The sequence below is a fragment of the Pantoea sp. OXWO6B1 genome, assembly GCF_001641135.1.
Taxonomy (GTDB): Bacteria; Pseudomonadota; Gammaproteobacteria; order Enterobacterales; family Enterobacteriaceae; genus Pantoea; species Pantoea allii.
Genome location: NZ_LWLR01000001.1, coordinates 2152148 through 2209818, shown reverse-complemented (window position 1 = coordinate 2209818; position 57671 = coordinate 2152148). Strand labels below are relative to the sequence as shown.

At 52.2% G+C, this 57671-nt stretch carries 54 protein-coding genes and 2 tRNA genes (2 of these 56 running past the window's edge); 27 read left to right on the top strand and 29 right to left on the bottom strand.

Annotated elements, in window-relative coordinates; translation table 11 throughout:
* Both uvrC and uvrY read right to left on the bottom strand, forming a co-directional pair.
* A protein-coding gene (uvrC, locus tag A6A26_RS12500) for an excinuclease ABC subunit UvrC (protein ID WP_063879009.1) crosses the window boundary here: on the bottom strand, positions 1-375 show its 5' end (the start). Its footprint begins 1458 nt before the window's first position; the window shows 375 of its 1833 coding nt (coding positions 1-375); it begins with the start codon at positions 373-375; the stop codon falls past the left edge of the window.
* Entirely contained in the window at positions 368-1027 is a 660-nt protein-coding gene (gene uvrY, locus A6A26_RS12495) for a UvrY/SirA/GacA family response regulator transcription factor (RefSeq protein ID WP_063879008.1), read from the bottom strand. The genes uvrC and uvrY overlap by 8 nt, the downstream gene beginning before the upstream one ends.
* A 430-nt stretch (positions 1028-1457) precedes the next feature.
* Between uvrY and A6A26_RS12490 the strand changes: the two genes are divergently transcribed.
* Positions 1458-1682: a DUF2594 family protein gene (locus A6A26_RS12490; RefSeq protein ID WP_013025302.1), complete on the top strand. Its 225-nt coding sequence runs from the start codon at positions 1458-1460 to the stop codon at positions 1680-1682.
* 33 nt (positions 1683-1715) lie between these two features.
* Here A6A26_RS12490 and A6A26_RS12485 read toward each other — a convergent pair whose 3' ends face one another.
* From A6A26_RS12485 to A6A26_RS12475, 3 genes are all read right to left on the bottom strand, one after another.
* Entirely contained in the window at positions 1716-2327 is a 612-nt protein-coding gene (locus tag A6A26_RS12485) for an acyl-homoserine-lactone synthase (protein ID WP_063879007.1), read from the bottom strand.
* A 122-nt stretch (positions 2328-2449) separates the two neighbouring features.
* Positions 2450-3172: a transcriptional regulator SdiA gene (gene sdiA / locus A6A26_RS12480; RefSeq protein WP_063879006.1), complete on the bottom strand. Its 723-nt coding sequence runs from the start codon at positions 3170-3172 to the stop codon at positions 2450-2452.
* 922 nt (positions 3173-4094) lie between these two features.
* Complete coding sequence (locus tag A6A26_RS12475; RefSeq protein ID WP_063879005.1) at positions 4095-4790, bottom strand: extensin-like domain-containing protein; 696 nt, start codon at positions 4788-4790, stop codon at positions 4095-4097.
* A gap of 281 nt (positions 4791-5071) precedes the next feature.
* On the opposite strand from A6A26_RS12475, the gene cycA reads away from it, so the two are divergent.
* A complete protein-coding gene (gene cycA / locus A6A26_RS12470) occupies positions 5072-6463 on the top strand; it encodes a D-serine/D-alanine/glycine transporter (protein WP_063879004.1) in 1392 nt (463 codons plus the stop codon).
* 43 nt (positions 6464-6506) lie between these two features.
* Here the strand turns inward: cycA and A6A26_RS12465 are convergent, their stop codons facing one another.
* The 3 genes from A6A26_RS12465 to A6A26_RS12455 all read right to left on the bottom strand — a co-directional run bounded on the left by A6A26_RS12465 (position 6507) and on the right by A6A26_RS12455 (position 9277).
* Positions 6507-7481, bottom strand: coding sequence for a metal-dependent hydrolase (locus A6A26_RS12465; RefSeq protein ID WP_063879003.1), 975 nt, complete (start codon positions 7479-7481; stop codon positions 6507-6509).
* Positions 7482-7528: 47 nt separating this feature from the next.
* Positions 7529-8164 (bottom strand): HTH-type transcriptional regulator RutR, encoded by a 636-nt coding sequence (rutR, locus tag A6A26_RS12460; protein ID WP_063879002.1) that lies wholly within the window; start codon positions 8162-8164, stop codon positions 7529-7531.
* Between the two features lie 198 nt (positions 8165-8362).
* A complete protein-coding gene (locus A6A26_RS12455) occupies positions 8363-9277 on the bottom strand; it encodes a DMT family transporter (RefSeq protein ID WP_063879001.1) in 915 nt (304 codons plus the stop codon).
* Positions 9278-9802: 525 nt separating this feature from the next.
* On the opposite strand from A6A26_RS12455, the gene wrbA reads away from it, so the two are divergent.
* From wrbA to A6A26_RS12440, 3 genes are read left to right on the top strand one after another with little or no spacing between them, the layout of a single operon-like run.
* Positions 9803-10411, top strand: coding sequence for an NAD(P)H:quinone oxidoreductase (wrbA, locus tag A6A26_RS12450; RefSeq protein WP_063879000.1), 609 nt, complete (start codon positions 9803-9805; stop codon positions 10409-10411).
* Between the two features lie 11 nt (positions 10412-10422).
* On the top strand, positions 10423-10653 hold the full coding sequence (locus tag A6A26_RS12445) for a YccJ family protein (protein ID WP_063878999.1): 231 nt from the start codon (positions 10423-10425) through the stop codon (positions 10651-10653).
* Positions 10654-10709: 56 nt separating this feature from the next.
* On the top strand, positions 10710-12083 hold the full coding sequence (locus A6A26_RS12440; RefSeq protein ID WP_063878998.1) for an NAD-dependent succinate-semialdehyde dehydrogenase: 1374 nt from the start codon (positions 10710-10712) through the stop codon (positions 12081-12083).
* 65 nt (positions 12084-12148) lie between these two features.
* On the opposite strand, the gene agp is transcribed toward A6A26_RS12440, so the two are convergent.
* The 3 genes from agp to A6A26_RS12425 all read right to left on the bottom strand — a co-directional run bounded on the left by agp (position 12149) and on the right by A6A26_RS12425 (position 14320).
* Entirely contained in the window at positions 12149-13807 is a 1659-nt protein-coding gene (agp, locus tag A6A26_RS12435; protein WP_172823892.1) for a bifunctional glucose-1-phosphatase/inositol phosphatase, read from the bottom strand.
* Between the two features lie 263 nt (positions 13808-14070).
* A tRNA-Ser gene (locus A6A26_RS12430) sits at positions 14071-14158 on the bottom strand.
* 74 nt (positions 14159-14232) lie between these two features.
* Positions 14233-14320: transfer RNA gene (locus tag A6A26_RS12425), tRNA-Ser, on the bottom strand.
* A gap of 221 nt (positions 14321-14541) precedes the next feature.
* Here A6A26_RS12425 and yccA point away from each other — a divergent pair.
* Together yccA and A6A26_RS12415 are read left to right on the top strand one after the other, a co-directional pair.
* Complete coding sequence (gene yccA, locus A6A26_RS12420) at positions 14542-15198, top strand: FtsH protease modulator YccA (RefSeq protein ID WP_063878996.1); 657 nt, start codon at positions 14542-14544, stop codon at positions 15196-15198.
* A gap of 103 nt (positions 15199-15301) precedes the next feature.
* Positions 15302-15628, top strand: coding sequence for a TusE/DsrC/DsvC family sulfur relay protein (locus tag A6A26_RS12415; protein ID WP_063878995.1), 327 nt, complete (start codon positions 15302-15304; stop codon positions 15626-15628).
* On the opposite strand, the gene yccX is transcribed toward A6A26_RS12415, so the two are convergent.
* Entirely contained in the window at positions 15629-15907 is a 279-nt protein-coding gene (yccX, locus tag A6A26_RS12410) for an acylphosphatase (protein ID WP_063878994.1), read from the bottom strand. It lies immediately after the preceding gene.
* A gap of 82 nt (positions 15908-15989) precedes the next feature.
* Here yccX and rlmI point away from each other — a divergent pair, with 82 nt between their 5' ends.
* Positions 15990-17180, top strand: coding sequence for a 23S rRNA (cytosine(1962)-C(5))-methyltransferase RlmI (gene rlmI / locus A6A26_RS12405; protein WP_063878993.1), 1191 nt, complete (start codon positions 15990-15992; stop codon positions 17178-17180).
* A 60-nt stretch (positions 17181-17240) separates the two neighbouring features.
* Entirely contained in the window at positions 17241-17558 is a 318-nt protein-coding gene (hspQ, locus tag A6A26_RS12400) for a heat shock protein HspQ (RefSeq protein ID WP_063878992.1), read from the top strand.
* A 33-nt stretch (positions 17559-17591) separates the two neighbouring features.
* On the opposite strand, the gene A6A26_RS12395 is transcribed toward hspQ, so the two are convergent.
* A complete protein-coding gene (locus tag A6A26_RS12395; protein ID WP_063878991.1) occupies positions 17592-18005 on the bottom strand; it encodes a CoA-binding protein in 414 nt (137 codons plus the stop codon).
* Between the two features lie 167 nt (positions 18006-18172).
* On the opposite strand from A6A26_RS12395, the gene A6A26_RS12390 reads away from it, so the two are divergent.
* Together A6A26_RS12390 and mgsA are read left to right on the top strand one after the other, a co-directional pair.
* Positions 18173-18811: a YccT family protein gene (locus A6A26_RS12390; RefSeq protein WP_063878990.1), complete on the top strand. Its 639-nt coding sequence runs from the start codon at positions 18173-18175 to the stop codon at positions 18809-18811.
* 67 nt (positions 18812-18878) lie between these two features.
* Positions 18879-19337: a methylglyoxal synthase gene (mgsA, locus tag A6A26_RS12385; RefSeq protein ID WP_063878989.1), complete on the top strand. Its 459-nt coding sequence runs from the start codon at positions 18879-18881 to the stop codon at positions 19335-19337.
* Position 19338: 1 nt separating this feature from the next.
* Here the strand turns inward: mgsA and helD are convergent, their stop codons facing one another.
* The gene (gene helD, locus A6A26_RS12380; protein WP_063878988.1) at positions 19339-21393 is read right to left on the bottom strand and encodes a DNA helicase IV; all 2055 of its coding nucleotides are present in this window, start codon (positions 21391-21393) and stop codon (positions 19339-19341) included.
* 121 nt (positions 21394-21514) lie between these two features.
* On the opposite strand from helD, the gene A6A26_RS12375 reads away from it, so the two are divergent.
* Positions 21515-21958 carry a YccF domain-containing protein gene (locus A6A26_RS12375; RefSeq protein ID WP_063878987.1) on the top strand — a complete coding sequence of 148 codons (444 nt, stop codon included), beginning with the start codon at positions 21515-21517 and terminating at the stop codon, positions 21956-21958.
* Positions 21939-24086 carry a YccS family putative transporter gene (yccS, locus tag A6A26_RS12370; protein WP_063878986.1) on the top strand — a complete coding sequence of 716 codons (2148 nt, stop codon included), beginning with the start codon at positions 21939-21941 and terminating at the stop codon, positions 24084-24086. Before A6A26_RS12375 ends, yccS begins: the two co-directional genes overlap by 20 nt.
* Here yccS and A6A26_RS12365 read toward each other — a convergent pair.
* On the bottom strand, positions 24083-24709 hold the full coding sequence (locus A6A26_RS12365) for a TfoX/Sxy family DNA transformation protein (protein ID WP_063878985.1): 627 nt from the start codon (positions 24707-24709) through the stop codon (positions 24083-24085). The genes yccS and A6A26_RS12365 overlap by 4 nt on opposite strands.
* A gap of 210 nt (positions 24710-24919) precedes the next feature.
* Between A6A26_RS12365 and sulA the strand changes: the two genes are divergently transcribed.
* Entirely contained in the window at positions 24920-25411 is a 492-nt protein-coding gene (sulA, locus tag A6A26_RS12360) for an SOS-induced cell division inhibitor SulA (RefSeq protein ID WP_063878984.1), read from the top strand.
* Positions 25412-25762: 351 nt separating this feature from the next.
* On the top strand, positions 25763-26836 hold the full coding sequence (gene ompA, locus A6A26_RS12355) for a porin OmpA (protein WP_063878983.1): 1074 nt from the start codon (positions 25763-25765) through the stop codon (positions 26834-26836).
* Positions 26837-26943: 107 nt separating this feature from the next.
* Here ompA and matP read toward each other — a convergent pair whose 3' ends face one another.
* On the bottom strand, positions 26944-27411 hold the full coding sequence (gene matP, locus A6A26_RS12350; protein ID WP_141248571.1) for a macrodomain Ter protein MatP: 468 nt from the start codon (positions 27409-27411) through the stop codon (positions 26944-26946).
* 95 nt (positions 27412-27506) lie between these two features.
* Here matP and A6A26_RS12345 point away from each other — a divergent pair, with 95 nt between their 5' ends.
* Together A6A26_RS12345 and fabA are read left to right on the top strand one after the other, a co-directional pair.
* On the top strand, positions 27507-29333 hold the full coding sequence (locus tag A6A26_RS12345; RefSeq protein WP_063878980.1) for an AAA family ATPase: 1827 nt from the start codon (positions 27507-27509) through the stop codon (positions 29331-29333).
* A gap of 68 nt (positions 29334-29401) precedes the next feature.
* Positions 29402-29920 (top strand): bifunctional 3-hydroxydecanoyl-ACP dehydratase/trans-2-decenoyl-ACP isomerase, encoded by a 519-nt coding sequence (gene fabA / locus A6A26_RS12340; RefSeq protein WP_008925876.1) that lies wholly within the window; start codon positions 29402-29404, stop codon positions 29918-29920.
* A 68-nt stretch (positions 29921-29988) separates the two neighbouring features.
* Here fabA and rmf read toward each other — a convergent pair whose 3' ends face one another.
* From rmf to rlmKL, 6 genes are all read right to left on the bottom strand, one after another.
* Positions 29989-30156 carry a ribosome modulation factor gene (gene rmf / locus A6A26_RS24795; protein WP_006118662.1) on the bottom strand — a complete coding sequence of 56 codons (168 nt, stop codon included), beginning with the start codon at positions 30154-30156 and terminating at the stop codon, positions 29989-29991.
* Between the two features lie 258 nt (positions 30157-30414).
* A complete protein-coding gene (pqiC, locus tag A6A26_RS12335; RefSeq protein WP_063878978.1) occupies positions 30415-30999 on the bottom strand; it encodes a membrane integrity-associated transporter subunit PqiC in 585 nt (194 codons plus the stop codon).
* Entirely contained in the window at positions 30996-32639 is a 1644-nt protein-coding gene (gene pqiB / locus A6A26_RS12330) for an intermembrane transport protein PqiB (protein ID WP_063878977.1), read from the bottom strand. Before pqiB ends, pqiC begins: the two co-directional genes overlap by 4 nt.
* Positions 32626-33894, bottom strand: a complete 1269-nt coding sequence (pqiA, locus tag A6A26_RS12325) for a membrane integrity-associated transporter subunit PqiA (protein ID WP_063878975.1) — start codon at positions 33892-33894, stop codon at positions 32626-32628. Before pqiA ends, pqiB begins: the two co-directional genes overlap by 14 nt.
* Positions 33895-33909: 15 nt before the next feature.
* The gene (locus A6A26_RS12320; protein WP_063878974.1) at positions 33910-35829 is read right to left on the bottom strand and encodes an ABC transporter ATP-binding protein; all 1920 of its coding nucleotides are present in this window, start codon (positions 35827-35829) and stop codon (positions 33910-33912) included.
* Positions 35830-35834: 5 nt separating this feature from the next.
* Positions 35835-37949 (bottom strand): bifunctional 23S rRNA (guanine(2069)-N(7))-methyltransferase RlmK/23S rRNA (guanine(2445)-N(2))-methyltransferase RlmL, encoded by a 2115-nt coding sequence (rlmKL, locus tag A6A26_RS12315; protein WP_063878973.1) that lies wholly within the window; start codon positions 37947-37949, stop codon positions 35835-35837.
* 109 nt (positions 37950-38058) lie between these two features.
* Here rlmKL and A6A26_RS12310 point away from each other — a divergent pair, with 109 nt between their 5' ends.
* The gene (locus A6A26_RS12310) at positions 38059-39168 is read left to right on the top strand and encodes a YcbX family protein (protein WP_063878972.1); all 1110 of its coding nucleotides are present in this window, start codon (positions 38059-38061) and stop codon (positions 39166-39168) included.
* Position 39169: 1 nt separating this feature from the next.
* Here the strand turns inward: A6A26_RS12310 and A6A26_RS12305 are convergent, their stop codons facing one another.
* The 4 genes from A6A26_RS12305 to A6A26_RS12290 all read right to left on the bottom strand — a co-directional run bounded on the left by A6A26_RS12305 (position 39170) and on the right by A6A26_RS12290 (position 43365).
* Positions 39170-39712: a cell division protein ZapC gene (locus tag A6A26_RS12305; RefSeq protein ID WP_063878971.1), complete on the bottom strand. Its 543-nt coding sequence runs from the start codon at positions 39710-39712 to the stop codon at positions 39170-39172.
* A 142-nt stretch (positions 39713-39854) separates the two neighbouring features.
* On the bottom strand, positions 39855-40865 hold the full coding sequence (gene pyrD, locus A6A26_RS12300; protein ID WP_063878970.1) for a quinone-dependent dihydroorotate dehydrogenase: 1011 nt from the start codon (positions 40863-40865) through the stop codon (positions 39855-39857).
* Positions 40866-40999: 134 nt separating this feature from the next.
* Positions 41000-42301, bottom strand: a complete 1302-nt coding sequence (locus A6A26_RS12295; protein WP_063878969.1) for a flippase — start codon at positions 42299-42301, stop codon at positions 41000-41002.
* Between the two features lie 83 nt (positions 42302-42384).
* Positions 42385-43365 carry a glycosyltransferase gene (locus tag A6A26_RS12290; RefSeq protein WP_063881146.1) on the bottom strand — a complete coding sequence of 327 codons (981 nt, stop codon included), beginning with the start codon at positions 43363-43365 and terminating at the stop codon, positions 42385-42387.
* A gap of 754 nt (positions 43366-44119) precedes the next feature.
* Here A6A26_RS12290 and ssuE point away from each other — a divergent pair.
* From ssuE to ssuB, 5 genes are read left to right on the top strand one after another with little or no spacing between them, the layout of a single operon-like run.
* On the top strand, positions 44120-44671 hold the full coding sequence (gene ssuE / locus A6A26_RS12285) for an NADPH-dependent FMN reductase (RefSeq protein ID WP_063878968.1): 552 nt from the start codon (positions 44120-44122) through the stop codon (positions 44669-44671).
* A 10-nt stretch (positions 44672-44681) separates the two neighbouring features.
* On the top strand, positions 44682-45635 hold the full coding sequence (locus A6A26_RS12280; RefSeq protein ID WP_063878967.1) for a sulfonate ABC transporter substrate-binding protein: 954 nt from the start codon (positions 44682-44684) through the stop codon (positions 45633-45635).
* A gap of 10 nt (positions 45636-45645) precedes the next feature.
* On the top strand, positions 45646-46794 hold the full coding sequence (gene ssuD, locus A6A26_RS12275; RefSeq protein ID WP_063878966.1) for an FMNH2-dependent alkanesulfonate monooxygenase: 1149 nt from the start codon (positions 45646-45648) through the stop codon (positions 46792-46794).
* 10 nt (positions 46795-46804) lie between these two features.
* A complete protein-coding gene (gene ssuC / locus A6A26_RS12270) occupies positions 46805-47596 on the top strand; it encodes an aliphatic sulfonate ABC transporter permease SsuC (protein WP_063878965.1) in 792 nt (263 codons plus the stop codon).
* Positions 47593-48381: an aliphatic sulfonates ABC transporter ATP-binding protein gene (gene ssuB, locus A6A26_RS12265; RefSeq protein ID WP_063878964.1), complete on the top strand. Its 789-nt coding sequence runs from the start codon at positions 47593-47595 to the stop codon at positions 48379-48381. The genes ssuC and ssuB overlap by 4 nt, the downstream gene beginning before the upstream one ends.
* A gap of 33 nt (positions 48382-48414) precedes the next feature.
* Here the strand turns inward: ssuB and pepN are convergent, their stop codons facing one another.
* Positions 48415-51030 (bottom strand): aminopeptidase N, encoded by a 2616-nt coding sequence (pepN, locus tag A6A26_RS12260; protein ID WP_063878963.1) that lies wholly within the window; start codon positions 51028-51030, stop codon positions 48415-48417.
* 290 nt (positions 51031-51320) lie between these two features.
* On the opposite strand from pepN, the gene pncB reads away from it, so the two are divergent.
* From pncB to A6A26_RS12240, 4 genes are all read left to right on the top strand, one after another.
* Positions 51321-52526 (top strand): nicotinate phosphoribosyltransferase, encoded by a 1206-nt coding sequence (gene pncB, locus A6A26_RS12255; protein WP_063881145.1) that lies wholly within the window; start codon positions 51321-51323, stop codon positions 52524-52526.
* A 157-nt stretch (positions 52527-52683) separates the two neighbouring features.
* Complete coding sequence (gene asnS / locus A6A26_RS12250) at positions 52684-54084, top strand: asparagine--tRNA ligase (protein WP_063878962.1); 1401 nt, start codon at positions 52684-52686, stop codon at positions 54082-54084.
* Positions 54085-54384: 300 nt separating this feature from the next.
* Positions 54385-55518, top strand: coding sequence for a porin OmpF (gene ompF, locus A6A26_RS12245; protein WP_063878961.1), 1134 nt, complete (start codon positions 54385-54387; stop codon positions 55516-55518).
* 210 nt (positions 55519-55728) lie between these two features.
* On the top strand, positions 55729-56919 hold the full coding sequence (locus A6A26_RS12240; RefSeq protein ID WP_063878960.1) for an amino acid aminotransferase: 1191 nt from the start codon (positions 55729-55731) through the stop codon (positions 56917-56919).
* Positions 56920-56959: 40 nt separating this feature from the next.
* On the opposite strand, the gene A6A26_RS12235 is transcribed toward A6A26_RS12240, so the two are convergent.
* Together A6A26_RS12235 and A6A26_RS12230 are read right to left on the bottom strand one after the other, a co-directional pair.
* Positions 56960-57589, bottom strand: coding sequence for an MBL fold metallo-hydrolase (locus tag A6A26_RS12235; RefSeq protein ID WP_063878959.1), 630 nt, complete (start codon positions 57587-57589; stop codon positions 56960-56962).
* 39 nt (positions 57590-57628) lie between these two features.
* Positions 57629-57671: the 3' portion of a peptidoglycan L,D-endopeptidase MepK gene (locus tag A6A26_RS12230; protein WP_013025254.1), read on the bottom strand. It continues 506 nt past the right edge of the window; only the last 43 of its 549 coding nucleotides appear in the window; its start codon lies off the right edge, out of view; its stop codon occupies positions 57629-57631.

Below are 57671 nucleotides of genomic sequence, written 5' to 3'. Positions count from 1 at the left end.
TTTTGCGTGTTTCGCGCCCCGGTGCATAGCCAGACGGGGATGGGCATCGCTGCTGAGAAAAATATAGGGATAGGATTTATCGTCACGCAACAGAACGTTATAGCGTGGTTGATAGAGCTTGATGTAATTGTGCTCAAGCAACAACGCTTCGGTTTCAGTATGGGTTACGGTGACATCAATGTGATGAATGTTACTCACCAGCGCTTCGGTTTTTCGGCTGCCTACGTTCGTACGAAAGTAGCTCGTAAGCCGCTTTTTCAGATCTTTGGCTTTGCCGACATAGATAACCGTTCCGGAGGCATCATACATCCGGTAGACACCTGGCTCGCTGGTGACCGTACTCAGAAAAATTTTAGGATTAAAGAGGTCACTCACTACTGATTAACGGCTCCGCATTATACAGGCCATGTCTGATGGCCAGATGCGTTAACTCTACATCGCCACTGATATTCAGTTTACTGAACATCCGGTAACGGTAACTGTTAACGGTTTTAGGACTGAGATTAAGCTGCTCGGAAATTTCCGTCACCTTTTGTCCCTTGGTGATCATCAGCATAATCTGCAATTCCCTTTCCGACAAACAGCTAAAGGGAGATTCGGCTTTTTGCGGCTCAATCTGGCTAAGTGCCATTTGTTGAGCAATGTCCGATGCAATATAGCGCTGGCCTGCTTTGACCGAGCGAATTGCGTTCACCACTTCCTGCGGAGCGGCGCCTTTACTCAGATAGCCCGCAGCACCCGCCTGCATCACTTTCGCAGGCAGCGGATTTTCAGTATGGATGGTGAGCATGATAATTTTGATATCGGGATTGTAGCGCACGATTTTACGCGTGGCTTCCAGCCCACCGATACCGGGCATATTCATATCCATTAAAATGACATCGACCTGGTTGGCACGACACCATTTAACGGCATCTTCGCCACAACAGGCTTCTCCAGCAATCACCAGACCTTTAATATCTTCCAAAATACGGCGGATACCGGCACGTACCAGTTCATGGTCATCGACAAGAAGGACAGTGATCAACGCGAAGCACTCCGCAGCTAATTAAGAGGTAGCATTTAACGATTGCAAGCGGCAATCATACCCGTTTTTGCATTAAAAGCCCATATACAAGGTGATGTAAGGAAAGTATTCAATGATTTATATCATCTCATATGGCGGGAGATCGGTTCACAGCGATGAGAAAATGGCTGACAAGATTAAAAATTTAAAAAATATTCATTTTCAATAAGTTAAATAATATCTAATTGATTCAAATAGCACTTTTTTTCACAAAACTCAGCGCCATCACCCTCAACTATTCCCGTCCGTTATTTATTAATTTACCTGAACAAAACGGAGGCGGCATCCTTGGTTTTGTGATGCGCTCAGCAAGCTGTATCCCCTGTGATATACTCTCGGATTGCTATGCGTACAGATTGAAAAGACGACGTTAACCACCAAGGAGACATTCATGAGCGATGAAGATTTCGCTACCTCGCAGGAAACGCAAAAATTATCCGATGAAGTGGCTTGCCTGAAGATGATGATCACATTGATTCTAAAAGGAATGGGCCAGGCAGATGCCGGTAAAGTGATTATAAATATGGAACGCTACGTTAAAACCTTAGGTGACATGCCGCAGGCAGAAGTGTTTAGCAACACCATCAAACAGATCAAAGCCGCCTATCGCCAGTAACGCTAAGCTGCCCCCGTATCCGGGGGCACACATCTAACCATGCGGATGCCAGTTAACCGATACGCCGAGAGAAGGAAGCACCTCTTCCGGGCTGAATCGTCGTGTACCGCGATATTTTTCTGCCAGTGCCGGCTGGGTGACCGGAATACGAATGGCAAAAAGGTTGTCCTCAGACTGAATCAGACCCGGCGTTAATGGCTGATACACGACCTGATGCTGTTCGAACATTTTTTCCAGCATTGGCGTGGCCGAACTGATAATAAATTCAATACCGTTAAGCTCTGCAAGCTGAACGGCATGCCAGAGAATATTAAGCGGCAACTCAGGGTCCACTTCCAGCCGCGCCGAGAAACGCGACATCTCCCATACCTTTTCATGATTAAAGGGTAATACGATACCCTCGGTTTGCTCGGGTTCAGTCCAGGGCATCAACCGCGCACAGCCACTGATGCCACTGCGCACACTCCATGCAATCAACCAGGTTACATCAGAGCGATCAAAACGATCATACTCTTGACCAGGCGTGCTCAGACGCGGTGGAATCGACCAACCTTCACCCCGTGCAAACACGCTGTAACGGTAACTGCCAAGCTCGGCAAGCAAGGAGGATGGCATATCCTTTAATTGCGTTTGAACTATTTTCATCATGCGCCTCTGACATCCCCATGTTTGCAATGATTTCTTTGCGTCTGCCCAAGAACGCATCAGCGCAGGGTAGACAAGTGACCTCAACGAGGGAACTACTAAAGTTGGCAGTTGCTTTTCATTTAAATCAGTCCAATTGCTGCGGCATAGCAGGCAATTTGAGTTTTATTAGAAACATTAAAACGTTTTTTCATATTTTTTTGGTAAAAATTTACGGTGTGCTCAGAGATCGATAAAATAACTGAAATTTCTTGTGAGGTTTTTCCTTCAGCAGTCCATTTCAAAATTTCCAGCTCACGCTGACTAAAATCATTTCCCTGAACCATCAGCGCTTCATCATTCAGGCGTTCGAGCAAGTATAAGCTTTGTTCAGCCAAAAAATGCAGCCTGGCCTCGAGCTCAACTCGCCGACAGTCAGTAATAAAGGGACGCTTTGATCCTATAGATAATATACCAACGGCTCGATTTGATGCCATTGCAGAACACGAAAATCCGCTCAGTAGCCCAAAATTACATGCGTCCTGCCACATTTCTTTTGCGCAACTAAACAGTTCCGCCGTCCATTCGACCCCTCTTCCTGAGCGCTGACAAAGCTGTAGCACGGGATCGATGGCATAATAATTCTGTTCTTTATAACGTTTAATCCATAATTTAGGATAAGTATCGTGCAAATAAACGCGTGGCCGGGTAAAGGGGACGCGGTGCTGGATGAAAAAAGCGAAAAAATCAAAACCCAGTGACTGGATATAATCCTGCAAAAGCCCCTTTAATTCTTGGGTCGTGGCTAATGCCTGAAATTTATTTTCAGTTTCAGCCCGCCAGGAAAAATAATCTTCACTTGTCATATTGCCTCAAATCCCACTGCATGCTTGATATTTTTTCAACAAAAATAATTTACCCTGTGTCATGGCATCATAAAAAGCTTTATTTTCATACACTCTTCAGGTCATTTTACAGGCAAAAAGGTGAAAACAGAGTGTAGAGGAATGCCTCAGGCGATTTGAGTGGCTCGCAACAGACCAAATAATAAGATTTTTCTTATATTTTTTCAATCTTTTAACACGGCGCCTGTTAAGAAATAATACTCAATAAGTTACGATCCGCAACTTATTATCCGTCCTGAGGGCGCTATGACATCGGCGCAAATGCATGTACACATTTTCCGCATCAGCCTGACTGAGGACAGTTTTCACTCAAGCCCAAAACGTGGTATTGCCCCTAATAACAGCCAAACCCAGAGCGCTGTTTTTTACTGTACTGAGACAAGAAGAGGCTGGCTAAAAACTATTCACCGGCGCGCAAAAACACCTGCTGGCGATGCTACGGGTCAGGGTTTTAGTGGGAAGCCTCACATTAGGGGAAGGCAGAATGCCCGACAACATTAATAAGCCTGTCAGGCTCTCACTGTGTTTATAACCTAACGTGCAGCTTTAACAGAAAGGATATTTTATTGAAATAATAGCCTGTTATTATTGTCATATGAAATCCACGCCGGCAGCGATTATTTTAAAGAAAAAAGAAGATATCAACTATCAGGAAAAGCTGTAATTGTTAATCACAACTAACAAGTCACCACTGTGACGCTTTTTCATCTTCATCAATATCACAGCACGACCGTAACACACAAAAAAGCTGCGACGGAAAGTATATTTTTAAATATAAGAAAAAGAAATCAATATAATCATTAACGATTTCATCCGAAAAAAGAGATAATGCATTTTATTAAAAATAAAAAATCAGCAATTAGCATCGGCATTCGTCAGCACACTATCTGCAGAAACCCGCTCCGCGCATGCCTAAATGAAAGTGTGTGGCATGAGCCGTATTATAATCTGGCCCAAGCGCATTGCCAAAAAAGTCACAACCAGACCGCCATAATCCATGAAGCAATAAGGCTTTATCGTCGGGTTGCTGCCAGTTTTTACTCACCACCAGCCGTTGACCATTGGTCAGTCGATAGGCAGTGATATCCCAGGCATCAGCGCTGGCATGTTCACTTAATCTTCCCTGAGTACGATGATAGACATTGCGACACGCATAGCTGCCAACATGCTCAATACCCGCCAGCTTGCTGCCCGATTGCTGCAGAATCTGCTGACTGCTGTGAACGACATACATAGTCGCTGCAACGGCCATCGGACAACTGGCCAGAAAACTGCTGTTGAGAGAAACGGTGCCAAATTTTTGCACCCGGAGCGGATGCTCAAGCGGGCACCGGCCGGTAATGGGCGGAGGTTGACGAAAGTTAACGAATCCCGACTGCTCTGCGCGACGCATCACGTCCAGACAGGCTGCGGGATCATTTTGCAGCCGCTTTAATTTCAGGCGCGTCATCCAGCCAGGTGCGTCGGTCACCGAAAGGGGCGTAAACGGATTAAACTGTGCGGGTAAATGCTCTTTCAACCAGGGCAGACTCATCCACCCTAGCCCGATCAATACGAAAAGCAGGACAAGCGTGCGCATAGTGCCTCTGATGGCGAAACGAAGAATAATGAGCAAGTGTAGAAGCGCGCTGCCTTGTCTGCCCTGCCGATGACACAAGGTGATGAAAGATTACCTAATCTGACGTAAAAAACGCCTGCATAAGACAAAAATGCCGCTTTGATGAGAATGTTGTCTGATATTGTTAAAAAATCATTACCGTTTTCATTCCTACTTCCTCTATCTTATGCCAAATTATTTCAGGCAGTCATCCTCAACAGCCATCAGAGCTGACACAACATCAAGACAGGAAAGACAATTTCATGGTTGATCAATCTAATCACTCGCAGAGCCCACAAGGCTCAGACACCTTGCGGCGTAATCTGCATAACCGGCATATCCAGCTCATTGCTATCGGTGGCGCTATCGGAACAGGTCTGTTCATGGGCTCGGGTAAAACCATTAGCCTGGCCGGACCTTCGATCATCTTCGTCTATATGATCATTGGCTTTATGCTGTTTTTTGTCATGCGCGCGATGGGCGAATTACTGCTGTCGAATCTGGAATACAAATCTTTCAGCGACTTTGCAGCTGACCTACTTGGGCCGTGGGCGGGATACTTTACTGGCTGGACATACTGGTTCTGCTGGGTAGTCACCGGAATAGCCGATGTGGTGGCGATCAGTGCTTATTTCCAGCTCTGGTTCCCCGGCTTTTCAATCTGGATGAGTGCGCTGCTGTGCGTGTTTGTCTTCCTGGCGTTGAACATTGCCACGGTGAAAATGTTTGGTGAGATGGAATTCTGGTTCGCCATTATCAAAATTGTGGCCATCGTCGCGTTGATTATTACCGGGATCGTATTGGTTTCCATGCACTACCCTTCGCCAGGTGGCGGCACTGCATCCCTGAGTAATATCTGGGATCATGGTGGTATGTTCCCTAAAGGACTCAGCGGATTCTTTGCCGGTTTCCAGATTGCGGTTTTTGCCTTTGTCGGCATTGAACTGGTGGGTACGGCTGCGGCTGAAACACACGACCCGCACAAGGTTTTACCGCGTGCGATTAACGCCATCCCGCTACGCGTCATCATGTTCTATGTTCTGGCCCTGATGGTGATTATGTCGGTCACGCCATGGACAGAGGTGATGGCCGATCGCAGTCCCTTTGTGGAAATGTTTGTCCTGATTGGTCTGCCCGCTGCCGCCAGCATCGTTAACTTTGTGGTATTAACATCCGCCGCCTCATCCGCCAACAGCGGGATTTTCTCGACCAGCCGCATGCTGTACGGCCTGTCACAACAGGGCGTGGCCAGCCGTGCTTTTGGACGTTTATCCGCACGCGCCGTCCCCACGACGGGCCTGTTCTTTTCCTGCTTCTGTTTGCTGTGCGGCGTGGCGCTGATTTATCTGATCCCCAATGTGATGACGGTATTTACCCTGGTCACAACGGTTTCCGCCATTCTGTTTATGTTCGTCTGGACCATTATCCTGTGCAGCTATCTGGCCTATCGCAAAAAATTCCCGGAACGCCATGCGGCCTCGAACTTTAAAATGCCGTTAGGTAAATTCATGTGCTGGGTTTGCATGGCTTTCTTCGTGTTCATCCTGGTCTTGCTGACGCTACAGGACGATACTCGCCAGGCATTAATGGTGACGCCATTGTGGTTTATCTTGCTGGCCGTGGGCTGGCAACTGCGCCGACGCAAACACCGTTAAGCGCCGTTAAAAACGCAAAAGCCCGACACGTGTCGGGCTTTTTTTATAGCTGATCAGCGATATGACTGAGACTGCGTTTTAACCCGCGTTCAGTGGTCGGCAGGCGTTGCGGATGAGCATCCGGTTGTTGTGCCGTGCCCAAACCGAACGTGAAGGTGTAGCGGTTATCTTCCCCCATCCGCAAATCGGCGATAGTAACCTGCCCATCATGCTCGCCCATGGCATAAAAGCCGTGACTAAACCAGGCGATACGTTCTGCAAACGCGTTACCTTTAAATGATGAAAATAACGCAGGATGACGTGGCCGCCATGTGACCTTCACAGGGCGACCGGGCGACAGCAAAGACCAGTAAGCCTCGCCATAACGGTCCGGTGTGATAATCACGCTACGCCAGACAACCGTATTTAAGGCCGTTGGCGTTACCAGCACCTTATTCGTCGCAATGCCCTGCTGTTGAAGCGACTGTTTGATTTGGCCGTCTGCGACCTGCTGAATCACAACACTCCAGACCAGATAGGCCGAACTGAACGCCAGACCTGCGCAGTTCCAGCGTAATCCCCGATCGCTTCGCCGCCATAACGCCACACATAACCCCACGATCAGCGGTAAGGTATACAGCGGATCGACGATATAGATGCTGCCAATGGCGTAAGGATGATCGGTAAGCGGCAATCCAAGCTGTGTGCCGTATACCGTCATCAGGTCGAGAAGAGGATGGGTAATAAGCGCCAGCCAGACAGCAGGCCACCAGGTTATCCATGTCGCTCCTGCACGGCAAAGCCGCGCGACCAGCCAGGCCAGTAACGGGGAAATCAGCGTCAGATAAAGCAGCGCGTGACTTTCAGTGCGGTGCAGCGTCATATTGCTGATGGCATCACCGTGATCGATAAAGACATCCAGATCGGGCAATGTTCCCGCTATCGCTCCAACAAGGGCTGCCTGCCAGGCCGGAACGCGGCGTCCCATCACCGCCATGGTGACTGATGCGCCCAGTACGCATTGTGAAACAGAATCCATCAGGCCACTCCGTTGTTTGTTCCTGTATTCAGTATGGCCGCGTTCTCTTAGCGCACCCGAATCCCTTCAATAATAATGCGCTGAACGTTCTCCACCGTCTCTTCGAAAAACAGGGGATTGCTGAGCTTGCTTCCCGTGATGGCTTCGACCTGGCTGGCAAAATCAGCATAGTGCTGTGTGGTTGCCCACAGCATAAAAATCAGGTGTTGAGGCTGAATACCCGCCAGCCGGCCTTCGGCTATCCAGCGCTGTATGATCGCTGTTTTATCGTCCATCAGCTTTTTTAAATCCCCTGCCAGCTCACCTTTTAGCAAGGGTGCGCCCTGAAGCATTTCGAGGCAAAACAGCCTTGATGCCTGGGGATGATCGCGGGACACTTCCAGTTTCAGACGAATATAATGACGAATGGCTCTTAGAGGTTCCTGATCGTGACTGAGTGCGCGCAGAGGTGCCAGCCAGACATCCAGGATCTCTTTTAACACGGCGATATAGAGCGCTTCTTTCGAGGGATAGTAATACAGCAGATTCGTTTTGGAGACGCCGGCATGTTCAGCCACTTTTTCCAGCCGCGTACCGTGAATGCCAAACTGGGAAAAAAAGCTCAGTGCGGCATCCAAAATAGCCGTCCGTTTGGCTGCAACAGCCACTGCGCGGCGCGTGGGCACTGATGTTTCCTTTTTCATAGGCTTTCCCCTTCACGTTAACTGTACGCATCATAGCAACGCACTGATTTTACGCCACTTGTGGCGGTACACTTCCCTAAGCGTTAGCACAGGGCGGTAACGCTTAGAGAGCGAGCGCCGAGCGAATCCCTGCCTCTGCGGCTCTTGCAGCAGAAGGTGCATTGGTTCAGGCGGTTTGCGCACTGCCCTTCGTCGCCTTCAATCATCCCGCGCGGAGGAAGGGGGAAACGCTTTGCGGCGTTTTAAACGCAGTTCACTCATTATTACGCCGCATACGATAAAAGCCGCACCGAGTATCGCTGTGGCGGGTAAACGTTCTCCCGCGATGCGCCCAACGACGCCCGCCCATACCGGTTCTCCGGCATAGATCACCGTCGCCCGCGTGGGCGACACGCTACGTTGTGCCCAGTTCATCGTCACCTGTATCAGTGCACTGGCCGCGCCCAGGCCGATCGCACTGAGTAATAACGGTGTCGACAGTGCAGGCAACGTTTCTCCATTGGGAAGCATAAAGCAGAAGGCACACAGTGAAGCGACCGTGAGTTGAACAAAGGTCACACGACGAACATCAACATGCCCGGCAAAGCGGCTGATAAGGATAATTTCGCCCGCGATCGCCAGCGTACTGAGCAGCGTGGCAATCTCGCCCTGATTCAGCGTAACGCGTCCATCCTGCGGTCCCGCGACCAGTATTAAACCGCAAAATGCCAGTAAAATACCTAACCACGCCATTAACCGGGGTGGTCGACGCAGAAACAACCACTGCAGGAGCGGCACAACCGGAACGTACAACGCAGTAAGAAAGGCTGACTGGCTGCTGGAAATGGTCTGCATTCCCCAGGTCTGTAAACCGTAACCACCGGCGATGGTCAGGCCGATAAGCGTCCCCGCCTTGATTTCGCTTCCACTCATGGCGGTAAGATGACGGCGAAAAAAGAGCGCCAGTAATACCGCTGCCGTGGCAAAACGCAGCCCGACAAAGAAAAAGGGGCCGGAATGCTGCATCGCCCGATGCACCACTAAAAAAGTCCCGCCCCAGATAACCGTAATGAAAATAAGTACCCATTCCTGACGCGTTATGCGCAGAGTCAGTCTGCGCGTCGTATCCGACATAGTTCACCTGCCTGGTTGATTCAGGCGCTATTGTGGTAAGTGATGCCGGGTAATGCAATCTCATCCGCCATCGGGCTATGAATGAAGGCCAGCAAACGGCGAATCAACCTGTTGCATTAGGTCGTGACAGGCTTTGTTCCTGCGGGGCGAACGCGTCAAGGATTTCAACATGCCATTGCGGGTCAGCATCTGACTACTTTGGCTCGCTCAGCATGCGCTGTTACGTAGCCGGGTTCGCCAGGGCTGTCAGATACCTGACTAATGAGTGTTACCCACAGATAGCGTCATAAAACGTATACCACAAGCGTCAAAATGGCTAAATAACAACCAAAATAGTGATTTTTTAGCCGGGAAGTTACATTTAGAAACAGAGTTATCACTAAGAATCGCCCTGGAAATAGAACAATAACCCCACCAAAAGCCCATTTTCAGCGTTTTTTAAACCGTTACGCTTGCGGCTCTCCAGCAGTTGCTCAAAGCTCTTCTATACTTTTGGGTGTGTTGAATAACCCCCCGGAGAGATCAATGGCTAAGATTCTGGTGCTTTACTATTCAATGTATGGACACGTTGAAACCATGGCTAACGCCGTGGCCGAAGGTGCCCGCAAGGTACCGGGTGCGCAGGTAGACCTTATGCGCATTCCCGAAACCATGGACGCCGAGCGCTTTGCAGAGGTCGGCGGCAAAACGCAGCAATCTGCGCCTGAGGCCACGCCAGAGATACTGCCGCAATACGACGCCATTATTGTCGGTACGCCTACCCGCTTCGGTAACATGTCTGGTCAGATGCGCACCTTCTGGGACCGCACCGGTGGCCTGTGGGCATCCGGGGCGCTCTACGGCAAAATCGCCAGCGTATTTGCCTCCACTGGTACAGGCGGCGGACAGGAACAAACCATTACCTCTGTCTGGACCACCCTCGCCCATCACGGCATGGTCATCGTTCCCATCGGTTATGGCACCAAAGAGATGTTCGATATTTCGCAAGTCCGTGGCGGAACACCTTATGGTGCCACCACGCTGGCGGGCGGAGATGGTTCGCGTCAGCCTTCGGAAGAAGAATTGATCATTGCTCGTTTTCAGGGCGAACACGTTGCCGGGCTGGCAACAAAACTTAAGGACTCATCTTCCTAAAGGAGATCGCTATGTCGAATAGTCAGGCAAAAGCACATCATGTTGGCGAATGGGCCAGCTTGCGCCACACCTCGCCAGAAATTGCCGAGGCCATTTTTGAAGTCGCAAACTATGACGAGCGCCTTGCTGAAGAAATCTGGCGTCAACAAGGCAGTGACGATGTTTTAATCCGCGCATTTGAAAAAACCGATGCGGATGTCCTTACCTGGGACGACAAACCCGTAGAACGCAAAAACGTCTGACAGTGTGGCGGGTTATCCCGCCATGCTTTTTTTACTCGCTGACCAAGGAGAGCTGCATGTCTTCCTATCAAAGCATCAACCCTGCTAACAACCAGTTAATGAAAAGCTGGCCTTCCCACGACAGCGCGGCAGTTAGCCATGCGCTGGAAACGGCCGATCACCTGTACCACTCAGACTGGAGCAAAGGCGATATTCAGCCACGCCTCCAGGTGCTGAAAAAACTGGCTGACCTGATTGATGACCGAGCGGAAGAACTGGCAAGCATCGCCAGTAAAGAAATGGGCAAACTGATTGGCCAGAGCCGCGGTGAAGTACAAATTTGTTCTCAGATTGCCCGTTACTATGCCGAGAATGCTGAACGCATTCTTAAGCCACAGCCTTATAACAGTGAACTCGGGGAAGCCTGGGTTGAATATCACCCTATCGGTGTTCTGGTGGCCGTTGAACCCTGGAACTTCCCGTATTATCAGTTAATGCGCGTACTGGCACCTAACCTGGCGCTGGGAAACCCTGTCCTGGCTAAGCATGCCAACATTGTTCCGCATTGTGCTGACGTGTTTGAAAAACTGGTCGGGGAAGCAGGTGCGCCCGAAGGGGCCTGGACTAATCTGTTTATCTCAACCGATCAGGTGGCAGAACTCATTGCCGATGACCGTGTTCAGGGCGTGGCGCTTACGGGTTCCGAACGTGCCGGGAGTGCTGTTGCAGAGCAGGCAGGCAAACATCTGAAAAAATCGACGCTTGAGCTGGGTGGCAATGATGTTTTCGTTGTGACCGAAGATGCCGATCTTGATGAGGCGGTGCGTCAGGGCGTACAGGCGCGACTGAGCAACTGTGGTCAGGTTTGTACTGCCGCCAAACGCTTTATCCTCAATGAGAAAATTGCGGACACCTTTATTGATAAGTTCAGCGCGGCGCTGAATGCAGCAACCCTGGGCGATCCACTGGATGAGAAAACGACCCTCGGCCCCCTTTCCTCCGCGGATGCGCGCGATCGTCTGGTAAAACAGGTTGATGAAGCGGTGGCGAATGGCGCGCGGCTGATTACCGGCGGCAAAGCCGTGGCGGGTGTAGGTTGTTTCTACCAGCCGACTGTATTGACCAACATTACGCGCGATAACCCGGCGTACTTCGAGGAGTTTTTTGGCCCCGTCGCGCAAATGTACGTGGTGGCTAACGATGCTGAAGCGGTGGCGCTGGCCAACGATTCGCATTACGGCTTAGGCGGTTCGGTGTGGACCCAGGATATTGCCCGCGGTCGTAAGCTGGCCTCCGCCATTGAAACAGGCATGGTGTTTATTAATTCGCAAAGCGACACGTCCGCTGAGCTTCCGTTCGGCGGAGTAAAACGTTCCGGTTATGGACGCGAACTTTCCGACCTTGGCATTAAAGAGTTTGCTAACCAAAAGCTGGTTGTGGTTGCAAGCTAAGCATAGCGTTGCCATAAAAAAACCCCGTCTTGACGGGGTTTTTTATTTTCAGGTGCTGAACAGGATTAGTTCGCTGCCGCAGGTTGCTTCGCATCACCATTTTCAGTTTTGGCTGGCGCAGTATTGGCGGTGGCATTATTGCTTCCCGCCTGTGGTGCAGCACTGTCAGCCTTAGCCTTATCATCAGCCGCTTTCTGCGCTGCCGCCTTATCTGCCTTGGCTTTTTCGTCAGCCGCCTTCTGAGCAGCGGCCTTCTCTGCCGCCGCCTTGTCAGCATTAGCCTTATCATCGGCTGCTTTTTGAGCAGTGGCTTTGTCAGCAGCGGCTTTATCCGCTTTGGCCTTTTCATCAGCCGCTTTATCGGCAGCGGCCTTGTCAGCCTCCGCCTTTTGCGCTGCGGCACTATCGGTTGCCGCTTTTGCATCGTCAGGTTTCGCCGCTGCAGCGGGCTGTTCCGGCGCCGCAGGCTGCAGTGCTGTGCCCTGAAGCGAGCTGTTTAATACCTGGGCAAACTGATCCCAACTGCAGTAACCGTTAGCGTCTGTCTGGCAACCTGCCAGTTGCAGCGTCACGCGCTTAGGTGGCTTCTTCAGGCTCAGTACTTCTGCATCGCGCAGTTGATCGGCTGTTTGATAAACGTATTCGATTTTCAGCAAATCTTTGTTGTTTTTCGCATCGTGCCAACGCTCAAACACCACCTGCCCGCCGATCGGCGTTTTTTCGTAGGTATCAGGTAATTCATAAGGCTTAACCTGTAACGCACTCAGCAGTGACGCAATGTTGGAATCATGCCCAACCATCAGCGTGACTTTTGGCGAGTCTGACTTTTCCTGATCGATAAGCTGGCTGCGAATGTAGTCCACCAGCGGCGCAGCGACATCGCGTGCCACATCTGGCGTGGTGAACAGCACATCCTGATAGCCATTTTTAATGGCTGAAAGCGCCTGCCACTGTTCAGGCGTTTTGATTTGTCCCCAGGCAACCTGATCCAGTGGGAAGCCTTCGTAATATTGCAGCGTAAAGGCATCCATGAGTGAATTGCCCACTTTAAGTGGCCCGTTCACGCCAGGTTCTTTGCCGTTTTCCGCGATAAATGTGTTCTGACCCGTACTCAAATCGCACTGCTTTTTGTTGTTACAGGCGGGAGACGATTTGTAATCAACAATCTTTTCAAGACGCTGGAAAGCGGGTTTCAGTGACAGTTTTTCATTGGCTGCGGTCATGCCCGCCAGCGCTTTTTTGATGAATTCTTCATTACCCTCAGTGATAACCGGATTAAATACCGGGTCCATGCTACCCATTTCATCCTGATGGGTAACAGCAATATCACAACCTGGGAAAGCACCATTCACAAAGAACTGCGCCGTCGCCACGGTGCGCTGCAGACTGTTTGCATAAACAAAGACGCTGTTGCTGTCCGGGCAGACGCCGTTCTTAACCAGTCCCTGCTGCGCAAGCCACTGACGCGTATAATTACCCATATACACTTCCAGCACACCGCCTTTCGTGGTCAGTTGTCCACCCGGAACATCCCATTCCGGCCAATTTTTTTTCGTGGACTGTGCCAGCACGCTGCCGTTATCCGCAAGCGGTGCACGCAGGTTATGGCGGCTGAACATCAGCACCTGTTGTAACTGCATATCGTTGTCAGCGGCGTGTGCCAGCGTCCCAATCGGTAATGCAGCAAGTACCGACAATGCGCAAAGACTCAGTTTCTTGATCATTGTGCCTATTCCATTCATTCAGTAAAAAAACACTCTGGCTATCAACCGATTAGCACGCATCAGAGCGACGTGGCGAATAGTGTAACTCAGCTTGCCCCCGAAAAGCGCCAGGCAACAGTAAAAACAATTAATGGACTATAGCAGAGATGCTGGACGCCGTTCAAAACCGTACAGTTTGCTGAAAACGAAGAGATAATTAATGACAGGTGGGGAGGAAGGAATGAAACGAAACAGGCCAGCACGCTGTGCTGGCCTGTAAAATGTGGCGGAGGAAGAGAGATTCGAACTCTCGGATGGTTTCCCATCGGCGGTTTTCAAGACCGCTGCCTTAAGCCGCTCGGCCATCCCTCCGGATTGTAACACTACTGCAAAGGCAAGATGCTATTACTCTGTCTTGCCGCTTCATGCCTGACTGGTCAATGAAGTGGCGGAGGAGGAGAGATTCGAACTCTCGGATGGTTTCCCATCGGCGGTTTTCAAGACCGCTGCCTTAAGCCGCTCGGCCACCCCTCCGCAATGACGCGCACTATAAACATCCCCTATGGAGATGTAAAGCCTGTGATAATCCGTTCGCCTGAAAAACAGCCAAATTCGCGTTATTCGTTGGCGAAATCGCCATTCTGCTCAAAGAATTAACGCGTTAACGCGTAAAGAAGGGTAAAACGGCTTTTCCCTCTCTATAGTGCTGCGTATTCTCAGCACATATTTGGTGTTCTGCCTTACAGGAGCGCAACATGGACAGAATAGTTTCTTCATCATCGCGACAGTCATTACTCAGCACACATAAAGTGCTGCGTAACACCTATTTTCTGCTGGGCCTTACGCTTGCCTTCTCTGCACTAACGGCTACCGCCAGTACGCTACTGGCATTACCGGCTCCCGGCTTGATTCTGATGCTGGTGGGCTTCTATGGCCTGATGTTCCTGACCTATCGCCTGGCTGACAGCCCTATGGGCATTTTAGCCGCGTTTGCCTTTACAGGCTTCCTGGGTTACTGCCTGGGGCCCATCTTAAGTTCCTTCCTGACCGCGGGAATGGGTGACGTGATCGCGCTGGCGTTAGGGGGAACGGCGCTGGTGTTCTTCTGCTGTTCAGCCTACGTGCTGACAACAGGTCGTGACATGTCCTTCCTGGGCGGCATGATGATGGCGGGCTTCGTGGTGTTACTGGTTGCCGTTGTGGCTAACCTGTTCCTGCAACTTCCGGCGCTGCACCTGGCGATCAGCGCGCTGTTTATCCTGTTCTCTGCCGGTGCGATTTTGTGGGAAACCAGCAACATTATTCATGGTGGCGAAACCAACTATATTCGTGCCACGGTAAGCCTGTATGTTTCCCTGTATAACATCTTTGTTAGTCTGTTAAGCATATTAGGTTTTTCCCGCAGCAATTAATCGCCGTAGTTGAAGCGACGAAAACCCCGCCCCGGCGGGGTTTTTGCTTTTTCTGCGCTGTCAGTTTGGTAAACTGCAGCCCAAATAACGATGAGGAAGCACGATGAACTACAACGGTGATGAAATCGCTGTCGATGCCGAAGGCTATTTGAAAAACCACCATGACTGGAGTGAAGGGCTGGCCCGGCAGATTGCGGAAAGCGAAGCTATCGTGATGACTGATGCCCACTGGGAAGTGGTGCACTTTGTGCGTGACTTTTATCTGGAATTTAATACCTCGCCCGCCGTACGTATGCTGGTAAAAGCCATGGCGAAAAAGTATGGCGAAGAAAAAGGGAACAGCCGCTATCTGTTTCGCCTGTTCCCGGAGGGGCCCGCTAAACAGGCGACAAAAATTGCCGGCCTGCCCAAGCCCGCAAAATGTCTTTAATCAGCCGGTGGTAAAACGCTGTGGGATGTCGGCGGGCTGATGCGGCTCCACCCACACGTTCTCCACCTGTGCCGTGCGCGGCCCTCCGGCCTTTAACCAGGCCACTAAAGCCTCCACCTGCTCTGCTTCACCACTGGCCAGCACTTCAACGCGGCCATCATCGAGATTACGCGCATAACCTTTTACGCCGAGCGCATTGGCTTTCGCCTGCGTGCTGTAGCGGAAACCCACGCCCTGCACGGTGCCCTGTACCCAGGCTTTGTAACACACCATCGCCATGGTTCTCTCCTGCTGTTCGTTGCAATTTGCCGTTATCCACTGGACAATAGCGCCTCATTTTTTCAGGTAAGCATAGCAAACTATGACAGTTCGATTGATTCTCGCCAAGGGACGTGAAAAGTCCCTGCTCCGTCGTCATCCCTGGGTTTTCTCTGGGGCGGTCGCCCGTCTTGAAGGTAAAGCCCAGCAGGGGGAAACCATTGATGTTTGTGACAGTAATGGTAAATGGCTGGCGCGTGCCGCTTATTCACCTCAGTCACAAATTCGCGCTCGCGTCTGGAGCTGGCAGCAGGACGAATCTATCGATATCGCTTTCTTTGTCCGCCGTTTTCAGCAAGCACAAATCTGGCGCGACTGGCTGGCGGCACGCGACGGACTGGACAGCTATCGCCTGATTGCCGGCGAGTCCGACGGCCTGCCTGGCGTAACCATCGATCGCTTTGGCCACTTTTTGGTGCTTCAGTTGCTGTCTGCCGGGGCCGAGTATCAGCGCCCTGCCATTATTTCAGCGTTGCAGCAGTGTTTTCCGGATTGCGCTATCTACGATCGCTCCGACGTCGCGGTTCGTAAAAAAGAAGGGCTGGAGCTGACGCAGGGAACCGTAACCGGTGAACAACCTCCCGCGCTGTTGCCGATTACGGAACACGATATGAAGCTGCTGGTGGATATCCAGGGCGGCCATAAAACGGGCTATTACCTGGATCAGCGCGACAGCCGCTATGCAACACGACGCTATGCAAAAGACGCTCGCGTGCTGAACTGCTTTTCGTATACCGGGGGTTTTGCCGTCTCGGCGTTAATGGGCGGTTGTAGAGAAGTGATTAGCGTTGATACATCACAGGATGCGCTGGATGTGGCACGTCAAAACGTTGAGCTGAACGGATTAGATGTTTCCCGTGCTCAGTTCCAGCGCGATGACGTCTTTAAACTGCTGCGCCGCTATCGTGATAATGGTGAGAAATTCGATCTCATCATCATGGACCCGCCAAAGTTTGTTGAAAATAAAAGTCAGCTTATGGGCGCCTGCCGTGGCTATAAAGACATCAACATGCTGGCGATTCAGTTGCTGAATCCCGGCGGAATGTTACTCACGTTTTCCTGCTCGGGCTTAATGGCTACTGATCTGTTCCAGAAAATCATCGCCGATGCCGCACTGGATGCAGGCCGTGACGTACAGTTTGTTGAGCAATTCCGTCAGGCTGCGGATCACCCAGTGATTGCCACCTATCCGGAAGGCCTTTACCTGAAAGGTTTCGCCTGCCGCGTCATGTGACTTGAAAAGACTGTCCTCGCCCCCATCTATGATGCAGGACAGTATTTTTCGGAGGTCATCATGATTGCCAGTAAATTTGGTATTGGTCAGCAGGTTCGTCATCGGTTATCCGGCGTGCTGGGTGTGATTGTCGATGTCGATCCTGAATACGCGTTAGATGAGCCACAGCTGGATGAGATCGGAGCAGTCGATACCATGCGTAGCGCGCCCTGGTACCATGTCGTGATGGAAGATGAGCAAGGCAGTCAGGTACATACCTACGTCGCCGAAATTCAGCTTGCTGGAGAAACCAGCCCGGAACATCCCGAGCAGCCGTCGATGGATGAACTGGCTGCATCTGTGCGTCAGCAGCTTCAGGCGCCGCATTTGCGTCACTAACAGCAGGCGGCAATCTGTTTGCCGCCGCTGCATTTAATGCCCCAAACCCAGCCGTGGGATCTCAATTTTGGGGCAGCGATCCATAATAACCGTCATCCCCGCATCCTGGGCCAGCACCGCAGCCTGCTCATTGATCACACCCAGCTGTAACCAGAGCGTATCTGCTCCCACTGCAATGGCATCCTGCGCCACGCCCCAGGCCGCTTCTGAATTGCGGAACACATCCACCATATCAATTTTTCCAGGGACTTCCGCCAGTGAACCATAGGCGGTTTGTCCTAACAGCGTTTGGCCTGCCAGCTTAGGACTTACCGGAATCACCTCATAACCCTGGTCGAGCAAATACTTCATTACGCCATAACTGGGACGTTCCGGGCGATCGCTGGCACCGACTAAGGCAATACGCTTTGTCCGGGTCAATACGTCGCGAATAGTCTGATCATTCATGCGCTTCTCCTTTGAGTCTGCTCTTCATTGTAGATGAGCCTTGATACTCATGACGTGAGTTGCAAAGACATATTGTGCCGCTTCGTTAGAATAAATATGTATAATTGTAAACTTAATGCCATAATGTAAGAATTTGCTACATCCATCCACTGTCAACCGGAGTCGAAATGAAGCTGTCAATGGCTGTAACGGGGTTCATTGCGCTCCTCGTTTCGGCATCCTGCTCTGCAATTACCCTGAAACTTGATCCCCAGATCACCTTGATGGTTTTAGATGGTCGGAAGATTTCTGGTTCACTGCTGAAAGGGGCTGACAGTTTAGAACTGGAGCGTGGTCAACATCAGTTTTTATTTCGGGTGGAACAACAGCCGGGTGACAATAAAACCGTTGCTCAACGCTATCAGTCTGTCCCGATGATTGTGACCTTCTCAGCTCAAGCAAAAACCATTGCCATCCGCCTGCCGCAGCTCAACAATCCACGGGAACGTCATAATTTTGACCGTTCACTGGCCTTCAGGCTGGTGGATGAAAAAGGCAAAGAGGTTTTTAGCGTGCGTGACCGTCTGCCTGTTACAGCCGGTGCGGATGTTGAAAAAGCGATGGTCGATTACAATCGTATGGGATTAGCGGCTTCTGTACCGCAATTCGCCAATCTCACCTCGCCATCCCCGTCGGCACAACTCACCGCCGACCTTGCCTGGTCTGTTGACACCACAACTCCGTCACTTCAGCACTGGTTTCAGCGTTTCGATGAGGCCACGCGTCAGCAGTTTATAAATCTGGTCAAAATGTTGCGTGCAAGTTGATAGTCTGAAATAGCACGAGGTAAACTGCTGCAACGGGCGATTTGCTCCTTTGCATCAGGATGCTGTTATGGAATACACCCTACGTACCCTTGGAAAACAAAAACATATCGCGCTGGTCGCCCATGACCACTGCAAAGCCTCTCTGCTGGACTGGGTCACACGTAATCAGCCAGCGCTCGAACCCCATATTCTCTATGCGACAGGCACCACGGGTAATCTGATAAACCGTCACACCGGCCTGAACGTCAATGCGATGCTGAGTGGCCCAATGGGCGGAGATCAGCAGGTTGGCGCATTGATTGCCGAGGGTAAAATTGACGCACTGATGTTTTTTTGGGATCCGTTAAATGCGGTTCCTCACGATCCTGACGTCAAAGCCCTGCTGCGTCTGGCCACGGTTTGGAATATTCCGGTTGCAACCAATCGGGCAACTGCCGATTTTATTATTCAGTCGCCGCTGTTTGCTCAGTCCGTCGATATACGCATTCCAGACTATGAACGCTACCTGGCTGAACGTCTGAAATAACTCAGGCTTTGCGCAGCACCGGCACGTCCAGTTCACGAAATGCCTCGACAAAGACCGACGGTTGCTGCTTATCGAAGAGCAACCAGACCTGCTGTCGCGCGCGCGTGAGCGCGACGTAAGCCAGTCGGCGCTCTTCTGCATCGGGAAAGGCTTCAGGCTGAGGCAGCAAGCCTTGCTCAATAATTGACTCGCGCTGAACCGCGGGAAAGCCCTCTTTGCCTTGTTGAAGCCCCAGCAGAATCACGTAATCGGCCTGCTGGCCTTTGCTGGCATGAATAGTCAGAAAGTCGATGTTTAATTTTGGCCAGCGGGTTTTGGCTTTATCCAGTAAATCCGGGCGCAAATAGTGATAGCGTGCCAGTAGCAGCACTCGCTCATCGGGTTTTGCATAACCACTCAGTTTATTCAGCAGCGCCTCCAGCTGATCCTGGGGCAACAGCGCGATAGACTTTTTATTGCCTTTAATCAGGCTGTTTAAGGGCTTACGCAACTGATGCGGATTTTGCTGAATAAAGCGGTTGGCAATCTCGCCAATACGATCGTTGAAGCGGTAAGTGGTGTCCAGCACGCAGCGGTCGCCCTCACCGAAATAGTGATGAAACGCCGTTGTCAGGCTCATTTCAGCCCCACTGAAGCGATAAATCGCCTGCCAGTCATCCCCCACAGCAAACAGCGTGGTACGCTTGTTTTGCTGGCGCAGTGCGCTCAGTAAGGCCGCGCGTTGCGGGGAAATGTCCTGGAACTCATCCACCAGAATATGCTTCCACGGGCTGATAAAACGGCCCTTTTCCAGAATCGCGACAGCCTGGTGAATCAGCCCTGAAAAATCGACGGCGCCCTCATCTTTAAGTGCACTCTTCCAGGCTTTGAGCAGCGGTGCCATCAGTTTGATCCGTTTACTGAACAGGTCGCGTAGCGCGTCAGGGACGTCCGCAATCATGGCGGCCTGCGCGCCACCGTGCATGCGCATCAGACTCAGCCAGCGTTCAAGGCGGGGAGCCAGGCGCTCAGCTAACCGATCATCTTGCCAGAATGCACCTTCGCTGATCTCCCACGCCAGTTCATCACGCAGCCATTGCCGCCAGCCATTGGCCTGAGCCTTCTTTTCGTTACACTGTTGCCGCCAGTGCTCGACCAGCAACGCCCGGCGTGCGCCGGCGTCGCTTTCCAGTTTACTGATAACAGGCTGTTTATTGCTGCCTTCGCGAATGATATGCAAGGCCAGGGAATGAAAAGTACGCGCCTGCATATCGGCCACATCTAGCCGACGTTGAATGCGGTCATTCATTTCTTCAGCCGCGTGACGGCCAAACGCCAATAGCAGAATTTGATCGGCGGAGGCGAGCCTGCGCGCTAATAACCAGCCCGCGCGGGCAACCAGCACGGACGTTTTACCGCTGCCCGCACCGGCAAGCACCAGCACCGCATCTTCACCATTGACCACGGCTTCGGCTTGTGAGGTATTAAGTGGTGTGGACTCAACCGTGGCGAAGAAATCCTGATAGCGGGTTAACATCGCGGCCGTCCAGTCGCGGTTGCGCTGGCCGATTGCCGCGTCACCCTGCTGTAACCAGTGTTGGCAAAATGCCCAGTTTTCACGGCAGGAATCAAAACTCTCGATGCGGGATAGCGGCAAGGGTAAGGCATCGAACTGCTTAAGTATCTGGTTCTTAACGGCCTGCAGTTCACTGCGCTTTAACCAACGGTCCTGCTCGCTGAAACCTTGAATTTCCTCACGAAGATCCTGTAATACTGCCGCGCATACCTCACTCATTTCATGGCTCCATGCCTGCCATGACTGCATAAGGTAGTGGTAGAAACGTTGGGTCTCCTGCCATTCGGTGCCATGCAAACGCACAACTTTACCGTCCGCCAGCAAAAACTCCAGCTCTCCCCAGACCATGCCACGCTTACAGGTAATGTCGGACAGTTGATTAAAGGGGAGCAGATATTCGTGTTTATCGCCGCTGACTTCAACGCCAGCGGCCAACAGGCGAACCCGATTGTAAGGATGCTGGGCAAGCCGTTTGCCCATGGATGTTGCTTTAAGTTCCACGCCGACACCAACGACCGATATAAAGAGTAATCGGAGTTTACCTGTCAGACTCTTGACGCTCCAGCCTTAAAACACGGTAAACTGCGACATATCTTGCGGAGTGCAAAAGGAAAAGCGGGTTATGCGCACTGTTTTAAATATTCTCAATTTTGTTTTAGGTGGATTCTTCACCACGCTCAGTTGGTTGTTCGCAACGCTTATCAGCGTTGTACTGGTTTTTACCCTGCCGTTGACGCGCTCCTGCTGGGAAATCACCAGGCTCTCGTTTCTGCCGTTTGGCAATGAAGCGGTGCATGTGGACGTCCTGCGTCCCGACAGTAAAAGTCACATCATGAATACGGGGGGAACCTTCCTGAATATCTTCTGGCTGATTTTTTTCGGCTGGTGGCTGTGCCTGTCCCACATTTCAGTCGGTATTGTGCAGTGCATCAGCATCATTGGCATTCCAGTAGGTATCGCAAACTTCAAGATTGCCGCCATTGCACTCTGGCCGGTAGGTCGTCGGGTTGTCTCTGTCGAAGAGGCGCGTGCCGCGCGTGATGCCAATGCCCGTCGCCGCTATTAATATTCTGTCGGGATGGCGCAAGTATTTTTTTAACAGCACCTGGCGTTACCTGCTGCGTATCCTGTTCGCCTTGAGCGGATGCGCAGCGGTTCCCTGGTTACTGCAGCAGATTGACTGGACCATTCCCTTGACCCTTGGCGTGGTCGCCGCCGCGCTGGCCGATCTGGATGATCGGCTGGCTGGGCGTTTAAAAAACCTGTTAATCACCCTGTTGTGCTTTTGTATTGCTTCGGTTTCAGTAGAGCTGTTATTCCCTCACCCGCTGGCCTTTATTGTCGGCCTGGCCATCTCCACCTGGGGTTTCATTCTGCTGGGCGCGCTGGGGCAGCGCTATGCCACCATTGCTTTCGGCGCATTGTTGATTGCCGTTTACACCATGCTGGGCATCGGACTTTTTTCACAGTGGTATCTGCAGCCCATGCTGCTGCTGGTCGGCGCGCTCTGGTATAACCTGCTGACGCTGTTGGGCCACATGATGTTTCCCGTTCGCCCGGTTCAGGAACAACTGGCAGCCAGTTTTTCTCAGTTAGCGCACTATCTGGATGCCAAAGCCAACCTGTTTGATCCTGATGCCGATGACCAGGACGATGCGACTTTTGTTGAGGCGGCCATGGTGAACAGCCAGCTTGTCGCCCAGCTCAATCTGACCAAAACAACCCTGCAGAGCCGTTTACGTGGCGACAGGGGTTCGCGTGGCACCCGGCGGAGCCTGCACTACTATTTTGTCGCCCAGGACATCCACGAACGCGCCAGCTCGTCTCATCTTCAGTACCATTTACTGCGCGGCAACTGGCGTTATAACGAAATTCTGTTTCGCTTTCAGCGCCTGCTTAACATGCAGGCTCAGGCATGCCGGCAACTGGCCCGCGCGCTTTTACTGCGCGAACGTTGGGAACATGACAGTCGTTTTGAGCGCGTTTTTGAGCGTTTACACAACGCTATTCAACGTCTTGAACAGAGCCATCCGGATGCAGCCCATACCGGCGCGCTGTTTTGGTTATTACGTAACCTGCAAGCGATTGATGCGCAACTGGCCTCTATTGAGTCTGAGCAGGCACTGGCGGACGATCCGCAGCACAGCGACAATATGCTGTCGCGCGAGGAGCTCAGTGGCTGGAGCGACATTAAGCTGCGCCTGAGCCGCCATCTGACGCCCGCCTCTGCGCTGTTTCGTCATGCTGTCAGGATGTCAGTGGTGATGTGCGTCGGATATGGATTTATTCAGATCACCGGTCTGGAGCGCGGCTACTGGATCCTGTTGACCAGCCTGTTTGTTTGCCAGCCCAACTACAGTGCGACCCAGCGCAGACTGGCACTGCGCATCGGGGGAACGCTGGCAGGCATTGCTATTGGCTTGCCTTTACTGTGGCTGGTGCCCTCTGTGGAAGGCCAGCTGTTTTTGATTGTCGTGACCGGTGTCCTGTTCTTTGCGTTTCGCCAGGTGCAATACGCCCAGGCAACCCTGTTTATTACCCTGCTGGTTCTGCTTTGTTTTAACCTGCTGGGTGAAGGTTTTGAAGTGGCATTACCCCGGGTCGTTGATACGCTGCTGGGCTGCGCGCTGGCCTGGCTGGCGGTCACCTTTATCTGGCCTGACTGGCGCTTTCGCCAACTTCCGGCCGTCGCCACACGAACGTTGAATGCTAACTGTCGCTATCTTGATGCCATTATGGAGCAATATCATCAGGGTAAAGACAATCGTCTTGCTTATCGTATTGCCCGTCGTGACGCGCACAACGCTGATGCCGAGCTGGCATCGGTAGTATCCAATATGAGCAGTGAGACCCGCACCAGCCTTAAACTTCGGGAGTCGGCGTTTCAGTTACTGTGCCTGAATCACTCCTTCCTGAGCTATATCTCTGCGCTGGGCGCGCACCGAGACAAAGTGACGCAGCCTGCCCTGCTGGCGCTGCTCGACGATACGGTATGTTATGTCGAGGATGTGCTGCAGACGGATGTGGTCAGTGACAGCCGGGCAGAAAAAATGCGTATTGAACTGGTGCAGCGCATCGCGCAGCTCACTACCGAGCCGGACCCACGTGCGCCGCTGGTGCTACAGCAACTGGGTTTACTGGTCGCGCTGATGCCCGACATTGCACGCCTGCGACGCACACTGGGCAAACGCTAACGGCCTTTTTCTTTCCCCTCCGACATCATCAGTGCGGCCTGATACCACTCGCCTAACTCGGTTTTAATGGTTTGCGGCAGCGCCGCCTGATGATGACCGGAAATCGCCCCTTCAAGCGCTAACAGCGTTTTGAGGCCAAGATGATGGTTGTTGCGTCTCAGTTTTAACCAACACTGTTTGGCCCCTGCTTCATGCAAGTGTTTTACGGTACAGATACCTATCTCATGCAGCATCATTTCCAGTCGCAGACTGACATTCGGCAGGTCTTTTAAACGCACCTTGCCCTGGCGGTCATCTTGTTCACGCCGGGCGGTTTCCAGTGAAGCGGCAGACAGCGCGACCAGATGCTCTGGGTGAGCCCACAGGTTGTCATCGACCTTATAATAATTCAGGCTGACCGCTATCCCGCGTTTGCGAAACGTAAGCGGTTCCAGCGGCTGTTCTGCCACATATTCCCGTAATTCTTCACTGGCGCGTAAATAGAGCTGATCTTCTTTTATCAGTGCAAAAACGACCCGTTCAACCGCCAGGGCATAGCCACCAAACTGGGTACGGGATTGAACATGACCCAACGGGGCCAACTGCTGTATTGAGCGCAGGATGACCCGCTGCTGTTTCTTCATATCATCACCTCCTTGTAACAAAAACCTGTTAAAAACGTTACTATTCAGACGGTTAGAAGATAAGTAAATTCAGTAACAGGTTCAATGAATAAATCCGTTTAAACACAACCTTGTGCAAATTTTGCGAGGCATTTTCAGAAATTCAGGTTGATCTTTATCCAGGATGTCATTACTGTATATCCATACAGTCAACTGCTGAGTGAATAATTTATGCGCACCCAACATACCAGTAATGTATGCTCTGCTCACCGTTACGCCTTGTCCTCTGTTCCGGCAACGCACGGAGGCTGGATCACTGAATTACGTTACAGCGAACAGCCTGGCATGATGCAGATGCTGTTGTTACCGCTGCTACAGCAATTGAGTCAACAATCTCGCTGGCAACTGTGGTTAACGCCTGCCCATAAGTTGAGCCGGGCCTGGATGCAGGAATCGGGTTTGCCACTTGAGAAAAGTATGCATATCGCCGATGCTGAACGTTACAATGCTGTAGAGGCCATGATTAAAGCGTTACGCACAGGAAATTACAGTGTTGTTTTGGCCTGGATTCCCTACGAACTGGATGAAGATGAACGTCGTGAACTGGAACTTGCGGCGGCGGAAGGGAAAGCCCTGGGGCTCATTTTGCGGTCGGGTGAAACTCCCAAAACGGCAGTAAGACCAGAAAGTTCGCTAAAAATTCAGTCTGATTTGTTTCATTAAGTAAAAAATGAGATTTATCTCAACAGCTTTTTTATCTGACTAAAGGCTAAGACACTGATTCTGCTCCCCCCAGTAATGACAACGGCTTAGCCCCCTTTTTGTGGGGTAAGCACCCCACAGAAGTTCAGGCTAAATTGTTAGAAATTATGTATAAAACACTGTTTTTTTACATAAGTGCCTCACATCACACTTGTAAGTTTCCAATCTCGTTGTAGACTTTATCTCGCCAGGGTGCTCAATAACCTCCGTTTTTTGCGGTAGAGTCATAAGCGAGCGTTTTGACCCGGCGAAGGATTAAACCAAGAGCAACCTTTATGCTCATTGCCTATTTGGATGATAACGAGGCGCAAAATGAAAAAGACAGCTATCGCAATTGCAGTGGCACTGGCTGGCTTCGCTACCGTAGCGCAGGCCGCCCCAAAAGATAACACCTGGTACACCGGTGCTAAACTGGGCTGGTCTCAGTATCACGACACTGGTTACTACGGTCACGGTTACCAAAACAACGACGGCCCAACTCATGAAAGCCAACTGGGCGCGGGTGCGTTCGGTGGTTACCAGGCTAACCCATACCTGGGTTTTGAACTGGGTTATGACTGGTTAGGTCGTATGCCTAATAAAGGCAACCAGGTGAATGGCGCATTTAAAGCACAGGGCATCCAGCTGGCTGCCAAACTGAGCTACCCAATCGCAGACGATCTGGACATCTATACCCGCCTGGGTGGCATGGTATGGCGTGCAGACTCTACTCAGCAGAACGTAGCTACTGGCACTCGCATCAGCGACCACGACACCGGTGTTTCTCCACTGGCAGCTGTTGGTGTTGAATATGCGCTGACCAAAAACTGGGCAACCCGTCTGGATTACCAGTGGGTTAACAACATCGGTGATGCACAGACCGTTGGTGCTCGTCCAGACAACGGCATGCTGAGCCTGGGTGTTTCTTACCGCTTCGGTCAGGATGATGTTGCTGCACCAGCTCCGGCTCCAGCACCAGCTCCAGCGCCAGTGGTTCAGACCAAGCGCTTCACTCTGAAATCAGACGTCCTGTTCACGTTCAACAAGTCGACTCTGAAGCCAGAAGGTCAGCAGGCTCTGGATCAGCTGTACAGCCAGCTGAGCTCAATGGATCCTAAAGACGGTTCAGTAGTTGTTCTGGGCTTTACCGATCGCATCGGTTCAGAGCAGTACAACCAGAAACTGTCTGAGAAACGTGCTCAGTCAGTAGTAGATTACCTGGTATCTAAAGGTATCCCTACTAACAAGATCTCTGCTCGCGGCATGGGTGAATCTAACCCAGTTACTGGCAACACCTGTGACAGCGTGAAAGGTCGTAAGGCCCTGATCGACTGCCTGGCGCCAGACCGTCGTGTAGAAATCGATGTTAAAGGCATCAAAGACGTTGTAACTCAGCCACAGGCTTAAGTTATACGTGATAAAAAACCCCGCTAATGCGGGGTTTTTTTTTTCCTGAATATGGTATGGCTCATGGGGGTTTCTGCTCTGAAGCGGCTGTCCAGATGGTACGCCCACTACTCTTTTTCAGAACCCGAGTTGCCTAATATCGCCTGCAGATCCTGCTTCAGCGTCGACATTTGGCTGGCGTACTTCTCTTTGCGTTCGGCATCTTCGATGAGCTGTACGATGGTTTCGGACAGCGTACTGTTACGGCGCTGCGCTAATCCCGCCAGCCGTTGCCAGACCAGGTATTCCAGATCGATTGATTTTTTACGTGTGTGCTGATGCTCAGCATTGAAATGGCGCTTTCGCCGGGCACGGATAGTTTGCTTAAGTCGGTTGTCCAGATCGGGATGAATATGCTGGTTGATCCAGTCGTTAATTTCTACCGGATTATTTTCCATCACCAACAGCTTATCGACCGCGGCCTGCGCAGCACTGAGTTCCAGGTGACGCGTGATCAGCTCACCTTCCCGATGTTTTTTCACCAGGTATTTCCACTTCCATCCACTTTCAAGATTTTCGAGCTGCTGGTATTTCATCGGAATCTCATCGTGATCACGTAACGAACTAAGAATAACAGCTTTTTTACCGGATGCAGCAACGAAAAACATGCTGCCAGCGTCACAACATCTGATTGAACTCTGCAGTGCTTAAGCAAGGTGAATCCTGTATAATCTCGCTTTTCTCAAAACAGACAAATGCGATTATTTTGACCAGCACTCAACTTACGTGGCAAACCTTACAGCCGGATAGTACGCAATATCAATCCGTTTTCTCCCGAATTGCTGACGAAGAGACCGATGCCTTAGCAACGGTACAGCCCCGACTGCTGAACGCGCTGGCCCATTTACATCATCAAAGTCAGGGTTTCCCACTGTTGCTGGTTCGCAGCCAGGAAAACCGTGACTATCTTGCGTTGATAGCTGATGCAGCACAACGCGTTATGGGCCATTCGTCAGCACTGTCAGGTGGTGACTACCACATCATGGCCGACAACGTTACCTTGCAGCCGCCAACCGACAGCCAGCGCCCGTTTACCAGTCAGGGTGGCATTCACTATGCTGACTGGATCGAGCAGGAAGCGCTGTTTGGCTGTGTTCGGATGCACAAAGATCGTATTCAGCTTGAGCCGGGCCTTATTCATCGTGCCAACGGCGGAACACTGGTACTTTCACTGCGCGCATTGCTCACTCAGCCGCTGCTGTGGCTACGGCTGAAAAAGTCTATTGAACAAGGCTACATTGAGTGGTTGTCACAGGACGAACGTCGTCCCCTGCCGGTTTCCGTTCCCCCGCTTCCGCTTCAGCTGAATCTGGTGCTCTGTGGTGAACGTGACACGCTGGCTGATTTTCAGGAGCTGGATGCTGAAGCTCACGAAATGGCGATTTACACTGAATTTGAAGAAAATATTCAGATCCTGGATGAAGACGACATGCTCGCATGGTGTCGCTGGACAGTCGATCTTGCCAGCCAGGCGGATATCGCCGTCCCCGATGAAGACTTCTGGCCAGAACTGATCAAGGAAGGCGTCCGTTATAGCGGCGATCAGGAAACCCTTCCGCTCTGCCCACGCTGGCTGCTGCGCCAGCTGCGTGAAACCACCCTGATGGGTGACACGCTCAGCGCCGAAGCACTGCGTGACGCGCTGGAAGCACGGCTGTGGCGTGAGAACTACCTCAACGAACGTTTGCGTGATGAGATTCTGCAGCGCCAAATTTTGGTCGAAACAGAAGGTGAAGTCGTTGGTCAGATAAACGGCCTGTCAGTGGTGGAATATCCCGGTCATCCGCGAGCCTGGGGCGATCCCTGCCGTATTACCTGCGTGGTGCATCCCGGTGACGGTGAATTTACCGATGTCGAACGCAAAGCGGAGCTAGGTGGCAATATTCATGCTAAAGGCATGATGATTATGCAGGCCTACCTGATTGCTGAACTGGAGCTGGATCAGCAACTGCCGTTTTCAGCGTCGCTGGTGTTTGAACAATCTTATTCCGAAGTGGATGGCGACAGCGCGTCGCTGGCAGAACTGTGCGCCTTGATTAGCGCCCTCGCCAGCGAACCCTTGAATCAGCAGGTTGCGGTCACCGGCTCGGTCGATCAGTTTGGTAATGTGCAACCGGTTGGCGGACTGAATGAAAAGATCGAAGGGTTTTTCGATATCTGCCATCAGCGTGAATTGACCGGACAGCAGGGCGTCATCATTCCTGCCTGTAACGTTCGTCACCTCAGTCTGAACCAGCAGGTGGTCAGCGCGGTCGAAGAGGGACGTTTTCATATCTGGGCAATCGATCGTGCTGATGAAGCGCTGCCTCTGCTGACAGGTAAAATATGGAATACGGAAGATGGCGAAGGCGAATGTCTGCTGCGTACGATTCAGGAACGCATCAGTCAGATGAATCAACCAGAGCCTTCACCACGATTCTGGCCGCTGCGGTGGCTTAACTGGTTTAACCACCGCTAATCCCATTTGCTCAGCATACAACTGTTCGCTAATATTCGAGATTCACTAAAAGAAGGCTTATTGAGAACATGGTAGATAAACGCGAATCCTATACCAAAGAAGACCTGATCCTGTCTGGTCGCGGTGAACTGTTCGGCGAAAATGGTCCGCCGCTTCCATCCGGCAATATGCTGATGATGGACCGCGTGGTCAAAATGACGGAAGACGGTGGTAAGTACGATAAAGGCTTCGTGGAAGCTGAGCTGGATATCAATCCGGACCTGTGGTTCTTTGGTTGCCACTTTATTGGCGATCCGGTTATGCCTGGTTGCCTGGGTCTTGATGCAATGTGGCAGCTGGTGGGCTTTTATCTCGGCTGGCTGGGTGGCGAAGGCAAAGGTCGTGCGCTGGGTGTAGGCGAAGTAAAATTCACCGGCCAGGTTCTGCCAGAAGCTAAAAAAGTGACGTATCGCATTCACTTCAAACGTGTCATTAACCGTAAGCTGGTGATGGGCGTTGCCGATGGTGAAGTGCTGGTTGATGGTAATCTCATTTATACTGCCAGCGATTTGAAAGTAGGTCTGTTCAAAGATACCGCAGCATTCTGATACGTTCCCCGCAGAAATGAAAACCTCCGCTTGATGCGGAGGTTATATCCCTTTTCAGTGACATCCGGCTACGCAGCAGCCGACCTGTCCTCCATGGCTTGTCGCCAACCTCCCAACCAGTGAGACTTAGCGTCTATCATTTGATACGGACACATCTCTTTAGAGCGTCCTGTAATGCCAGCTTGATAACCACGTGAATGGGCGCGCTCAAGGCGGTCTCGTTTCTGTCTCTTCATACTCCGTGTCCCTCATGTAAGGTATGTGGAATCTGGTGGAAAGAAAAAGATGGCTAATAAATGTTCAGCCACCCTTTTGTTTTACTCGCTCTGTATGAAAAGATCAATGCGCAATCTTCACGCCAATGTCACAAATGTGACCTGAACCGGACATAAATTTTCTGTTTCGTGATGTAAGCCTATTGCTTTATCCGTATGATTTATATAGAAACCTTCGATAACGTCAAAAAACTTATACGATTCGAAACAATAAGTTAACTAAAAGCCCATCCCCGCTGAATGGGCAGTGACAGCGTTACGCGCAATCTGTTGAGCTATCTGCTGCCAGCCCTGGGCAAGCGTTTTGACTAACGCATCATAGCCATCTTCTCGCTGTGGCAGTACCAGACTGAACGCTTGCTTTGTGAAGCGTCCCTGATGTTCCAGCGTCCACTGCCCGCTAATCACCACCTTGCCGTCATACCTGCCCTGGAAGTCGTTTACCGTCACGTTCAGCGTATCGTGTTCTTGCCCGATTAACGTCTGAGTGACCAGACGACCCGGCAAGGCTTTGGTGAGATTGGTAATTAACGTTTGCTGAAGCTGCTGATCAAGCGGACTGGCCCACAAATTATTGGCGGCTATAACGTATTTCACGTCACTGGTTTGATAAACCAGGCCGTTACCCGCCAGGTAATCCGGTACGACCACCTGCTGCACCCACAATGTCGGCTGTGCGTTTGCCTCACTGCTGATCACCTGCATCGAGGCTGCCCCTGAGGGCAGCTGATAGTAAGTGGTATTCACCGTGCTGCTACAGGCACTCAGTGCGAGAGCGGCCAAAAAAACGAGTCCTTTTTTCATTGTTTCGCCCTCTTCGGCTGGGGATCCTGTCCCGGTTTTGCTTCAAACACTAACGCATTACTTTTGGCATTTAGCGTCTTCAGCACTGGCTGCAGTTCACGCAGCACCTGATCAAGCCGTTGCATATCGCCCACCAGCTTGCTGTAGGCAGGTGAACCTGGCTGCAATCCTTTCATACTGCGGTTAAGCTCACGTAGCGTCTGCTGGGTCTCTTCAGGCAGCGTTTTCATCGCCGGACTACTGGTAACGACGTTGATGTTATCAATGGTACGTTGCAGATCGCGCAGGGTTTTCTGGCTCTCCTTCAGCGTTCCGGTTGCTTCCGACACCATATTGTTTAGCGGTAAACCGTTAATTTTATCCAGCGCAGCCATCAGTTTCTGCTGAATCTGGCTCAAGCCGCCGCTCACCGTCGGGATCACTTCATAACCCGCCACTTTATCCGGGCCTTTATACACCGGTGCATTGTCATAGAAGTCGATATCGACAAACAGCGCACCAGATAACAGGTTGCCGGTTTTCAACGTAGCGCGCAGGCCGTGTTTCTTACCATCCTGGAGATGCTGTTCAATGTCGAAGTTTTCACCCAAACGACTAATGAAACGATCAGGTTCAATGCGAATCAACACCGGCACGCGGTAGTCGTTATTCAGCGCCTGCGCAGTGCCTGCATTCATAAACGGCACTTCTGAAACCGTACCCAGACGAATGCCGCGGAATTCCACCGGCGCACCGACCTGCAGCCCGCGAATGGAATCCGAGAAGAACAATAAGTAGTCGATATGCGTGGTATACAGAGAGTCCTGAATACTGCGTTGATCGTCAAACAGATGATAATCCGCATGATTTTGCGCCGCTTTGCCTAAATCCCAGCCATCTGGCACATCAAAGCTGACCCCGCCGCTGAACAGCGTGGTCAGCGATCCCATTTCAACCCGCATGCCTGACGCCGACATATCAACGGCAATGCCGCTGTCTTTCCAGAAGCGCACATTGGTGGTCACCAGGCGGTCGTAAGGGGCGGCGATAAACAGCTGATAGGTCATCATGCGTTTATCGGTATCAAAACTGCTGGTTTCAACGGTGCCAACACGATAGCCCCGGAACAGCACCGGATCACCCGCGTTAAGCTGTCCCGCTTTTTTACTGTCGAGGATAATGCGGATGCCCTTCGCATCAGGCGGCGCTAAAGGTGGCGCATCCAGCAAAGTGTACTGATCCAGGGGTTCTTTTTTGGTACCCGGCTGGAGCTCAATATATGCCCCGGACAGCAGCGTGCCTAAACCGGTAATGCCTTCACGACCCACCTGGGGTTTGACCACCCAAAATGCGCTGTCGCTGTGTAGCAGCTTTTCCATACCGGCATTCAGTCGGGCTTTAATCTCAACGTGGTGAAGATCGTCAGTCAGTACCGCACTTTCAACCACACCCACGTTAACGCTGCGGCTTTTTATGGTGGTTTTACCCGCTTCAATGCCCTCGGCGCTCTCGGTAATCAACGTGACTTCCGGTCCCTGATGGCTAAAGTGATAAAAAAGAATCCAGCCGCCAATTAACAGCGTAACAATAGGGACGATCCATACCGGAGACCAACGCTTGATCTGATCCACTTTGGCATGACCGTGATTATTTTCCGTCAAGATGCGGCTCCTTCATGTTTTTTTCACCAGCACGATCCCAGGTTAAGCGCGGGTCAAACGTCATTGCTGCAATCATGGTCAGAATCACCACCAGCGCAAACAATACGGCTCCCCATGCCGGGTAAACTTTCATTAACTGCCCCATACGCACCAGCGCGGAGAGCACTGCAATCACAAAGACGTCAATCATTGACCAACGTCCAACAAATTCAACCACCTCATAGATCAGGTGCATTTTATGGCTGTCACGCTGCCCGCGCCCGCTGGCATCCCAACACAGCCAGCCAATCGCCAGCATTTTCAGGGACGGGACCATAATACTGGCGATAAAAATAACTAACGCCACCGGATAGGAACCATCACCCCAGAGTAAAATCACCCCGGCCATAATATTGGATGGCATCGCCGACCCCAGCGTTTCGGTAATCATTATCGGCAGCAAATTGGCGGGGATGTAAAGCATAACGGAGGTGATCAGCAGGGCCAGCGTCCACTGCAGGCTGTGCTTGCGGCGCGCATCGGCAACCACGCCACAGCGCGGACATTCCCGCTTCGTCACCGGCAAGACCGCAGTACAGCACGGGCAGGAGCGCAGGCCCTGTTTTAATCCACTGACACCTGCTTGTGGGGCATGAGGCAAAGGCGGCATGGGTTCAATGTGCTGCCACAGCCAACGGCGATCCAGACACTGAAACGCCCGTAGCTGTAAGAGACAAAACAGGCACCACGGCCAGAAGCTGGTTTCGAGACCGATTTCACCATAAGCCATTAACTTCACGAAACTGACCAGCACGCCAGCCATAAAGATTTCTGCCATGCCCCAGTTGCGCATATGGAAAAGACTTCGTGCCAGCCCCAGTTTCAGGCTGACAGGCATCCTGACCTGATTGACCAACAGGACAATCGTGATCATGCAAAAGGCGGGAATGCCCTGGACAAACAGCAGGAACAACGTGGCCAGGCTGGCGTAATCATCGGCCACCATCACCCTGGGGATTTGCATCAGGCTAATCTGGCTGGACAGCCCGGCGACTTTCATGGTGATAAACGGAAACAGATTGGCGAGCACCAACATAAACAGCGCGGCCAGCGCATACCCGGTCGGACGTTTACGCGGCTCCGACCAGTTCACGGTAAGGGAAGTATGGCAGCGCGGACATGACGCACGGCTGCCAACGGGAATGTCCGGCAGTTTTACCATCAAGTCGCACTGTGGACAGAGCATCCACGCGTTCGTTTTCTCTGCAGAACACATTCCCGGACCCTTAAGCTATGCGCCGTTTCTCATAGATTCCAGCTCTTCCCAACGCGCAAAAGCGGTTTCCAACTGCTGTTCAACGTCAGCCAGTTCATCTAACACCGGCTGCGTTTTATCGTGTGGCTGACTGAAAAAATCCGGATGACTCATCCTGGCCTGCAGCTCGCCAATACGCGCCTCTAACTGTTCCAGTTTTTGTGGCAACTGTTCCAGTTCACGCGTGAGGTTATAGCTTAGTTTGTTCGCGTTACGTTTGGCAGCGTCATTTTTAGCATCGGCTGGCTTAAGGGCACTATTTGCCCCTTTTACTGCGCCCTGCCCCTTTTGCTGTTTATAAACCGCACGCTGCTGCTGCGCATCGTGGTAGCCGCCGACAAAGGTCCCTATCTCACCGTTGCCTTCAAAGATCCAGCACTCGGTGACGGTGTTGTCAACGAACTGACGATCGTGGCTGACCAGCAGCACGGTGCCCTGGTAGCCATCGATGAGCTCTTCCAGCAGTTCCAGCGTTTCCACATCAAGGTCGTTGGTCGGTTCATCAAGAATCATCAGGTTACTGGGGCGCAGGAACAGACGCGCCAGCAGCAGGCGGTTACGTTCTCCACCCGACAGCGCCCTGACGGGAGTCATCGCGCGTTTTGGATGGAACAGGAAGTCCTGCAGGTAGCCCAGCACGTGGCGTGGTTTACCATTGACCAACACCTCTTGCTTGCCTTCCGCCAGGTTGTCCATCACTGTCCGATCGGGATCGAGTTCGGCACGGTGCTGATCGAAATAGGCGACCTCAAGCTTGGTACCCGAATGCACACGACCGTGATCGGCCTTCAGCTGTTGCAGCATCAGACGCAGTAAGGTGGTTTTCCCACAACCGTTCGGCCCAATCAGGGCAATCTTGTCGCCGCGCTGCACCTGGGCAGAGAAATCTTTTACCAGCTGCTTGCCGTCCACGGCGTAATCCACATTTTCCAGTTCAAAGACAATTTTACCGGAACGTGATGCTTCACCGACCTGCATATTAGCTTTGCCCATGACCTCACGGCGCTCTGAGCGCTCGCGGCGCAACGCTTTTAACGCCCGCACGCGGCCTTCATTACGCGTACGACGCGCCTTGATGCCTTGACGAATCCACACTTCTTCCTGCGCCAGCTTGCGGTCAAACTCGGCGTTTTGCATCTCTTCAACGCGCAAGGCTTCTTCTTTGCCTTCCAGATAGGTGTCGTAATTACCCGGCCATGACACCAGCTTGCCACGGTCCAGATCCACAATACGGGTGGCCATATTGCGGATAAAAGATCGGTCGTGAGAGATAAAGACGATGCTGCCGCTGAAGGTTTTCAGGAAAGTTTCCAGCCAGTCGATCGTTTCAATATCAAGGTGGTTAGTTGGCTCATCCAGCATCAGCACGCGGGGATTACTGACCAGCGCACGCCCCAGCGCGGCTTTACGCAACCAGCCGCCGGATAAAGAGGACAGTTCGGTGTCCGGCGACAGACCAATCTGCTGCAGCACGTCCATGATACGGCTTTCCAACTGCCACAAATTGTGATGATCCAGAATCCCCTGCAGGCGCGCCATCTCGTTGAGATTTTTATCACTCGGATCGTCCATCACCTGATGCGAAATCGCATGGTAGGCTTTAAGATGCTCCGCCTGCTCTTCTACGCCTTCGGCCACAAAATCATACACCGAACCGCTGATATTACGCGGTGGGTCCTGCTGAAGCCGTGCCACGACCAGATCGGTTTCATAAATAATGCGACCGTCATCCAGCGGCTGCTCGCCATTAATGATTTTCATCAATGTGGATTTTCCGGCACCGTTACGGCCCACCAGGCACACGCGCTCATTTTCTTCGATGTGCAGTTCGGTATTGTCTAACAGCGGCGCATCGCTAAAGGACAGATAAGCGCCGTGGATACTAATTAATGACATGTAACTTATTCCTTACCAGCATGAGTAATCAGCCAGCAGTTATGAATTTGGCGGTTACGCGCAAAATCCTGTGACAGGGTTTTCTGAGTGATGTCCTGAGCCTGGAGCCCCAATGCCTTAAGGCCATCCAGATCCATTTTGAAACCACGTTTGTTATTCGAGAACATGATGGTACCGCCTTTACGCAACAGGCGTTTCAGGTTACGCATCAGCATCATATGATCGCGCTGCACATCGAAACTCTCTTCCATACGTTTTGAGTTGGAAAATGTAGGCGGATCGATAAAGATCAGGTCGAAATTCTCATCGCTCTCGTTCAGCCAGCTCAGGCAGTCGGCATGAAGCAGGCGATGTTGACGGCCGGTCAGGCCGTTGAGCCGCAGGTTACGCTCGGCCCATTCCAGATAGGTGCGCGACATATCCACGGTGGTGGTGGAGCGCGCGCCGCCCAGACCCGCATGTACGCTGGCAGAACCGGTGTACGCAAACAGATTCAGAAAATCTTTGCCCTGGCTCATCTGGCCCAGCATCTTGCGGGCAATGCGGTGATCGAGGAACAATCCGGTATCCAGATAGTCGGTCAGGTTCACCAGGAAACGGGCGTTAAACTCCTGCACTTCAAAATAGTCGCCCTTCTCGCTCAGCTTTTGATACTGCGCTTTGCCCTTTTGACGTTCGCGGGTCTTAAGAATTAAGCGGTTTGATGGCAATTCAAGCACGCTCAGCGTAGCGCTAATCACATCAAACAAACGCTGACGGGCTTTGTTCGCGTCGATGGTTTTGGGTGGTGCATATTCCTGCACGACCACCCAGTCCGCATAGCGATCCACGGCCACATTATAGTCCGGCAGATCGGCGTCATAAATGCGGTAGCACTCGATGCCTTCCTGGCGCGCCCACTTATCCAGCTTCTTGAGGTTTTTGCGCAGACGGTTCGCGTAATCTTCAGCAATCTGATTACCGCGCTCAGCGCTGTTCGCCGACAGCTGATAGTTTTTCTGTACACAGTCCAGCGGGCCGTTTTTGGCTTTGAACTGACGGTCGGCACGCAGTTGCAGGCAACTCAGCAGCTCGGGAGACGCGCTAAACAGCGACAAATTCCAGCCAGCAAAATGCTGCTTCATCAACCGACCAAGCTGACTGTGCAGGGCAATAAGCGCAGGCTCGCTTTCCAGACGTTCACCGTAAGGTGGGTTACTGAGTACCGTGCCCAGCGTTTCTGAATTAACGGGATTCTGCAGCTTCAGCAGGTCCTGTTGTGCAAAGGTGAAGTGTTCAAAGACACCGGCGCGGCGCGCGTTCGATTTTGCCCACTCCAGCACCCGGCCGTTATTGTCATAACCAAAAAAACGCGCCTGACATGCTGCGGTGCCGACACGCGCCCGCGCCTGTGCGTCGCTCTTAACCTCTTGCCACAGGCTTTCGTTAAAACCAGACCAGGCGGTGAAGCCCCACTGATTACGCAGTAAACCCGGTGCGCGGTCGCAGGCTATCAGCGCGGCCTCAATCAGCAAGGTCCCGGAACCACACATTGGATCAATAAGCGGCGTGGTGGGCTGCCAGCCTGAACGCATCACAATCGCTGCGGCCAGGTTCTCTTTCAGCGGCGCCTGTCCGGTTTGCTGACGATAACCGCGCTGATGTAAGGCACTGCCGCTTAAGTCCAACGCGATGCTGGCGCGATCGTCGTCAAGCCACACGTTGATGCGGATATCAGCTTGTTCGCGATCGACGTCCGGGCGTGCCAGATTACGGCGGGTAAAGCTGTCGACAATCGCATCTTTCACGCGCAGTGCGCCAAACTGGCTGTTGCGAATCTCATCGTTGGTGCCGTTAAAATGCACGACAAAGGTTTTATCGCTGCCGAACATGGCTGGCCAGTCGATGCCCTGCACCCCAAGGTAGAGATCGAGATCGCTGTAAACGCCAACCTCAGACAAGGGCAGCAAAATACGCGAAGCCAGACGACTCCACATCAGGCTTTGGTACATAACGCGGTCATCGGCTTTGAAGTGAACGCCTCCCTGTACCACTTGCAAATCCTGCGCGCCCAGCGCGTCCAGCTCATTTTTTAACAGCTCTTCGAGCCCACGCGCCGTGCTGGCAAACAGAGAATTCATATCGTCACTTTTTTACTCTTGAGAAAATTGTTGCGCATTATAGCGAATCGCAGACCTATGTCATAAAGTTAGCTTCTTTTGTCTTGCGCGCCTGCTCCTGGAGACCTTCATGATTACGCTTTCCCGCCTGTTTATCCATCCTGTCAAATCCATGCGCGGGTTACAGGTATCACATGCCTGGGTTGCCAACAGCGGGTTAACCTATGACCGTATCTTTATGGTGACCGAACCTGACGGTACCTTTATTACTGCGCGTCAGTTCCCAGAGATGGTGCAGTTTACGCCGGCCATTACGCCAGAGGGCTTGTTTTTACAAGCCCCCGACGGCAGCCAGTCGCTTATCCGTTTCGTAGACTTCACCCAGGATGAGCAGCCGACGGAGGTCTGGGGCAACACCTTTACCTCGCGCATCGCGCCAGACAATATTAACCAGTGGCTGAGTGGTTTTTTTCCACGCGCGGTACAGTTGCGCTGGGTCGGGCCGCAGCCCTCACGTCGTGTGAAGCGCTTTACAGAGGTGCCACTGAGTTTTGCCGATGGATATCCCTACCTGTTAGTGAACAACGCGTCGTGGCAGGATTTACAGCAGCGTTGTCCAGCCAGCGTGCGGATCGAGCAGTTTCGCCCAAACCTGGTGGTGAGTGGTGCACCCGCCTGGGATGAAGACAACTGGGCTGAAATAGCTATCGGTCAGGTAAACTTCTCCGTTCCTAAGCCTTGCAGTCGCTGTGTTTTTACCACGGTTGGCGTTGAAAGCGGCCAGAAACATCCGGATGGCCAACCTTTGGCCACGCTCCAGGGATTTCGAACGGCGCAGGATGGCAGTGGGGACATTGATTTTGGCCTGAATCTGATTGCGCTCAACAGCGGTATTATTCGTGCCGGAGACGAGGTCAGGATAACCAAACGCCAGCCGCCGCGCGCGTACGGACCGGGAGAGGTGGTCGAAACGCTTAAGCCGCAACGGCAAGCGCCCCAGCAGGTCACGATCACCTGGCAGGGCCAGCGCTTCAGCGGCGACAATCAGCAGGTTTTACTTGAGCAGCTCGAAGCGCAGGGCTTCCGCATTCCTTATTCGTGTCGGGCTGGCCTGTGCGGCAGTTGTAAAATAACGCTGGTTGCGGGAAAGGTAAAAGCCTTAAAGCAGAGCGCCATCCGTGATGATGGCACTATATTGAGTTGCAGCTGTATTCCGGCGGGTGATATCGACGTGGTATGAGTTACACCGCGCGCGCATAGCGCGTGGCTTTTTCCTGCTTGTGGGGTTGCAGCCGATCGTTCATCACTTTAATCGCATCGCCAAGAACCATTCCCTTGCCCGCCAGCGTCAGTGCGGGCTGTGCCAGCAAGCAGAGCGCGGCGTTGTCGCCATTTTCGACCACCAACAGACGCGCCTGTTCGCCATTTTCAGCCAGCGTGACCTCGACCATTTCGCCCACAGCTGGCTGCATTGACTGACGGTGCGCCGAGAAATGCCAGCTTTTTGGCATCAGGGGTTTCAGAAAACGCGCAGCAACCAGCGCATTTAATACCAGTTCAGCGCGTTGATCGCTGTTGAGCGGGCTTTGACGACATTTCTCTTCAAACGTGAAATAGAGTGCAGCATCATCAACACAAAATCCGGATTCGGTGAAAGCATCCGGCGTCAGCATTTTACGTGCATAGCGGGAACGAAAAAGCATACCGTCAGCCAGATCGAGCATCATTCGGTCGTGCTCTGCGTCGTAATACCAACGCCATTTGTCATCGGGTTTAATTTTCATCATGTGCCCTGTATTTACCGCTACGCTAAAAGCAAAAAATCCATCAAATAAAAATGAATGCTGAAAAATCGTGCAACAGGACAAAATATAAACGAGCCGGAGGGATAAATAAACCCCCCAGCGCATTATTATGACGAATGTCTTAGATATGGCTCACGATATCTTTAATTAAGCCCGGCCCTTTATAAATAAAACCAGAATAAATTTGAACCAGCGTGGCGCCTGCCGCTATTTTTTCACGCGCCGCGGTAAGCGAATCAATGCCGCCCACGCCAATAATTGGCAATCGTCCCTGTAATTCTTGTGACAGCCGCTGAATGACGGCGGTGCTGCGAGACTGTACCGGACGACCACTTAAGCCACCGATTTCTTCGCCATATTTCAGACCATTTACCAGCGACCGATCGAGCGTGGTATTTGTCGCAATAACGCCATCAATCTGGTGCCGTATTAAACTGTCAGCCACCTGGATCAATTCTTCCTCAGAAAGATCCGGCGCGATCTTTACCGCCACCGGCACATATTTGAGATGCCGTTTTTCCAGCTCTTTTTGTTTCGCTTTAATGGAAAAGAGCAGATCGTCCAGTGCCTCACCATATTGCAGCGAGCGTAAACCTGGCGTATTAGGAGACGAAATATTGATAGCGATATAACCCGCATGGGCATACACCTTCTCCATGCAGATCAGGTAATCATCTTTGCCCTGCTCTACCGGCGTATCTTTATTTTTGCCAATATTGATCCCCAGTACACCTTTAAAACGGGATTTTTTTACGTTTTCCACCAGATTATCGACACCGAGGTTATTGAACCCCATGCGGTTAATAATCCCTTCTGCTTCGACTAAGCGAAACATGCGCGGCTTGTCGTTGCCCGCCTGAGCGCGTGGCGTAACCGTTCCCACTTCAACAAAGCCGAATCCCATGGCACCAAATGCATCGATACACTCGGCATTCTTATCCAGGCCCGCAGCAAGGCCAAGGGCATTGTCGAACGTCAGCCCCATACAGCTAACCGGACGCGAGGGTAAATTCTGGCGAATGAACATTTCCAGCGGTGTACCGCTCATAAAGCGCAGTTGCTGAAAGGTGAGATGGTGCGCACGTTCAGGATCGAGCCTGAACAATGCCGGTCGGACAATTGAGTAAAACATGCACTCTCCTGGAAGACGGAAGCGATGGTGAAAATCAGTGCACAGGAAATTGTGCGCCAGAATGGTAAGGTGCTCTGGCGCAAAAGTAAATCGCGGGGCGTTAAGCCAGGGGACTGTTTAAAGCAGTTTTGATCTTACACAACGGAATCGTTTGCTGTACGTGAATTCAACCTGTCGGGGAACGCATAGTCACGCCAGATTTTGTGCCGCACCATGATGCCGAAAATGCCGATGCAGACCAATACTTCGGCCAGCACCATCGACCAGGCCGCGCCGACGGCACCAAATTTCCACGCCAGCAGGCAGCAAACCGGGACGTTAATCACGCCCGCGACCATCATCACCATCATGCGTTGCCGTGCCAGCCCATGGGGGATCAAAATCTGCAGGCCCGCCGGATACGCGATATTGCCAAACAGGAAGCAAAGTACAAAGACGCGCAGCACATCGGCTGAGGGCAGGAAGTCTTTACCTAACAGCAACGCGACAACCTGATCGGCAAACAGCCAGGTAAAGATCACGATAGCCAGGCTCAGCGCAAACGACAGCATCAGGCTTTTCCGTGTTGCTGCGACCGCCGCCGCTTTGTCGCGGCCAAACAGGTGACTGACGCGGGGGAAAAACGCACTACCAATCTGCTCTGGCACCGAGTTCGCGGCCTTGCGTAACCGATCCGCACCGTTGTAGATCCCCACCATGTAATGGGAGGTAAAAGAAGCCAGAATCACGACGTTAACACTGTTAAACAGATTGGCGCCCGCGATAGCAATAAACACATCGGCACTGTCGGTGATGCGCTGTTTGATTTCGCGTGGCTCAAAGCGATACGCGCCAATCACCTTCATTTCCAGCACAAATTTCAGCGTGATGATGGCGTTGATAATCGACACCGCGCCCGGTATCAGGGCAGCCAGCCAGGTATCCTCTGGCGTTTTCACCAGTAAAAACGTCAGAGGAATGGCGCAAAAGTTACCAAAGGTCGCGATGACAGCCGTTTTGCCCAGCTTTTCGAACCCCTGCATTAACCAGCCGAATGAAAACAGAGAGCCGATTAAGGTGGTGCAGTTAGCCAGGATAATGAAGAACAGAGAATGCCAGGACGGATTAAACCAGGTCGCCGTGAGTAACGTGCCGCTGGTCACCAGCAGCAGCATCAGTTTGGCGTTGAAGGTCGACCAGAAAAGCTGGGTGACACGCGTTTTATCGTCCCGGTGATGGGCAATGTCCTTGGTGGTAAAAACATTGAATCCCCAGTCAGAGATGGTACTGCAGTAAAGGACGCAGGCAATCGCCAGCGCCAGAATCCCCATATGATCCACCCCAAGCACACGCGCCAGATAGGGTAAGGTCGCCAACGGAAACAGGAAGGAGGCTCCCCGGTAGGCCAGTAAAGATAAGATATTGACTACTAAACTTTTGTCGAGCACTTTTGCCATGTCACAACAACCTTATACACATTGCATGTCTCACCTTCTCATTTCGTTCAGGTGCAAACAACATCAGGGTCCACTTTTAGGAATTACGGAACGCGTTTGAGTTCTTTTTTCACTTTATGGCTTTGCAATAAAATGAAGGTTTCCGGACTGTTTAACAGCAGCCATTCTTTAAGGCTGCTGGCTTTAATTCGGCGGCCCAGATAACGAATCGCATTCAGCACATATTCCGGTACCGGCGTTTGGTTGTAGAGCGACAGATAGATCATTAAACGAAAAGAGTGAATAAGGTAGGCTTTTTCCAGCGCCTTCTTTAATTCACTTTCTGCCCGTGAACTGCACAAGGTGTTGAAAGTGGCAATAAAAGCATTGTAGCGCTGAAAGAAAAAGGTAGGACTTTTACTGCTGTTGGTCAGCGACCCACTACGAATGCGCTGTTTGTAATACGTCTGCTGGGTCACCCATGCCTGTTTGCATTTCATAAATACCGATAAGGTAAAATTATGATCTTCATGCACGCGATCGACAAAGCGCAAATGATGCTGCTGGATAACGGTTTTTCTCAGCACGTAATTCCAGGCTGCAGAGGTATAGGAGCCGTTATGAAGCAATGCTAACAGCACATCCTGTGGCCGCTGAATGCCAGACAGGCTGTGCCTGACTTTAGGCCAGGTGATGTGCGGTTTATCTTCCCGGTACGCGCTGGAATTAAAACAAAATAAATCGGTATCCGGATAATTTTCGACGACCTGAGTAAGCTCACTCACTAATCCGTCCGCCACCACATCATCAGGATCGCAAAAGAAAACGAACTGCCCTTGCGCCACTTCTACGCCTTTATCGCGCGCATTGCCTGCACCGCCGTTGGCTATTGTGATCATTTTCACCTGCGGAAGATGACCATAGTGCTGTTCAACTAAGGCTACCGTTCCATCGGTAGAGCTGTCGTTAACAATGATAATTTCGTTTGGCGCGCTAATTTGCCGTAATAATGAATCAACGCATTCGACAATATATTTTTCAACATTGTAAGTGGGAATAATGACCGATAACAGGATGTCAGACATACGAGATTTCTCTGCTGTTAGAAAATGACAAATAAAATCCACCAGCCTGAGACAGGCACTGACCAAGGGCGAATAGTAATTTTTAAAATAACAGGCGCTTACATTGAGCAGAGACATTTTACTGCCTGAATCAATAAAATGCCTGTCTCAATGTCGGCAGGAAAAGGCGATCAAAAAAAACATCGTTAGCGGTTCTAAAGAATAACTGACAGATAATCACGCCCCTGTTTAGAAATCATTTAGAAATCATTATCTCATCAGGACGTTTTGGCTGCGCTATCTGTAACCAAACATGAATTACCGTTAAAAAATTCATGTAAAATGCCCGTAATCCCCATCCCTTCCATGCAACTAATCCTAATACTTCGCCGGGAACCAAACGAAATCACGTTGAATCATCGACATTTTTTACCCTTTCTTTTTTTGTATCGCGTAAAAAACAACAACACCGTTTTTCGTTTCATTCCTTTGTTTCATTATTTTGATATTCAAGTAACCAAATGTACGGATTCCGGGGGTTTCATGGCGTTTATTCACCCGGATTAATGTATCAATGCACCTTCCCTGCTTTTTTTAAGATTTGTCGTATCGGTTTTATCTCTCAGTCCTGACGTTTTTATCTGAAATCCTTTTGCAATTTTTACCTTTAGATTGTCAGAAAAATCATTTAAGCCCTGCCGTTGCCTCTGCCAGGATGAAAGCCTCAGTTCTCAACAAAAGATAATCAATAACTTTCAGTTATAAGGAGTCGTAAATGAGAGTGCTTACCCTGGCAGGTAGTCCGCGGTTTCCTTCACGGTCCACGTCGTTGTTAGCGCTATGCCAGCGCAAACTGGAAGCATCCGGCGTTGAGGTCATTCCGTGGAACATCCATAACTTTCAACCTGACGATCTGATCAATGCACGCTTTGACTCCCCGGCGCTTTTAGCCCTGAGCGAAGATCTGGCTCAGGCTGATGGCCTGGTCATTGCCACGCCTGTCTATAAAGCCTCTTTTTCGGGGGCGCTAAAAACCGTTCTCGACCTGTTACCTGAACGCGCGCTGGCTCATAAAGTGGTGCTCCCGTTGGCCAGTGGTGGAAGCGCCGGTCATATGCTGGCCCTGGATTACGCGCTTAAGCCAGTTTTAAATGCCCTTAAAGCTGAAGAAGTGCTTCACGGGGTTTACGCCGAAGATAATCAAATCAAACATTACGACCGCCAGCCAGAACTGGACCCGGTGCTGGCAAGCCGTCTGGACGAAGCGGTGCAATCGTTCTGGCTGGCGTTGTCACGACGTCATCAGCCCGTTGCCCTGGCCGTGTAAGGATACAGAGATGAAACGAATAGTCAGCGCGTGGTTAATGGCAGGGATGTTTGTAGCAGGGGCACAGGTTGACGCCGCAGAAGCGCCGCCCGCTCAGGTTCGCATCGGCTATCAAAAGGGGTCGGTCAGTATGGTGCTGGCAAAAGAACATCGCCTGCTGGAGACGCGTTTCCCCCACACGACAATTCAGTGGATTGAATTTCCGGCCGGACCGCAAATGCTGGAAGCGCTGAACGTGGACAGCATCGATATTGGCAGTACCGGCGATATCCCGCCGATCTTCGCACAGGCCGCAGGAGCAGACTTACTGTATATCGGCTCCGAACCGCCGAAGCCCAAAGCTGAGGTTATTCTGGTCAGCCAAAACAGCCCGTTAAAATCCGTTGCCGATTTGAAAGGCAAAAAGGTGGCCTTTCAGAAAGGCTCCAGTTCCCATAACTTGCTATTGCGCGCGCTGGAAGAAGCGGGTCTGAGTTTCAAGGATATTCAGCCGGTTTATCTGACGCCTGCTGATGCCCGAGCAGCCTTCCAGCAGGGTAACGTTGACGCCTGGGCGATATGGGACCCCTATTATTCCGCCGTCCTGCTGCAGGGTAATGTCCGCGTATTGAAAGACGGCACCACGCTGAATCAAACCGGGCCGTTCTACCTTGCGACACGCAGTTTTGCACAGGACCACAATGACTTCGTCTTAGCGACGTTAAAAGCCTTCAGTGACGCAGAAGCGCTGACGCGTAGCGAACGCGATCAGAGTATTCATCTGCTTTCTACATCGATCGGTCTGCCTGAGGCGGTCATTGCCAGCAACCTGGACCATCGCCCGCCCAGCCCGGTCAGCCCGGTGAGTGCGCAAACGGTCGCTTTGCAGCAGAAAACCGCCGATCTGTTTTATGCCAATCATCTGATTCCCGTGAAAGTATCGATTGCCGAGCGCATCTGGCATCCCCATGCCGTGACGCAATAAGGAGAGAAAAATGAGTGTTTCCGTATTTTGGTTCCTGCCAACCCATGGTGACGGACATTACCTTGGCACAGCTGAAGGCGCTCGCCCGGTTGACCATGCTTATTTACAACAGGTGGCACAGGCTGCCGACCGGCTGGGCTTTGGTGGCGTTCTGATCCCGACGGGACGCTCCTGTGAAGATGCCTGGCTGGTGGCGGCATCGTTAATCCCTGTGACTCAGCGTCTGCGTTTTCTGGTGGCCCTGCGTCCCGGTGTCATTTCGCCCACCCAGGCTGCGCGTCAGGCCGCAACGCTCGATCGCCTTTCCAACGGACGTGCGCTGTTCAACCTGGTGACCGGGGGCGATCCCGAGGAGCTGGCTGGTGATGGCGTATTTCTCGATCACCGCGAGCGCTATGCAGAATCGGCCGAGTTTACCCGCGTCTGGCGGCGCGTGCTGGAAGGCGAAACGGTGGATTACGAAGGCAAGCACGTTCATGTGCGAGGCGCTCGTCTGATGTTTAAGCCGGTACAGCAGCCTCGTCCGCCGCTGTGGTTCGGGGGTTCTTCAGAGCCCGCTCAGGATCTTGCCGCCGAACAGGTTGATGTTTATCTCACCTGGGGTGAACCACCTGCCCTGGTTAAAGAGAAAATTGAGCAAGTGCGGACGAAAGCCGCAGCACAGGGTCGGCAGGTTCGGTTTGGTATTCGCCTTCACGTGATCGTGCGTGAAACCAATGAGGAAGCCTGGCAGGCAGCCGACAAGCTGATCGCCAACGTGGATGATGCCACCATCGCCAAAGCACAAAGCGCCTTCCAACGCACCGACTCGGTGGGTCAACAGCGCATGGCTGCTCTGCACGGCGGACGCCGCGATAAGCTGGAGATCAGCCCTAACCTCTGGGCCGGCGTCGGGCTGGTGCGCAGTGGCGCAGGCACGGCGCTCGTTGGCGATGCGCCTACCGTGGCGGCACGGATGAAAGAGTATGAAGCCCTGGGCATTGAAACCTTTATCCTGTCGGGATATCCGCATCTGGAGGAAGCTTATCGCGTCGGTGAGCTGCTGTTTCCTCATCTGGATCTGAATATTCCTCAGGTCCCGCAACCGCGGGTGATTCAGGCCCACGGTGAAGCCGTTGCGAATGATTTTACGCCTGAGAAAAAAGCCGCCCGGGCCTGAGGAGATAACGATGACCAGACTACGTAAATCATTCTCAGCGGCGCTGGTGCCCTGGCTGCTGCCGGTGTTACTGGTGGTGGTCTGGCAAATTGCATCACAGACCGGCTGGCTGTCTACGCGTATTCTGCCAGCACCGGAAAAGATTGTGACCACCTTCTGGCAGTTGGCCGCCAGTGGCGAGCTCTGGCAGCATCTCGCCATCAGCAGTTGGCGGGCATTGCTAGGCTTCAGCATTGGCGGTTCCCTCGGTCTGCTGCTGGGATTGATCACCGGCACCTCGCGGCTGGGTGAGCGCCTGCTGGATACCTCACTACAAATGTTACGCAACGTGCCCCATCTGGCGCTAATCCCACTGGTTATCTTGTGGTTTGGCATCGATGAATCCGCCAAAATTTTTCTGGTGGCGCTGGGCACGCTGTTCCCTATTTACCTGAATACCTACCACGGTATTCGCAACGTGGACCCAGGCCTGGTTGAAATGGCGCGCAGCTACGGTTTATCCGGCTGGAGCCTGTTTGTTCAGGTGATCTTACCCGGCGCGTTACCGAGCATTATGGTAGGCGTGCGCTTTGGACTGGGATTAATGTGGCTAACGCTGATTGTGGCCGAGACGATTTCGGCTAACGCCGGTATTGGCTATCTGGCAATGAACGCCCGTGAATTTCTGCAAACGGATGTGGTGATGGTTGCCATCATTCTTTATGCCCTGCTGGGAAAACTGGCTGATGTCAGCGCATTACTGCTGGAGCGTGTCTGGTTACGCTGGCATCCGGCTTATCAACGTAAGGAGCAAACCGCATGATTAACTCCGCTATCCCGGCGCGTCTCAACGCGGGTACGCCCGTCGGTGTAAAGGGCGTCAGTAAAAAGTACGGCGAGCGCACCATTCTGAATCACATCGACCTGCATATTCCTTCCGGCCAGTTTGTTGCCGTGGTGGGCCGCAGCGGCTGTGGTAAAAGCACCCTGCTGCGCCTGTTGGCCGGGCTGGAAAACAGCACCCAGGGCCAACTGCTGGCAGGTAATGCGCCACTGCAGACTGCGCGCGACGAAACCCGGTTGATGTTTCAGGATGCCCGACTGCTGCCGTGGAAAAAAGTCATTGATAATGTCTCGCTGGGTCTGCGTGGCAACGCATGGCGTGAGGCCGCACGTGACGCGCTGGAGGCAGTCGGACTGGCTGACAGAGCACACGAGTGGCCTGCCGCGCTCTCCGGTGGTCAGAAACAGCGTGTGGCGCTGGCTCGGGCGCTGATTCACCGTCCCGGCCTGCTGCTACTGGATGAGCCGCTGGGGGCGCTGGATGCCTTAACGCGAATCGAGATGCAGGAGCTGATCGAATCGCTCTGGCAGCAGTACCACTTTACGGTTCTGTTGGTTACCCATGATGTCAGTGAAGCGGTCGCGATGGCTGATCGGGTGTTACTGATAGAGGAAGGTCAGATAGGACTGGATTTGCTGGTCGATCTGCCCCGCCCCCGACGACGGGGTTCAGCGCGTCTGGCAGAGCTGGAAGCGGAAGTGCTGGATCGGGTTATGCGTCGCGGCGCAACAGACAAACCGCCACGCTATGCGCAACAGCGTTAATCAAACGGCGGGCTGTTAACCCGCCGTTTTTTATCAGGCGTTCAGTGCCTTGGTAATTTTCTCGTACAGATCGCCAGACAGTTTATCCAGACCTTGCAACTGCTCCAGCGCCTGACGCATCAGCGCCTGGCGGTTAGCGTCATAACGTTTCAGACGAATCAATGGCTCAATCATACGCGAGGCCACCTGCGGATTGCGGGTATTAAGATCCGTCAACATCTCCACCAGGAAGCGATAACCACTGCCATCTTCGGCATGGAACGCCGAGGGATTACCTGAAGCAAACGCACCAATCAACGAGCGAATACGGTTGGGGTTACCCATACTGAAGGAACGGTGCGACAGTAAACGACGCACGTTGAGTAACGCATTTTGCGCCGGGCTGGTAGCCTGCAAGACAAACCATTTGTCCATCACCAGGCCATCCTTGTGCCAGCGCTCATCATAGTCCGCTAACAACGCATCACGGCACGGTAACTGTGCCGCCACCGCAGCGGTGAGTGCGGCCAGGGAGTCCGTCATGTTATTGGCATGCTGGTATTGCGCCTGCACCAGTTTATTCGCCAGGTCCATGTCCCCGAAGGCCAGATAGTAAAGACAGATATTCTTCAGCGAACGTTTACCAATGTCTGCATGATCTACATGGTATTCGGCCTGCTGATTCGCATGGTAAACGGCAAAGAACTCATCGGCCAGCTCACGGGCCAGCGTACGCACCAGCGCCTCACGCACCAGCGCAATGGCCTGCGGATCGATAATTTCAAACAGCTCGGCGATTTCGTTTTCACTTGGCAGCGATAAAATCAGGGCGGTGAGCGCCGGATCGCTGTCGGCATCCAGCAACACCGTGCGGAAGGCGTCTGCGACATGCAGTGGCAATGACAGATGCTGGCCTTGCTGATGACGCGCCACGTTGAGGCGCAGGTAAGTGGCTAACAGGCTTTGTGCGGCATCCCAGCGTGAAAAGTCGTTGCGTGCATGGCGCATCAGGAAAGTCAGCTGCGCATCGCTCCACTTATAATCGAGCTTCACCGGCGCGGAAAACTCACGCAGCAGTGACGGCACTGGCTGGAAATAGACATTATCGAAAACAAAGGTCTGGAACTCTTCCGTTACGTTCAACACGTTATGCACCGGATGGCCGTCACGCTGAAGCGGAATCACCTTACCCTGCCCGTCATAGAGTTCGATATCCAGCGGGATATGCAGTGGCAACTTCTCTTTCTGCTCGGCCGTCGGCGGCGTGTGCTGGGTAACATGAAGCGTGTACTGTTCCAGTTCCGGGTTGTAGTCATCGCGCACCGACAGCGTTGGCGTGCCCGACTGACTGTACCAGCGACGGAACTGAGAGAGATCGATATTAGAAGCGTCTTCCATAGCCTGAACAAAATCATCGCAGGTGGCTGCGCTGCCGTCGTGGCGTTCGAAATACAGCTGCATCCCTTTCTGGAAATTCTCTTCACCCAGCAAGGTGTGCAGCATGCGGATCACTTCAGAGCCTTTTTCATACACCGTTAAGGTGTAGAAATTGTTCATTTCGATCACCTGATCCGGGCGGATCGGATGCGCCATTGGGCTGGCGTCCTCGGCAAACTGCGCGCCGCGCATGATGCGCACGTTATCTATGCGGTTAACCGCACGCGATCCGAGGTCGGAGCTGAACTCCTGATCGCGAAAGACGGTCAGGCCCTCTTTCAGGCTCAGTTGGAACCAGTCGCGACAGGTTACGCGGTTGCCGGTCCAGTTATGGAAATACTCATGACCAATGACCGCTTCAATCCCCAGATAATCTTTATCGGTGGCGGTTTCAGCTTTTGCCAGCACGTATTTGGAGTTGAAAACGTTCAGGCCTTTATTCTCCATCGCGCCCATATTGAAGAAGTCCACGGCAACAATCATAAAGATGTCGAGGTCATACTCCAGGCCAAAGCGCTCCTCATCCCACTTCATGCTGTTCTTCAGGGAGGTCATCGCCCAGTCGGCACGATCCAGATTGCCGCGATCGACAAAGATCTCCAGCGCAACATTGCGACCAGAACGCGTGGTAAAGCTGTCACGCAGCACATCAAAGTCACCTGCCACCAGTGCAAACAGATAGCAAGGTTTAGGGAAAGGATCCTGCCACTTTACCCAGTTACGGCCCTGGTCATCTTTACCGCTGTCAATGCGGTTGCCGTTTGACAGCAGGTAGGGATAACGGCTGCCGTCAGCAATAATGGTGGTGGTAAAGCGCGCCAGCACGTCGGGGCGATCCAGATACCAGGTGATATGGCGGAAACCTTCGGCTTCACATTGTGTGCAGAGCGCTTCACCGGATTTGTAGAGCCCTTCAAGGGCGCTGTTACGGTCAGGATGGATATCATTGACGATTTTAAGCGTGAAGCTGTCCGGTAACTGACTTAATACCAGCGAACCCGCGTCTTCATGCCAGGCTGTCCAGGCCTGACCATTGACTTCCAGCGACACCAGCGTCAGATCTTCGCCGTCCAGACGCAGTTCAGCCTGGTGGTCTCCCTGACGTTTAACCTGACTCACCGCCGTCACCCGCGTCGTCGTTTCATCCAGTTCAAAGGTTAAATCGATATCGGTGATGGTGTAGTCCGGCGCACGATAATCGTGTCGATATTTTATTTGTGGCTGCTGCGTCATATTCCGTCTCGCATGTAGTAGTTATTCGTCAAAGTCTACGCATTCGTCGCTAAAGTAAAAGTATAAGCATTACTCGTCAAACGTCTAAGCATGATGCGCCGAGCTTAGCATGCACAATGCATGTATCAGATAAAATGGCTACAATTTGTTAACAATGACACATTTCGTCCTCGACTCGCTATCCTCAAATATGCTGTGATCGCTCTCTGTTAGTGATTTATACTTTTGCGTCTTTTACGACGTTAAACACACAGGGCTCTGCGCCACCGAACAGGATGCTGAAACGCGCCATGACAGGACATGCTTCCCCGATACTGACTTCGCTGCTGGATACGGATGCTTATAAGCTTCATATGCAGCAAGCCGTATTCCACCGTTACCATGATGTCACGGTGGCCGCGGAGTTCCGCTGCCGTAGCGACGAGCTGCTGGGTTTTTATGCTGACGAGATCCGTGCGGCAATAGATGCCATGCAGGCGCTGGCACTCACCGAGGCTGAATATGCCTGGTTATCTGACCTGCCCTTTTTTGCTGATGACTACCTTAGCTGGCTGCGAAACTTTCGCTACGACCCACAACAGGTCGAAGTCCATAATCACCATGGCAAGCTGGCTATCCGCATCCAGGGCCCCTGGCGGGAAGTCATCCTGTGGGAAGTCCCACTGCTGGCGCTGATCAGCGAAGTGGTTCACCGTCACCGCACACCCGCCATCAGCAGCCAGCAGGCCGTGGAATTTCTGCATCAGAAACTGGACAGGTTTCAAACCCAGGTGGCCGACACCGATATGTCCCGTTTCCGATTGATGGATTTTGGCACCCGACGCCGTTATTCACAGGACGTTCAGGAATCGATTGTCAGCACCCTGAAACAGGATTTTCCGTGGCTGATGGGCACCAGTAACTATGATCTGGCACGCCGCCTTGAACTTACGCCAGTAGGTACTCAGGCTCACGAGTGGTTTCAGGCTTTTCAGCAAATCAGCCCGGTGCTGGCGAACAGCCAGCGCGCGGCCTTACAGGCCTGGCTGGATGAATATGATGACAAGCTGGGCATTGCTTTGACCGACTGTATTGCCATGGATGCCTTCCTGCGCGATTTCGGTCCGGTCTTCGCCCGGCGTTATCAGGGACTGCGCCACGACTCAGGTGACCCGGTTGAGTGGGGCGAAAAAGCCCTGGCGCACTATCAGCAGTTGGGGATCGATCCGCTCACGAAAACGCTCGTGTTTTCGGATAATCTCAACCTGGAGAAATCGCTGGCGCTCTATCGTCATTTTGGCCAGCGTACCAACGTTGTATTCGGCATCGGCACGCGCCTGACCTGCGACATTCCCGGTGTTACGCCACTCAATATCGTGATCAAGCTGGTGCAATGTAATGGCAAGCCGGTCGCTAAGCTCTCTGACAGTCCAGGTAAAACGATCTGTCAGGACAAAGCGTTCGTTAAAGCCCTGCGAAAAGCCTTTGACCTGCCGCTGGTTAAAAAAGCCAGCTAGCCTCTTTGTTATCGGGGCGTTAACGCGCCCCGCCTTCCTGGCATTAAATCTGATATTCCCCTGAATTTTGCTTGTTTCCTGTTGACTCACAAGTAACATAGCTAAACCCCAGTCTGGGGAATTCATTCACACACTTCTTCTATATAGAGAGATATTTATGAGCGTAGTGCCTGTAGCGGATGTACTGCACGGTCGCGTCGCGGTTGACAGTGACGTCACCGTACGTGGTTGGGTGCGTACCCGAAGAGATTCCAAAGCCGGTCTTTCCTTTATCGCTGTCTATGACGGCTCCTGCTTTAATCCCGTTCAGGCTGTCGTCAATAATTCTCTGAATAATTATCAGGACGAAGTGCTGCACCTGACCACTGGCTGTTCCGTCATTGTCACCGGTAAGGTGGTTGCGTCGCCGGGTCAGGGTCAGGCATTCGAAATCCAGGCGACAAAACTGGAAGTGGTGGGCTGGGTAGAAGATCCCGACAGCTACCCGATGGCGGCAAAACGCCACAGTATTGAATACCTGCGTGAAGTCGCGCACCTGCGTCCGCGTACCAACCTGATTGGCGCTGTAGCCCGGGTGCGTCACACGCTGGCACAGGCGCTGCATCGCTTCTTCCATGAGAACGGTTACTTCTGGGTCTCCACGCCGCTTATTACCGCCTCCGATACCGAAGGAGCCGGTGAGATGTTCCGCGTCTCAACCCTGGACATGGAAAACTTACCGCGCAACGATCAGGGTAAAGTCGACTACTCCGAGGATTTCTTCGGTAAAGAAGCCTTCCTGACGGTGTCCGGTCAGTTAAACGGTGAAACCTACGCCAGTGCCCTGTCGAAAATCTACACCTTCGGCCCGACTTTCCGCGCGGAAAATTCCAACACCAGCCGCCATCTGGCAGAATTCTGGATGCTGGAACCGGAAATCGCTTTCGCCTCATTAGACGATGCGGCAGCCCTGGCGGAAGCCATGCTGAAGTATGTCTTCCAGGCCGTTCTGAATGAGCGTGCGGACGATATGGCGTTTTTTGCCGAACGCGTAGACAAGGATGCGATTAATCGCCTGGAGCGTTTTGTTACTACCGATTTCGCCCAGGTCGATTATACCGATGCCGTCGATATCCTGATGAACTGCGGTCAGACCTTTGAGAACCCTGTGTCATGGGGCATCGATCTGTCCTCTGAACATGAACGTTATCTTGCCGAGAAGCATTTCAAAGCGCCGGTGGTGGTTAAAAACTATCCGAAAGATATCAAGGCGTTCTATATGCGCCTGAACGACGACGGTAAAACCGTGGCCGCGATGGATGTGTTAGCGCCGGGCATCGGTGAAATCATCGGGGGTTCTCAGCGTGAAGAGCGTCTGGATGTGCTGGATGCGCGTCTGGAAGAGATGGGCCTGAAAAAAGAAGATTACTGGTGGTATCGTGATCTGCGTCGCTATGGCACCGTGCCACATTCAGGTTTTGGATTAGGTTTCGAACGTTTAATCGCCTATGTCACCGGCGTACAAAATGTAAGAGATGTTATCCCCTTCCCACGCACGCCTCGCAACGCGAGCTTCTGATTTTCAGCATTAAATATAAGAAATTCATATATATAAAGAGGTCGGCATCGCCGGCCTTTTTTTATTTTTGTAAATTTTGATATGTCTCACAAAGTTCCGTTATTTTTACATTTTGTAATACATATTTTATATTTGAAACAAGATTACGACTTTTGTAGCATTTTCGCAGTAGAATTACCCGGTGGGGGATGGAAAGATGCGTGCAGACACAGGAGACACCAAACTTCTTTCAAGGTTCACGTAAAGTTTTCTTGACGGCAGTGGCAGGTGTCCAAATAACTCCAATGAGGGTAATAAATAATGATGAAGCGCAACATTCTGGCAGTGGTTATCCCTGCTCTGCTCGCCGCCGGCGCAGCTAACGCAGCAGAAGTTTACAACAAAGACGGCAACAAGCTGGACCTGTACGGTAAAGTGGATGCGCGTCACCAGTTCTCTGATAACGCAGGTGATGACGGCGATCAGACTTATATTCGCTTTGGCTTCAAAGGCGAAACCAAGATTAATGACCAGATGACCGGTTACGGTCAGTGGGAATACAACATTCAGGGTAATAACTCTGAAGGTTCTGACGCGCAGACTGACAACAAAACCCGTCTGGGCTTTGCTGGTCTGAAATTCGGTGATGCCGGTTCAATCGACTACGGCCGTAACTACGGTGTGGTTTATGACGCAATCGGCTGGACCGATATGCTGCCAGTATTTGGTGGTGACTCAGGTTACTCAGACAACTATATGAACGGCCGTAGTGGTGGTCTGCTGACCTACCGCAACACCAACTTCTTTGGTCTGGTAGATGGCTGGAACTTTGCGCTTCAGTATCAGGGTAAAAATGATCGTACCGATCCTCGCCGTGCGAATGGTGATGGCTACGGTATTTCAACCTCGTACACCTCTCCGATCGGAGTCGGTATCGTAGGTGCTTACAGCAGCAGCGATCGTACTAATAGCCAGGCTGACGGTTCAGTCAGTAATAACAACGTTGTAACCTCTCAAGGTGCTGGCGTTGGTGCTGGTAAGCGTGCAGAAAACTGGGCAACTGCTCTGAAATATGATGCTAACAACGTATACCTGGCAGCAATGTACGGTGAAACCCGTAACTCAACACCAATTAAAGGTGTGTTTAATGTTAACGGTACGACATTTAGCGGTAATGCATTCGCTAACAAAACTCAAGAAATCGAGCTGGTAGCTCAGTATCAGTTCGACTTCGGTCTGCGTCCTTCACTGGCCTACGTTCAGTCTAAAGGCAAAGACATCGAAGGTATCGGCGATGCTGATATCTACAAATACTTCGATGTGGGCGCAACTTACTACTTCAACAAAAACATGGCCACCTACGTTGATTACAAAATCAACCAGCTGGACAAAAACAACCCACTCGGCATTCCTAACGATGACGTAGTTGGTGTTGGTGTGGTTTACCAGTTCTAAGTTTGTTGATGCAGTACAAAAAACGGAGCTTCGGCTCCGTTTTTTAATGCCGTTTTCTCGCCCTCTCCCCGGTTATTTCCCCCCGACAACATAAGAACGGGTAATTCTGGCGCACAGACGATGAATTTTATCGCAAACGGTTGGCATTTCGCCGTGCTGACGTTAACCTGATGGTTCATTTGCTAAAGTTCACGCTACTGGACCCGACTCATGTTTGAATCGATCTCTGCTGCACCCGCTGATCCTATCCTTGGCCTGGCCGATCTCTACCGTGCCGACGACCGCCCAAATAAAATCAATCTTGGTATTGGTGTTTATAAAGATGAAACCGGGAAAACGCCGGTGCTTACCAGCGTTAAAAAAGCAGAACAGTACCTGCTTGAAAACGAAACCAGCAAAAATTATCTGAGCATTGACGGTCTGCCGGATTTCGCGCGTTGCACGCAGGAATTGTTATTTGGCAAAGGCAACGCCCTGATCGCGTCGGGAAGAGCCCGTACGGCGCAGACGCCGGGCGGTACGGGTGCACTGCGCGTCGCCGCAGATTTCCTGTCCACCCAGACCGCCGTTAAGCGCGTGTGGGTGAGCAACCCGAGCTGGCCAAACCACAAAAACGTGTTCAATGCCGCCGGGCTTGAGGTATGCGAATACCAGTATTACGACGCGGCTAACCATACGCTGGACTTTGACGGCATGCTGGCCTCGCTGAGAGAGGTGAAAGCTGGTGATGTGGTGCTGTTCCACGGCTGCTGCCATAACCCGACCGGTATTGACCCAACAGCAGAGCAGTGGCAACAGCTGGCACAGCTCTCCCAGGCCAACGGCTGGTTGCCCCTGTTCGACTTCGCCTACCAGGGCTTTGCCCGTGGTCTGGAAGAGGATGCGGAAGGGCTGCGCATTTTTGCTGCCAGCCATCAGGAACTGATTGTCGCCAGTTCTTATTCCAAGAACTTTGGCCTGTATAACGAACGTGTTGGTGCGATTACATTGGTTGCCGGCGACGCCGCGACGGTCGAGACCGCGTTTAGCCAGGTGAAATACACTATTCGCGCTAACTACTCTAATCCTCCGTCACACGGTGCCGCCGTCGTTGCCACCATCCTGGGTAATGACGCGCTGCGTACTATCTGGCAGCAAGAGCTGTCCGATATGCGTCAGCGTATCCAGCGCATGCGTCAGCTGTTTGTGAACACGCTGGCGGATAAAGGCGCACAGCAGGACTTCAGCTTTATCATCAAGCAGAATGGGATGTTCTCATTCAGCGGACTGACCAAAGATCAGGTCATCCGCCTGCGCGAGGAGTTTGGGGTTTATGCCGTTAATTCGGGCCGCGTGAACGTTGCCGGTATGACGCCAGATAATATGTCTGCACTGTGTGAGGCAATTGTCGCCGTACTTTAGGCTGATACCGCATAAAAAATGGGCCGCTCTGGCCCATTTTTTATTGCAGGAAAGGATTGGTCAGACGTTCACGTCCCAGCGTTGACACAGGACCGTGACCGGGTAAAAACGTGACATCGTCGCCTAGCGGCAGCAGCTTATTTTTTATCGCATCGATGAGATGCTGATGATTGCCCTGCGGGAAATCAGTGCGCCCTACACCACCGCTAAAAATCACATCACCCGAAATCAGTAAGCGACCTTTGGCATCAAAAAATACAATGTGGCCTGGCGTATGTCCCGGGCAGTGCAGTACGTCAAGCGTGACCTGGCCGACCTGAACAGTGTCACCTTCCTCCAGCCAGCGATCCGGCGTCAGTGGCGCGCAGTACTCAAGACCAAACATTTGGCTTTGCGTGGGTAATGATTCCAGCCAGAATGCATCCTGCTTTTGCGGACCGACCAGCGGCACCTTCCAGAATGCAGCCAGTTCCGCCGCCGCCCCAACGTGATCGAGATGACCATGCGTGAGCAGGATCTGTGCGGGCTTTACAGCAAGCTGTGCCAGCGTTTGCTTGATGGTCTCAGCATCGCCACCGGGGTCCACAAGGGCGGATTCACGCGTGGTTTCACACCAGATAACCGAACAATTCTGCGCAAAGGCGGTGACGGGGATAATGTGATAGTTCATAACGCTCCATGGTCGGCACCCGCAGCGTTGCCGACGTTACTACCAGTGCCTGACGGGACCGGTATCAATATGTACAAAGTTG

Bases quoted from the DNA above. Each gene is read 5' to 3' on its own strand.
- A6A26_RS12490 (WP_013025302.1), top strand. From the start codon at position 1,458: ATGAGCGATGAAGATTTCGCTACCTCGCAGGAAACGCAAAAATTATCC.
- A6A26_RS12485 (WP_063879007.1), bottom strand. From the start codon at position 2,327: ATGAAAATAGTTCAAACGCAATTAAAGGATATGCCATCCTCCTTGCTT.
- sdiA (WP_063879006.1), bottom strand. From the start codon at position 3,172: ATGACAAGTGAAGATTATTTTTCCTGGCGGGCTGAAACTGAAAATAAA.
- A6A26_RS12475 (WP_063879005.1), bottom strand. From the start codon at position 4,790: ATGCGCACGCTTGTCCTGCTTTTCGTATTGATCGGGCTAGGGTGGATG.
- cycA (WP_063879004.1), top strand. From the start codon at position 5,072: ATGGTTGATCAATCTAATCACTCGCAGAGCCCACAAGGCTCAGACACC.
- A6A26_RS12465 (WP_063879003.1), bottom strand. From the start codon at position 7,481: ATGGATTCTGTTTCACAATGCGTACTGGGCGCATCAGTCACCATGGCG.
- rutR (WP_063879002.1), bottom strand. From the start codon at position 8,164: ATGAAAAAGGAAACATCAGTGCCCACGCGCCGCGCAGTGGCTGTTGCA.
- A6A26_RS12455 (WP_063879001.1), bottom strand. From the start codon at position 9,277: ATGTCGGATACGACGCGCAGACTGACTCTGCGCATAACGCGTCAGGAA.
- wrbA (WP_063879000.1), top strand. From the start codon at position 9,803: ATGGCTAAGATTCTGGTGCTTTACTATTCAATGTATGGACACGTTGAA.
- A6A26_RS12445 (WP_063878999.1), top strand. From the start codon at position 10,423: ATGTCGAATAGTCAGGCAAAAGCACATCATGTTGGCGAATGGGCCAGC.
- A6A26_RS12440 (WP_063878998.1), top strand. From the start codon at position 10,710: ATGTCTTCCTATCAAAGCATCAACCCTGCTAACAACCAGTTAATGAAA.
- agp (WP_172823892.1), bottom strand. From the start codon at position 13,807: ATGATCAAGAAACTGAGTCTTTGCGCATTGTCGGTACTTGCTGCATTA.
- yccA (WP_063878996.1), top strand. From the start codon at position 14,542: ATGGACAGAATAGTTTCTTCATCATCGCGACAGTCATTACTCAGCACA.
- A6A26_RS12415 (WP_063878995.1), top strand. From the start codon at position 15,302: ATGAACTACAACGGTGATGAAATCGCTGTCGATGCCGAAGGCTATTTG.
- yccX (WP_063878994.1), bottom strand. From the start codon at position 15,907: ATGGCGATGGTGTGTTACAAAGCCTGGGTACAGGGCACCGTGCAGGGC.
- rlmI (WP_063878993.1), top strand. From the start codon at position 15,990: ATGACAGTTCGATTGATTCTCGCCAAGGGACGTGAAAAGTCCCTGCTC.
- hspQ (WP_063878992.1), top strand. From the start codon at position 17,241: ATGATTGCCAGTAAATTTGGTATTGGTCAGCAGGTTCGTCATCGGTTA.
- A6A26_RS12395 (WP_063878991.1), bottom strand. From the start codon at position 18,005: ATGAATGATCAGACTATTCGCGACGTATTGACCCGGACAAAGCGTATT.
- A6A26_RS12390 (WP_063878990.1), top strand. From the start codon at position 18,173: ATGAAGCTGTCAATGGCTGTAACGGGGTTCATTGCGCTCCTCGTTTCG.
- mgsA (WP_063878989.1), top strand. From the start codon at position 18,879: ATGGAATACACCCTACGTACCCTTGGAAAACAAAAACATATCGCGCTG.
- A6A26_RS12375 (WP_063878987.1), top strand. From the start codon at position 21,515: ATGCGCACTGTTTTAAATATTCTCAATTTTGTTTTAGGTGGATTCTTC.
- yccS (WP_063878986.1), top strand. From the start codon at position 21,939: ATGCCCGTCGCCGCTATTAATATTCTGTCGGGATGGCGCAAGTATTTT.
- A6A26_RS12365 (WP_063878985.1), bottom strand. From the start codon at position 24,709: ATGAAGAAACAGCAGCGGGTCATCCTGCGCTCAATACAGCAGTTGGCC.
- sulA (WP_063878984.1), top strand. From the start codon at position 24,920: ATGCGCACCCAACATACCAGTAATGTATGCTCTGCTCACCGTTACGCC.
- ompA (WP_063878983.1), top strand. From the start codon at position 25,763: ATGAAAAAGACAGCTATCGCAATTGCAGTGGCACTGGCTGGCTTCGCT.
- matP (WP_141248571.1), bottom strand. From the start codon at position 27,411: ATGAAATACCAGCAGCTCGAAAATCTTGAAAGTGGATGGAAGTGGAAA.
- fabA (WP_008925876.1), top strand. From the start codon at position 29,402: ATGGTAGATAAACGCGAATCCTATACCAAAGAAGACCTGATCCTGTCT.
- rmf (WP_006118662.1), bottom strand. From the start codon at position 30,156: ATGAAGAGACAGAAACGAGACCGCCTTGAGCGCGCCCATTCACGTGGT.
- pqiC (WP_063878978.1), bottom strand. From the start codon at position 30,999: ATGAAAAAAGGACTCGTTTTTTTGGCCGCTCTCGCACTGAGTGCCTGT.
- pqiA (WP_063878975.1), bottom strand. From the start codon at position 33,894: ATGTGTTCTGCAGAGAAAACGAACGCGTGGATGCTCTGTCCACAGTGC.
- A6A26_RS12320 (WP_063878974.1), bottom strand. From the start codon at position 35,829: ATGTCATTAATTAGTATCCACGGCGCTTATCTGTCCTTTAGCGATGCG.
- rlmKL (WP_063878973.1), bottom strand. From the start codon at position 37,949: ATGAATTCTCTGTTTGCCAGCACGGCGCGTGGGCTCGAAGAGCTGTTA.
- A6A26_RS12310 (WP_063878972.1), top strand. From the start codon at position 38,059: ATGATTACGCTTTCCCGCCTGTTTATCCATCCTGTCAAATCCATGCGC.
- A6A26_RS12305 (WP_063878971.1), bottom strand. From the start codon at position 39,712: ATGAAAATTAAACCCGATGACAAATGGCGTTGGTATTACGACGCAGAG.
- pyrD (WP_063878970.1), bottom strand. From the start codon at position 40,865: ATGTTTTACTCAATTGTCCGACCGGCATTGTTCAGGCTCGATCCTGAA.
- A6A26_RS12295 (WP_063878969.1), bottom strand. From the start codon at position 42,301: ATGGCAAAAGTGCTCGACAAAAGTTTAGTAGTCAATATCTTATCTTTA.
- A6A26_RS12290 (WP_063881146.1), bottom strand. From the start codon at position 43,365: ATGTCTGACATCCTGTTATCGGTCATTATTCCCACTTACAATGTTGAA.
- ssuE (WP_063878968.1), top strand. From the start codon at position 44,120: ATGAGAGTGCTTACCCTGGCAGGTAGTCCGCGGTTTCCTTCACGGTCC.
- A6A26_RS12280 (WP_063878967.1), top strand. From the start codon at position 44,682: ATGAAACGAATAGTCAGCGCGTGGTTAATGGCAGGGATGTTTGTAGCA.
- ssuD (WP_063878966.1), top strand. From the start codon at position 45,646: ATGAGTGTTTCCGTATTTTGGTTCCTGCCAACCCATGGTGACGGACAT.
- ssuC (WP_063878965.1), top strand. From the start codon at position 46,805: ATGACCAGACTACGTAAATCATTCTCAGCGGCGCTGGTGCCCTGGCTG.
- ssuB (WP_063878964.1), top strand. From the start codon at position 47,593: ATGATTAACTCCGCTATCCCGGCGCGTCTCAACGCGGGTACGCCCGTC.
- pepN (WP_063878963.1), bottom strand. From the start codon at position 51,030: ATGACGCAGCAGCCACAAATAAAATATCGACACGATTATCGTGCGCCG.
- pncB (WP_063881145.1), top strand. From the start codon at position 51,321: ATGACAGGACATGCTTCCCCGATACTGACTTCGCTGCTGGATACGGAT.
- asnS (WP_063878962.1), top strand. From the start codon at position 52,684: ATGAGCGTAGTGCCTGTAGCGGATGTACTGCACGGTCGCGTCGCGGTT.
- ompF (WP_063878961.1), top strand. From the start codon at position 54,385: ATGATGAAGCGCAACATTCTGGCAGTGGTTATCCCTGCTCTGCTCGCC.
- A6A26_RS12240 (WP_063878960.1), top strand. From the start codon at position 55,729: ATGTTTGAATCGATCTCTGCTGCACCCGCTGATCCTATCCTTGGCCTG.
- A6A26_RS12235 (WP_063878959.1), bottom strand. From the start codon at position 57,589: ATGAACTATCACATTATCCCCGTCACCGCCTTTGCGCAGAATTGTTCG.